Raw genomic sequence first — 57,208 nt, forward strand, 5'->3', positions numbered from 1 at the left:
CGGCGAACGCGAACGTGGCGAGCGCGAAGTATGCGCCCTTGAGCCGGTAGCGGAAGGACAAGAATCCGGTGAGTACTCCGAAGCCGGCCGCGAGCAGCGCCCCCACCACGATTCCGATCCACGGCGAGACATCGAACCGCACCAGGAGGAAGGCGTCGGCATAGGCGCCGAGACCGAAGTAGGCGGCGTGACCGAAGCTGAACATGCCTCCGTAGCCGCTCATCACGTTCCAGGCGACGCCCATCAGCGCGAAGATCAACACTCGGACGGCGACGGCCTCCTGCGGTGCGGGCAGCACGAAGGGCAGCAGACCGACGAGGGCCGAGGCGCCGGTGAGTGCGAGCAACCGCCGGCCTACGCCGCTCATGCTTCCCTCCCGAAGAGCCCCTGGGGCCTGACGAAGAGGACGATGAGGAAGACCGTGAACACCGCCAGCAGCGGACTCTGCCCCGGCAGGAGCACCCCGCCGAGCTGCTCGGTCAGCCCGATGAGCAGCCCACCGATGAGGGCGCCCGCCACATTGCCCATTCCGCCGAGGATGACGACGACGAAGGCCAGGTTGTTGAACAGCTGCCCCGCCGTCGCCTCAATCGTGACGAACGGGGCAACAAGTGTCCCTGCCGCGCCCGCGCAGGCGGCACCGAGCGCGAATGTGAGCCGGTACGTCCGCCGGATGTCGATGCCGACGAGCCGCGCCCCCTCGGGGCTGGCGGCAACCGCGCGGATGGACGTACCCACGCGGGTGTGCCGAAGGAGGAGGTACAGCGTGCCGGCCAGGAGCAACGCACCGGCGAATGCGAGGATTCGGGTCAGGTCGGCCACCACGCCGAACAGCCGGACGGTCGAGGAGTAGTCGACCTTCACGCTGCGCGGATTCCCGCCGAAGGTCAGCAGCAGCCCGTTCTCGATCAGCAACCCTAGGCCCAGCGTGATGAGGAGCTGGCTCTCCAGCGACCGGCCCATCGTGCGGTTGAGCAGGCCGCTTTGCAGGGCGAACCCGAGTCCGAACATGAGCGGGACGGTGATGAGCAGCGTCAGATACGGGTCGAGGCTCAGGCGTACGGCGAGCACGAAGGTGCCGTACATCGCAAGGGTCATGAACGACCCGTGCGCGAAGTTGACGATGTTCAGCACGCCGAAGATAAGGGTGAGCCCCATCGCGGCGAGGCCGTATACACCGCCGCTGAGAAGGCCGGTCACCACCGACTGAGTCACGACGTCACGGCTGCTCACGCGAAGATAAGCGAGGACGAGCGCAGAGATCGCGGCCAGGGCCACGAAGCCGAGCCGCCGCCAGAGCGCACGGTCGGCCACGGCGGTGGCCTCCGCCGCCTCGCCCGCGGCCGTGGTATCCATCGCATCCGATCGCATGGTGTTCCTCACGGCGCGGACACTCGCGGTTGAGCTTCGGCGAAGTTCTTTGGGAACACCTGTTCGATCCGGCCGTCCTGCGACTGCATCACGATCGGCGTCGCGGAGGTGTTCTGCCCGGTCCGGTCGAACCGCACCGGACCGGAGAAGGCCATCAACGAGTTGAACGACAGACCTGCGATCGTGTCGCGCAGCTTCCTGGGGTCACGACTGCCCGACTGCTGGAGTGCCTCGGCGATCAAGCGCACCGACTCGTACGACAGTACCGAGGATGTGCGGATGTCCTCACCGTAGGTGGCTTTGAAATCGGCCGCCAGCTTCCGCATCTGTGGATCGAGCGCGTTGAAGTGGTAGTTGGAGTCGAAGAACAGATCGCCTGCCGAGCCCGCGTCCTTGGCGAACTGGGGGAGGTCGAAGGCGCCGTCGGCTACGCCGAAGACCAGTTTCACACCCGGCTGGACGGCGGCCACGGCCTTGGCGGCGAGTACACCGTCGCGGTAGTAGCCGATCACGACGAGAGCGTCTGCTCCGGCCGCCTTCACCTGTGTGATCTGGGTGGTGAGGTCGGAGACCTGCTGGGCGTCGTAGGTCAGCTCCGGTCCGATTTGCACGTCCTGCTTCTTCGCCTCCGCTGCGAAGGCCTTGTAGACGCTCGTGCCGAAGTCGGTCTGCTCGTGCAGGACCGCGACCTTTCTGATCTTGATTTTCTTCTGGTCGGCGAGCTGATGGAGGTAGTCCGCGCCGCGTGTGCCCATGGACGAGGCGTTGGGCTGGAGGCGGAACGAGTAGGTGTAGCCATGCTGGAGGATGTCATCGGCCACGGCGACGTCGATGACAAACGGAACGCGGTTGCGCTCGGCGACCGCGGCGACGTTCGCGGCGACTGCTGACTGATATGGGCCGACGAGCGCCACGGCGCCCTGCTGGATCAGCCGTTGCGCTTCGCTCTGCCCTATCTCGGGTTTGCCCTGGCTGTCGGCGTCGGCGAGTTTCAACTTGGCGCCGCCCAGCGACTTGATGCCTCCTGCGGCGTTGATCTGATCGACTGCGAATTTCACCGCCTTCGCCATCTGCTGACCGTCGAAGGCCAGCGGACCGGTCAGCGGGTGGATCGACCCGATGGTGATCGTGCCGCCGTTGCCTCCTCCTCCGGTGCCGGTGGAGCCCGTCGGCGCGGAGCCGCCACAGGCCGCCGCGGCCAGGCCGACCGCCGCTGCCAGACCGGCGAGTTTCAGGTTTTGCATTTCAGCTCCCGACCTGCGGGACAGTTGCCAGCCCGCATGTTCCTCTCATCGGAACGAGTAGGTGTCCAGAATCGTGACACCCGCTTGCGTCATCGGTCAATAGATGTTTTCCTCTAGCTGCTCAAGTGTTCAGATGCATGCGTCGCAGCCAGTCGCATGGTGCCCGACGGAGGGCTAGGATCGTTCCTGTGAGCGGAACAGAGATTGAGAAGAGGGGTGGCGGTGGCACCGAGGCCGCCGCCCGTGTGGCCGACGTCCTGCTGCTGTTCATCAGCGGCCCCGACTCGCTCGGCGTGAGCACGATCAGTCGCGAGCTGGGACTGGCCAAGGCGGTGGTGCATCGCATCCTCACCTCGCTCGCCTCGCGCGAGATGGTCATCGCCGACGAGGCGACGCGGGGGTACAGACTCGGGCCGGCGGCGGCCGCATTGGGCGCGCGGGCGCTGCGCGACTCGGACCTGCGTTCGGCCGCCCGGCCCGTGCTGCGACGGCTGCGTGAGGAGACCGGGGAGACCAGCACGTTGTCTCAGCTCGTCGGCGACTCCCGGGTCTACCTCGATCAGTTCGCAAGTCCCCACGAGATCAAGATGCTTGTGGAGATCGGACGCGCGTTCCCGCTGCACGCCGGCTCGTCGAGTAAGGCGATCCTGGCCCACCTCCCGGAGGCCAGACGCGAGGCGATCCTGCGCGACGGGCTCGCTCCACTGACCTCTCAGACCATTCGCGACGCCGACCGGCTGCGCACCGCGCTCGCCGAGATCGTCCGAGACGGGGTCGCGGTCTCCCGAGGAGAGCGCCGACCTGACGCCGGCTCGGTCGCCGCGCCGGTCTTCGACGTCGACGGCGTACGAGGATCGATCAGTCTGTGCGGTCCGATCGACCGTTTCGGTCCCGATGATGTCGCCACGTACGCACCGCTGGTCAGGGCGGCGGCCGAGGAGATCTCCCAGGCCCTCGGCGGGCGATCCGGCCTGAGGATCATGGACGGAAAGGACAAAGAAGCGTGACCGACCAGGCACTGCACGGTCTCACCGTGATCGACACGGCGACGCTGTTCGCCGGGCCGCTCGCCGCCACGATGCTCGGCGACTTCGGTGCCGACGTGATCAAAATCGAACATCCGGACAAGAGCGATCCGGTACGCGACCATGGCGCGAGCAAGAACGGCGTTGGGCTGTGGTGGAAGGTGATCTCTCGCAACAAACGGGCTGTCACACTCTATCTCGGCACCTCCGAGGGTCAGGAGTTGTTCAAGCGGCTGATTGCGAACGCCGATGTGTTCGTCGAGAACTTCCGGCCCGGCACGCTGGAGCGTTGGGGACTCGCCCCCGAGTCGCTGCTGGAGATCAATCCCCGGCTCGTCGTGGCCCGGGTCACCGGATTCGGGCAGGTCGGTCCATACGCGAGCAGGCCCGGATTCGGGACGCTCGCGGAGGCCATGAGCGGGTTCGCCGCGATCACCGGCGAGCCGGGCGGCCCGCCGACGCTCCCGCCGTTCGGGCTCGCCGATGGGATCGCCGCGCTGGCCACCGCTTACGCCATCATGACCGCACTGCGGGCCCGGGACGTGACCGGACGCGGACAGGTCGTCGACATGGCCATCATCGAGCCGATCCTCACGCTTCTCGGACCGCAGCCGACCGTGTACGACCAGCTCGGAATCGTTCAGCCGAGGACGGGGAACCGATCGAGCAACAACGCTCCTCGCAATACCTACCGCACCAAGGACGGGACGTGGGTGGCGATCTCCACCTCGGCGCAGAGCGTGGCCGAGCGGGTCATGCGGCTGGTCGGCTGTCCAGAGTTCATCGACCGGCCATGGTTCTCCTCCGGCGCCGGGCGAGCCGAGCACGTCGACGCACTCGATGAGGCCGTCGGCGGCTGGATCTCCCGGCACACTCGTGAGGAGGTCATCCGGGCCTTCGAACAGGCGCAGGCGGCAATCGCGCCGATCTACGACGTGCGTGATGTTCTGGCCGACCCTCAGTACGCGGCGCTCGACTCGATCATCACCATCGACGACCCTGAACTCGGTCCGGTGCGGATGCAGAACGTCGTCTTCCGTCTATCGGAAACCCCTGGCCGGATCCGATGGGCAGGGCCGCCGCGCGGCGCGCACAACGCGGAAGTGTACGGGCGCCTCGGTCTGAGTGAGGAGCAACTCGCGGACCTTCGCGCCAAGAGGGTCATCTGACCGTGAACCGTAGCTGGCTGTACGTTCCCGCGCACCGGCCCGAACTGTTCGCCAAGGCTCTGGCCGGACCGGCGGACGCGATCGTGGTCGACCTTGAGGACGCGGTACCGGCCGACCAGAAGGAACGGGCGCGAGCGGCGGTGGCTGAGTTGGTCGGTGCCCAGCACGATCGGCCGGTCTGGGTCCGTATCAATCACCACGCCTCGCCGTGGGCCCGTGATGACGTCCGAGCCGTCGCTCGTTCCGGCCTTGCCGGGTTGCGCGTCCCCAAGTGCGAGTCGGCCGAGACCGTCCGTGCGGTCATCTCGTGGCTGGACGCGGAGGGCTGCGACGCCATGGTGCACCCGCTTCTGGAGAGTGCCCTCGGCGTCGAGCGGGCGTACGAGATCGCCCTGGCATCGCCGCGCGTGGCGCTGATCGGGCTGGGTGAGGCCGATCTCCGCGCCGACATGCGCGTCCGCGATGACGGACTCGCATACGCGCGGTCCCGAGTGGTCACCGCCGCGCGCGCCGCTGGCCTGCCCGGCCCGGTCATGAGTGTGTACACCCGGCTCGGTGACCCAGAGAGGTTGCGCGTCGACACTCGCGCAGGCCGCGCACTGGGATTTTTCGGCCGTTCTGCCGTCCATCCCAACCAGGTTCCGGTCATCAACGACGTATTCACCCCGTCTCGTACGGAGGTGGCCGAGGCCCGCGAACTGCTGGCGACCCTCCGAACGGCCATCGCCATGGGAAGGGCGGCGCTGCGCACCCGCGACGGCCGTTTCGTCGACCCGGCGGTCGCCGAATCGGCGCGCTGGGTCCTTCTCACAGCCGGGGAAGAAGACGCCGGTCCGACGCTCCATTCAGAGGAGGAAGACACTTGAACGCACTGCTCGGCGCGCTGGCGTCAGGAGTCCGGATCATCGATCTGGCCCAACCGCTCGCCTCGGATATTCCGGTATCGCCCAACCATCCAGGCTTCCGCATGGCCCTGCTCCGCCGGCACGGCGACATGACTCGCCCTGATGGCGGCTCCGCAGCGAATGAGCTCCTCGTCATGGGCGGGCACGTCGGTACGCATGTGGACGCTCTCGCGCACGTCTCCCACGACGGCCGGCTGTACGGCGGTGTGGACGCGGCGGAGGCCCAACGCGGCGGCCGTTTCGATCAGCTCGGCGTTGATGAGATGGAACCGCTCGTCTGCCGGGGTGTGCTCCTCGACGTCGCCATGGCCACGGGCGTCGATGTCCTTCCCGGCGGCTACCAGATCACGGACAACGATCTCGCCGATGCGGCCGACCAGGCCTTGGTCATACCCGGGCGTGGGGACGTCGTCTTGGTCCGTACCGGCTGGGCGCGGCGATGGAACGACCCACCGTCCTACCTTGGTCATGACAGTGGCGTCCCAGGGGTCACCGAGAGTGGTGCGAAGTGGCTGGCCGCTCGTGGTGTCGTCGCCACCGGCGCCGACACCACCGCCTACGAGTCCATACCACCCGGTACGGGACACCGTGTCCTGCCAGTGCACCGCATGCTCCTCGTCGAGCACGGCATTCACATCATCGAGAACCTCAACCTCGAGGACGCTCGGGGTCTCACCGAGTTCATGTTCGTCCTCACCCCCCTCAAGATCGTTGGAGGCACGGGGTCTCCGGTCCGGCCGCTCGCGGTGGTGGGGCGATGACGGTGATTCAGCGGGTCGCCGAGGTGGCGGCCGAGGTCAGGGAGAAGGGGCTCCCGCCGGACCTGCGCGCCGACGTGGCGCGCCGCGTCCTCGACGTGCTGGGTAACGCCCTCGCGGCGACCACGCTCGGCCCTTCCCAGGTCGTGGCGGCACTGGCCGAGGAGTGGGGTGGCCCCGGGCAGGCCGTCGCGCTCGGGAGCGGTCGTCGTCGGCCGGTCGCCACCGCCGCCCTTGTGAACGGAACCCTCGCGCACGCTCTCGACTTCGATGACACCCACCTCCCGTCCATATTGCACCCGAGTTCGAGCGTCGTCCCCGCCGCGCTGGCGGTCGCCGAAGCGGTCGGTGCCGATGGTGCGGCGCTGCTCGACGCGGCGGGTTACGGCGTCGAGATCTGCGTGCGACTCGGCATGGCAGGTTATGACTCCCAATTGGGTAATTCGATATTCTTCGAACGTGGGCTTCATGCCACCGCGATCTGCGGCGCCATCGGTGCGGCGCTGGCCGCCGCGATGCTGCGCGGCCTCGATCGTGACGGGATCGCCTCAGCCGCCGGCATCGCGGCGAGCATGGGCGCGGGGTTGCTGGAGGCCAACCGCACCGGTGGCACGGTGAAGCGCGTGCACTGTGGCTGGGCGGCGCACTGCGGCGTAACCGCGGCCGACCTGGCCAGGCATGGCCTCACCGGCCCACCCACCGTCATCGAGGGGCGATTCGGATTCCTGCAGGCATATTGCGGTGACCGGGCCGATGCCTCCAGGGTGATCGACAGGCTCGGAAGCGTCTGGGAGCTTCCTGGAATCTTTTTCAAGCCGTATCCCTGCAACCACTTCACCCACGCGGGGATCGACGCGGCGCTGCGCATACGGCGGCGTGGCGTCGATCCTGACGACATCGCGGAGATCGAGTTGGGTGCGCCCCGCCCGGTGCTGCGCACGATCGCTCAGCCGCCAGAGGACAAGGGCCGGCCCGAAACCGGATACGCCGCAGCCTTCAGCGGCCCGTACACCGTCGCCGCAGCTTTGCTCGGCGGGGATGGCCTCGGCCTCTTCCACGAGGACTTCACTGATGCCGCGGCTCGCGATCCGCGTCGTCGTGCCCTCGCGGCGCAAGTGCGCTGCGTTCAGGACGCCCGCTGCGATGAGATCTTTCCACACCAGTTCCCGGCGGTCTTGAGGGTGCGGACCCACTCGGGCCGGTGGTTCGAGGAACGGGTCGACGTCAACCGGGGCGGCCCCAGCGCACCGCTGACGGATGAGGAACTAGCGACGAAGTTCCGCCTCAACGCCGCCCGTGCGGTCGACGCCGAGCGTGCGGATCAGATCGCCCGGCAGTCCCTCGGCCTCCCGTCCCTCGAGGACGTCCGTACGCTGACCGCCCTGTTGATCGGAGAATGACCATGGAATTTCTCGTTCACATCGAGATCAACTGGCCTCCGGGCGTCGCTGAGGACGAGCGTGAGCGGTTGTACGCCGCAGAGCTGGAACGCGGGCACGAACTCGCCCGACTGGGCCTGATGAAACGGCTGTGGCGGATCCCCGGACGCTGGGCCAACTGGGGGCTGTGGGAGGCCCCCGACGCCGACGAGTTGCACACCGCGCTCACCTCTCTTCCCTTGTGGCCATGGATGTCGGTGGACGTTCATCCAACGGCCGTTCACCCCAACGATCCTCCGCGTCAGGTCACCGCGTCCGACGATGGGGCGCTCGGGCGGATCGGACGTGTCGGAGCGTGGACCGGCGCGCTCGGGCGCGCGCCCGCCTCCGTCGCGCGTAGAGCGGTGGCGGAGATCGAACGGCTCGGCTATGGGAGCGTATGGATAGCCGAGAGCGATGTCGGCAAGGAGGTGTTCAGCAACGCCGGGCTCCTCTTGGCCTCCACCCGGCGCATCGTTGTAGCGACCGGGATCGCCAACATCTGGGTACGTGACTCGACAGCGATGAACGCCGCGACCGTGACGCTGGGCGAAGCGTATCCAGGCCGATTCCTTCTCGGCCTCGGCGTCAGCCACAAGCCCCAGGTGGCACCCCGCGGCCATGAGTACGGGCGACCGGTCGCGACCATGCGTGGCTACCTCGATGCGATGGACGGCATCCGCTCGCAGGCGCCGCTCCCGGAGCCGGCCGTGCCACGCGTCCTTGCCGCACTGCGTCCGAAGATGCTGGAACTGGCACGGGAACGCGCCGCCGGCGCACACCCGTATTTCGTACCGCCAGAGCACACCGCTCAGGCACGCACGATACTCGGCGACCGTCCCCTCCTCGCACCGGAACAGGCCGTGGTGCTCGAAACCGATCCCTCACGTGCGCGAGAACTCGCACGTCAGCATATGGCCTGGTACCTAACGATGCCGAACTACATCAACAATCTCCGCGCACTCGGCTTCGACGATGATGACATCACCGATGGCGGCAGCGACCGGCTCGTCGACACCATCGTCGCATGGGGTGACGAGGGCGCGATCCTGGCGAGGGTGCGCGAGCATCTGGATGCCGGCGCCGACCATGTCGCGGTACAGCCGATCGTGCCCGAGCGCGGCATCGGCGTTGACGTACTTCGCCTTCTGGCTCCGGCTCTTTGCTCGCTCTGAGCGCCGAAACCCACAAGAAGAGAGAACGAGGAAGCATGGAGTTCGGCGTCAACGTTCCGAATTATGGCGATCGGACCACACCGGCTGAGATACTGCGCTGGGTCCGCTTCGCCGAGGGTGTCGGCTATCAGCTGGCGATGGTCTCCGACCATATTGCCCTCACGCCGGAGGTCGAGCGGTTGTTCCCCGCCCCGTTCTACGACCCCTTCGCAACGTTGGCGTGGCTGGCGGGGCAGACCACCAGAATCCGACTCGGTACCACCGTCATCGTGCTTCCCTATCGTCACCCGCTTCAGATGGCCAGGCTATCGGCGAATATCGACCAGTTCAGTGGTGGCCGGCTGGTATTGGGGGTAGCCGCAGGCTGGGCGCCTGAGGAGTTCGCAGCCGTAGGGATGCCCTATCATCAGCGTGGCCGCATCGCCGACGAATCGCTTGCAGCGATTAAGGCGTTGTGGACACGCAGTGTGACCGAATTCGACGGCGAGCACGTATCGTTCGGCCCGGTAGCGACTGGGCCGAGCCCACTGCAACGACCACACCCGCCGATCTGGGTCGGCGGGCACAGCCCCGGCGCGCTGCGGCGAGCCGTACGCTACGCAGACGCTTGGCATCCGACGTCGGTGAGAGTCGGATATCTGGCCGGGGTCGGGATGCCAGAACTCCGGAAAATCGCCGACCGGGAATCCCTGCCGGCTCCCGGTCTCGCGCCAAGAATCAAGCTCCGAATCACCGATCGGCCGCTGCCCGACACCCGCCGCCTCATGGGTGAAGGAACCATCGACCAGATCCGCGAAGACCTATCGGTCATCGCTGGACTGAACGCCACACATGTGGTTTTCGACACCACTTACCCGGGTCAAACCCGCCGGCTGCCGGCCGAATGTTATTGGGAGTCGCTGGAGCACATAGCCGACGAGGTGATCGATCTCGAATCAGGTGCCTTGCGCTGAAGCGTCTCACCTTTGAGGCGGCAGCGACCTCCGTGCCGGATCGGGTGCGCTGCCATTCCAGCCCCCACATACTCAAGTCGCGGGCAGGCGTTGGACAGACCCGCGTGGGCGGCGAAACGCCAGCGGAGAAACCGACCCCGCAAGCGATCACCTAACCTGCGGGAACATGATCATACGGAGACTGTCTTACACCACTCCGGTGGACGTGGCTTCCGGAGGTGACGTCCCAACTTCTGGTGTAAATGTCGGGCCTTCTCGGCGTGGTGACCAGGCTGGGCAGGAGCCATCGTGTGATGGTCGGCGAGACCACGCCAATGGTTCTCGCGAAAGAGACACATCACACGATGGCTCTGGACCGGTCTGCCCTGCTTGAGGTGCTCGAGGTGCTCGAGGCACTCAAAGGCGCCGATGTCGAAGAACGGATCCGCCAGGCGGCCACCACCATCTACCAGGCTCTGCTCGAGGCGGAGCTGACCGCGGTGATCGGAGCGGCCCCGCATGAGCGCACCGAGGGCCGGACCGCGTTGCGGAACGGGCACCGACCCAAGACGATCACCACCACCGCCGGGGACCTGCAGCTGCAGATCCCCAAGTTGGGGTCCGGGTCGTTCTCTCCCTCGCTGCTGGAACGCCGCCGGCGGGTCGACCAGTCCCTGTTCGCGGTGATCATGGAGGCCTACCTGCACGGCACCTCCACCCGCAAAGTCGATGACCTGGTCAAAACCCTCGGCGCCGACACCGGCATCTCCAAATCCGAAGTCTCCCGGATCTGCGCCGAACTCGATGTCGAGGTCGCCGCGTTCCGCGACCGGTCCCTGGCCGACCAGCCGTTCCGCTACGTCTTCCTCGACGCGACCTACTGCAAGGCCCGCGTCGACCACCGCGTGGTCTCCCAGGCCATCGTCGCCGGAGTCGCCGCCGACAGACGCCGCGAAGTCCTGGGCTTCGATGTGGGTGACAGCGAGGACGGCGCGTTTTGGACCGCGTTCCTGCGCTCGCTCAAGACCCGCGGGCTGCACGGGGTCCAGCTGGTCATCAGCGACGCCCACGCCGGCCTCAAAGCCGCGATCGAAGCAGTCCTGCTGGGCGCGGTCTGCCAACGCTGCCGGGTTCACTTCCTGCGCAACGTCCTGGCCCAGGTCCCCAAAGGCCACGCCGAGATGGTCGCCGCCGCTATCCGCACCATCTTCGCCTAGCCCGACCCCGCCTACGTCCGCGAACAACTGGCCACCATCGCCGGCATGCTCGGCCGCCAACTCCCCAAGGTCGAAACGATACTGCGCGAGGCCGCCGATGACGTCACCGCCTTCGCCGACTTCCCGATCAGCCACTGGAAGAAGATCTGGTCCACCAACCCCCTGGAACGGGTGAACAAAGAGATCAAACGCCGCACCGACGTCGTCGGCGTCTTCCCCAACCCCGCCGCCCCGCTGCGCCTGGCCGGCTCCGTCCTGGTCGAAACCCACGACGAATCGCAGGTATCCGACCGCCGCTACCTGTCCGAAGGCTCCATGGCCCTCCTCGACCAGCCCACCGACAACCCACAGGAGGTGGCCACACCCGCCCTACTCACGGCGTGATCAGCATTACTCGCTGACCCGCACACGGTGACGACCACTTACACCACCAAGCGGGACGCCACCACCTACCCCAAGCACGGGCCGGGACGACCACCGATCCGACCCACAGTTCGGGCCCTCGTGCTGCGGTTGGCGGCCGAGAATCCGACGTGGTGGTATCGGCGCATCGCCGGCGAGATAGCCGGACTGGGCCGGAAGGTATCCCCCGCCACCGTCTGGGCGATCTTAGAGAAGGCCGGGTTCGATTCAGCACCTCAGCGCAGCGATCCGACCTGGGCCGCGTTCCTCAAGGCCCAGGCGTCCGGGATCTTGGCCTGCGACTTGTTCAGCGTGGAGACGATCACTCTCGCGGCTCTACTGCTTCGCGGTGGTCGAGCACGCCACGCGCCGCGTCCACGTCTTGGGTGTCACAGCGAACCTGACCGCCGCCTGGGTCGCCCAGCAAGCCCGCAGCCTGATGCTCGAGCTGGGCGATCGCACCGGCGACTTCCGGTTCTTGATCAGAGACCGGGACAGCAAGTTCACCGCCTTGTTCGATGATGTGTTCAAGGCCGAGGGCATTCGCATGGTGCTGACTAATCCGCAGGCTCCTTGGATGAACGCGATCATGAAGCGGTGAGTGGGCAGCGTACGCCGCGAGCTCCTCGACCGGAGGATCCTCAGCATGAACGAACGCTACCTACACAAGGTCCTCGCCGAATACGAAATCGTCTGCACCGGGCCCTGAACCAAGCCGGCTCACCCACGCACTACCCGATCCCGCCGACGCCGATATAAAGGTCATCCGACGAGACCAGCTCGGCGGCCTCCTCAACGAATACGCCCAGGTCGCATGAGGTGACACGATAATCGGCACCCACAGGCTTGGGTCACCCACAAGGCGGTCGGGTGCGTGGTGGCACCCAGAATTCGCATCCCGCGCGTATGGTGCTCGATCACCGCCAGCACCAACATCCGTGCCCCGACAGGGTGACGGTCTCCAGGAAGTCAAACGCCAACAGAGCGCCTGCTTGTGAACGCAGGAACGCGGCCCACGTAGTGGAGGCACGTTCGGGCGCGGCATCGATGCCGGCGTCCTTCAGGATCTCCCACACCGTAGAGGCAGCCACCTTCACCCCCAGCCCGAGCAGTTCGCCGTGCACGCGCCGGTACCCCCAGCCGGGGTTCTCCCGGACCAGGCGCAGCACCAGGACTCGGACGGAACGCACGGTCGGCGGCTGCCCTGCCCGCTTCGGTTTGGACCGGGCAGCATGCCGCCCTTTGATCAGGTCACGGTGCCAGCCCAGCACCGTGTCCGGCCGCACCAGCAACCGCACCCGGCCAAGAGTCGGTGGCCTCACGCGATGCAGCAGCGCCGCCAGCGAAGCCCGATCCGACGGCGTGAAACGAACCTTCTTCCCGCCGAGCTGGCGTTCCAGCACCGCGGTCTCGTGACGCTGGACCAAGATCTCGATGTCCTTCTCATGATCGCCCGCCGGAAGAAGACGCAACAGGGCGATCGTATTCGTCACCGCCAGGTAGGCCAATCGCAACAGCACAGCCGCTCATCATGCCCTGGCGACCCATCTCGCCGTAACCATTCCCCCAACTGTTCCAGGGCGACGAAGCCCGGCACCCAGAGGTGCAGGGCCCCATGACTCTCACCTGCGCGTATGAAATTTTCGGTACGCGCAGGGCGGCCCCCGCGTGGTCCGCGGGCGGGTGTCTATGGAGGGTGCCCGCTCCTGCCCGTCCTCTCGGCGATTCGGAATATGCCACGGTTGATTCGCGAGCAGACCGCGACTGATACCCGAATGCGCCCGTTTCGGGGCGCATTCGGGGATCAGCCGGAAGTTTCGAGAATTCCGAATCCGGCTACGGGGGATGCGGGAAAGAAATGCCGCGGCTTGCTGGCCGGCTCGGCCGAGCGGATCCGGATCCGGGGCCGGGATCAGCCGGCCGGATCGGCGGCGGGAACGGTGACCGGGTCCGCCGCCCAGCCGGTCGTGTGTGCGATGAAACCGGTCAGCAGTGCTGCCGCCCTCGCGTGGGCCTCGACGCCCGGGTGGACGCCGTCGGTGTAGTCGCCCGCGTCCGCCGACATCCAGCCCGTGGTGTCGACGTACACGGTCCTGTGATCGTTCGCCTCGGTGACCGCCGAGGCCACGTCCTCGGCGTTGTAGCCGCCGAAGGGACGCATCGCGAAGATCCATGCGTGCGGGTAGGCCGCACGGATCTGCTTCAGGTAGCTCAGGTAGGCGGGCCGGAACGGTTCGGCGCCGAGGAAGTAGTCGTTCGTGCCCTGGTTGACGACCACGGCGTCGGGGCGGAAGAGCGGGTCGGCCGGGGAGTCCTGGAAGTTCCAGCCGAAGCTGCCGCTCGCTGTCGGCACGCCGCCGTTGCCGTTGACGAGGATGCCCTGGCGGCCGAAACCGACCTGGTTGGTGTGGGCGTGGAAGGCCTTCCCCGTCAGGTGGGCGAAGTCCTTGGTGCCGTCGTCGCAGTCCGTGCCGATCACCCCGCACAGGGACTTGACGCCCTGTGTGATGGAGTCGCCCAGGAACTCCATGCGTAGGGGCCCGAGTGGCGCTGGCATCTGCACATGGGCGCCGGGGTCGAGTTCGAGACCTGTGAAGGAAAGGCCCGACCGTAGGGGGAAGACCCACCGGTTCGCGTGTTCGTTGACGTCCTTGACGGAGATCTCGGCGGTGTGCTTCCAGCCCGTCAGCGGCGTAGGGGTGAAGTCGATCAAGTCCCGGTCCACCGTGTACCGGGTCGGGGCCGCCCCGTCAATCGACACGTAGATCTGCGCGGGAAGCGTCACCGACGAGGTGTCGAAGCGGCCCGCGAGAGTGCGCCCGGTGAATCGGAACCGCAGCTGGGAGCCCGAGTTCGGGGTGATCATGGCATTGCCGACGCGGCCCCAGTGGCCGTCGAAGTCCAGGTGCGGATCGGTCGCCGGTATCCCGGCGTCGGCGGCCACCTGCCGGGACGCACCGGCAGGTGCGCTGTACGCGGTGTACGCGGCCTGGGCGGGTGCGGTCAGGGCGAGGATGCAGATCAGCGGAAGCACGGCCACAGCGGCGGTTCTGGCGAGATGTCTCTTGCGCACGGTTACTGCCTTCCGATCGTCGAGGCCGGTGGAGGTGGGACGTCCTATGTCACTCACCATCGCACAGCCGTGACGGCCGCGAAAGAAGTTGAACGCAACAACCCGCGTGGGCCTTGTTCAGTTCTGTTTGTTTGCCGTGTCCGGCGTCGGCTCCGCCCACCCAGCGCGGTGACCTGGTGTCCCGCAGCGATGAGACGGGGAAGAATGCGCCGGGCGAGGACACCGGTCGCGCCGGCCAGCAAGACGTGCACGGTCAGACCTCCGGGCAGGTCTGCCGCGAATACTTCTCTACGGTGAGGTCGGCGGTCCGGCGGGCCTGCGGTCCCGGCGACGGCGCCGGAACGGGGCGGCCATGGCCGCCAGCTCGCCGCGCGGGGTCCACATGTTCAGCGCGACCAGTGCGGTCAGGCAGGCGAAGACCAGTCTGCGGTCGAGGCGGGCGTCGGCCACGGTCACCCTGATCGTTCCTGTCCAGGAAGTCGGTCAGCCGGTTGTGATGCAGCTGTGTGCTGCCCACCGCCTCACCGGTCAAAGGAGGCAGCCCTGCCTGGACGATGCGCCACTGCGCCGGGTTGTGGACGACATCAGAATGCCGGGTGCCGCTCAGGGGTTGGATGAAGTCGTCGGCCTGGCGCTCTCCGCTGAGATTGACGATGCCGATAAGTGTCCCATCGGGGGTCTGTGCTCCGCTCGGCGTCACGTGGGCGGTCACCTCTGTCAGTCCCTGCCCGGTGCAGAGCTCGTATGCTGCCGGCCTCAGAAGCGGGCCGGTCTTGGCCAGCCGAGCCACGGGCCGTGGTGTGTCCCGGTGCCATATCTCCAGGATTGTCTGGTGCAGCTTGTAGCCGACGGTTGCTTCGAAGGAGGTGAGGTCCTGCAGCGATGGAGGCGATCCTGCGGTCATCGGTGTTCGCCTTCTGCTGGAGCAGGCCCACCCGCCGGTCTTAGGTGATTGTCGAAACGTCCGGCGCGGCGTGCACTTGCTCGGACTGGGGGTGGGTGAGCGCGGTGGACATGGTACGGAGCCGCTGGGCGCGCTCGATACGTGAGAACACCTGCCCGGCGGGTAACGGGATGTACTGAGGATGAGAAGACAGGGAGATCCTCGAGCGGATCTCCCCGTTCGAATCGGTCCGCTCGATCAGGCCTGCCGCCTGTCATCATGGAGTGCGTGGATCTTGAAATGTAATGGACCCGGTTCGACCGAGTGTCACGCTGACCCTAACCTCGGCGCTCTACTCGGCGGGCCTGCCGAGCAAAGCGGCATCTCGCCTGACCGCCCGCACCGCATGCCCGGCAGACAGAAGCGCACGCGCGACCCGGCTTCCCGCATGCCCGCTCGCGCCTGTGACGACGACCTTGCCCATGCTCCACCCGACTCTCAAACCATCGATACTTGCATGACACTAGCGAAACTTACTCCTGTCATGCAAGTGCCAGGGAAGGCGTCCACAACGACCACAGGGGTTGGCCGGGCTCGGCAAGACGCATGAGGGGCAGAACTGCTCCGTCGCCGCGCCATCGAGGTAGTCGGCGAGCGTTGGAGCCTGCCGATCATTCGGGATGTGATCTTCCGCGGCATCACCAGATTCACCGAGTTTCAGAGCGTCCTCGGCATCGCGCCGAACATCCTGGTTAGTCGGCTGGACGGCTTTGTCGCCGCCGTCTCATGATCGTCGACGGCCGGGAGTGCCGACTCACCATCAAGGGGCTGGATCTGCAGCCGGCCATCGTCGCAATGACCGAATGGGGCGACCGATGGGCAGCATCGTTGGCTCCGCCCATCCTCTACCAACACGACGGCTGCGGCGGCCGAGTCCACCACCGCACCACTCCACGCGCCACAGCACGCCGCACCGACCGGCCGGCACGCGGATGGTCACTGCCACCCAGAGCCGTCGATAACATCCTCCGACCCGCGCAACACCCTCACCAGGGCGGATGACGTTTTCGGCCGGCGCACAGCCGCACTCTTCCACTCGAGCCCCGGCGTACAGGGGGCAGGACCGGAAAACGCCAGAAACCCTGCCGTGGCCTCGTGTAGGTGCTGGTCAGGTGTGGGCCTGGATGGCGGCGAAGTGGGTGAGTGTGCCTGCTCGACCGCTTCGGGGTAGTGCTGGCGCTTGTCGTGCTCAGCCAGAGCTCGCTAATGCGAACCAGGCTCGGGTTGCGGCCTTTGCGTTTGCCGGTGGGGATGATCAGGTCCGGCCGGATGTCTCCGACCGATTCGCCGCGGGCGCGGCGGCGGAGCATGGTGTGCAGCGAACAGCACCCGCCCGGTGCCGGATGGGTCGTGGATCCCGTCAACGATCCGGCGAGCATTTCCAGGGCGATGTCGTGGGCGGTGAGGTGGTCAGCGAGCGCCGCACGTGCCAGTTTTCGTCTGAGAACTCGTTCTCGCACGGTTAATGTCGGAAGCGTGTTCTGAGAAAGCTTTGTGAGAAGATTCCGGAGTGAGCAGCAACCCGGAGACTGTCGCCCGAGGCAGCCCCCACCCGGGACTTTCCGCTAGAAACCCCCGGGTGGGGGCTTTCGTCGTTGGAAACCGTAATCAACGGTGTCCTACACTGATGATATAATCGTCTCACCAATGCATGATGTCCATAACTGTCACCTCCCTGATGGTGTGCGGACTGGCACGGGCGACTTACAGGCTGATGCAGGGTCACCGTAAACCACGGCGCTTTCAAGATGCAAGCAATCAGTATCTCGCCGACGAGATCGGGCCTCACCAACAAGTACGAAAGAGCGGGCTGAGGCAGACGCGCTTGGCTGTGAAGCCGCAGGTCAGCATCCATGGCGGGTTTGACACCCTTCAGGTGACCAGTGGTCAGCCGACGGCATGTTCGGCGTGGGCACTGGTCTAGGCCGTGTTTCGTGGATCATTGGACGGGATCGCGGAGCCAGATCTTGATGGACGCGACGTCGATCGTGCCCTGGTAGATGACCTCCCGCTTGTCGAAGCGCGTGGCCACGGCGCGGAACTGCCGCAGCTTGTTGACGCAGCGCTCGACGGTGTTGCGCTCCTTGTAACGTTCGGCGTCGAAGTTGGGCGGACGACCGCCGGACGAGCCGCGCTTGAGCCGGTTGGCCTTCTGGTCCTCCTTGATCGGGATGACTGCCTGGATCTTGTGTTCGCGCAGGTAGGCGCGGTTGGCCTTGGAGGAGTACGCCTTGTCGGCCATGGCACGTGCAGGCCGCTTGCGTGGCCGGCCCAAGCCTCGGCGCGGGATGCGGATCGCATCCATCAGCGGGATGAACCGCGGGGAGTCGCCGTACTGGCCCGGGGTGGTCAGCTTGGTGATCGGACGGCAGCGCCGGTCGGCGACCAGGTGAATTTTGGTGGTCAGGCCGCCTCTCGAGCGCCCCAGCCCCTCACGGTTCTTGCCGGGATTCTTGTGATTCGATGCCGCCCCCCGCGCGGTGGTCGCGGGCCGGGTCGTCCTTGGCCGGAGTGTGCGGTGCTCCGGCGGCGTGCTGGTGGGCGCGGGCGATGGTGGAATCGGCCGACACCGTCCAGTCCTTGCCTTCGGCCTCGTCGCACCCGGCGCGCAGCCGATCCAGCGCCCTCGCCCACGTTCCGTCGCGTGACCAGCGGCGATGCCGCTTGTAGACGGTCTGCCACTTGCCGTACTGGGTGGGCAGGTCCCGCCAGGGGCAGCCGGTCCGGGTCCGCCAGAACACCCCGTTGATCGTGCGACGGTGGTCGGCCCACCGGCCGCCACGGCCCGGGTTGGATGGCAGCAGTGGCTCCAGCCACTCCCATTCCTCATCGGAAAGGTCATGTCGATCAAGCACACATCAGGACATACAGGACGAGCCGCTCAAGATCCAGGAAACACGCCCTAGGGGAACCAGGGGCCGGGGCGGTGACGTCCAGATCCCGGTGTAAATCGGAGGAGCGTGGGTTGCGGCTTCACGGCGAATCTACACGGCGGCGATGACAGTTTCGGGGTTGTCGCTGAAGTCGCGTGGGCGGGGCTCTGACGGTCAGGGGATTAGTACCAGCTTGCCGGACACGCCACCGGTGGCGAGTTGCCGGTGGGCCCGTGCCGCCTGTTCCAGTGGCATGCGATCCGCGACCCGGGTGGTGAGCTCGCCCGCGGCTGCCAGCCTTGACAACTCGGCGAGTTGCCTACCGTCAGGCTCCACGAGCACGGTGATCGGCTCGATCCCGCGCGCTGCGGCGAATTGACCATCCGGGACCCAGAATTCCGGAACCACCGTGACGTACCGTCCGCCATCACGTACCGCCACGAAGGCTTTCTTGGCGGCGACGCCTCCGATGACGTCCAGGGCCGCGTCGGCCGGTCCCTGTGTCACGAACTTCACGCCTTGCCGCGCGGCGAGTTGCACGGCGAATCCGCCGACCGCGCCCAGCGGGTTATTCACCAGCAGCCGGTCGCCGGGGGCGAGGTCCAGCAACGCAAGCGCTTGCCATGCGGCCAGTCCGGCTAGCGGAAGGCTCGCCGCATGCGCCCAGTCCAACCCGGCTGGCGCGGGAGCCACGTAACGCGAGGGAAGCGTGACGTATTCGGCGTATCCACCTGCCTGAGTCCGCGAGTGGGCGGTGACGGCGATGACTGCCGTACCCACGGGAAGGTCGGCCGTACCCACCTCGATGGTGCCGGCCACGTCCCAGCCGGGGACGAGGGGAAACCGGACTGGCTCTCGCCACCAGTATCGCCCTTCGCGCATGCCGAGATCCGCCGGGTTCACCGCGGCTGCGGCCACCCGGATTAGCACTTCGCCTTCGGCGGGCTCACGGACCGGCAGCTCAGTGATGGTGAGGTTCTCCGCGGGACCGAACTGCTCGATCGCCGCGGCGCGCATGGTCGTCATGACCACGACGCTAGAAACGAACAGGAGCCGTGTCGTTAACGGAGATCAACCTTGTGCGGATCCTGCTCAGCGCGACCGGGGTGACTCCGACGTAGGAAGCGATCTGCCGCTGGGTCAGCCGCCGGGCCAGGTCGGCGTGTTCGGTGACGAAGCTGAGATACCGGGTGGCCGCGTCGTCGAGCAGCAGCTCTCTTTGCCGGCGTTCCTGCCGCAGGTACAGCTTTTCGGTGAGCCGGCGGGTCAACTCCCGCCAGCACTGGTGTCCCGCCCGCAATTGCTCGAACGCCGCGCGGGAGGCCACAAGCAGGGAGCATGGCTCCAGCGCCTGGATGGACACGTGCGCCGGCTCACCGCGTAGTGCCGCACTGTAGGCGCACACGAGATGGTTCTCCGTCCGGAACCCGTGGACGCGTTGCCTACCGTCGGTGCCGGTGTAGTAGAGGCGAACCAGCCCTTTCCCGATGAAGGCGACCCGGTCAGACCGATCCCCGGCCCGGGTCAAGAACCCACCTTCAGGCACGGTGACCGGCCGGAATGCTCGCCTCGTCTTCGCAAGCTCGTCATCGGGGAACTGGCACCATCGACCCAAGAACGCATCGAAGTGTTCGAAGAGGTCTGACATCAATGGTTCCTTCTCCGGTAGGCGCACGTTCCGGCTCCATGATGAGGCTATGCGGTTGCGCCGACGATCTTTGGGGTGTCGGCAGCATCGATCGGGAACCGGTGCGTGGACGAAGCTTGCGGGGCGGATCGAGCAGGGATCGGCGTAGGTCTTGGAGCTGGCGGAGTCCGGCGGGCGTCATGGTCAGGCCGCGTCAGCCGCGGGAGGCGCGGTCTAGGACGGCCCACACGATGCTGATGGCCGAGGTCTCGCCGGGGAAACGGCCGATGACTTTGGCGCGGCGGCGGGTCTCGCCGAAGGTACGTTCGATGAAGCTGGAGTGCCTGACCCGGTGGTGATGCGATCGGAGGCGAACAGCTCATCGATCTTGGCGCGGACACGGTCGGTCGGTGATACTCGTGCGGACACGGGCGTGGGTCCTTCCTTCGAAGACATGCAGGTCTCGAAGCCGGAACCTACGCCCGTCCTCATTTACACCGGCTTCAGGACGCGACCCATTCCTTCTTGCGACAGACGGAAGATCACGATCAAGAGCTTCGGTGATCAGTGGCACGATGCCGGTCGTGCTGGTGCACTCGGGCAGTTGTCCCGGTTCCGGCAAGAGTTCTACAAGTGCCTGATGACACGGGCGGATACGTTGTTCGAGCGGGCCGACGCGGTGTGGTGCGCGAATGGCACGGTTCACTCGCTGGTGGAGTTGTCGCTGGTCGGTGAGCACCGCCGCGTCCACGGGTCACTGGTCCGCGGGAGAGCCGTCGGGCCTGGGCCGCGACAACACCCATCCACGAAAGCGGCTGGCCGCAGCGGGCAGGCGGCGGTCCATATGCCACGACACACCGATAGTCCGGAAGGCGTCTTCGTCGCTCAACGGCACCAAGGTGACGCCTGCGACCACCGGTGCCGTGGGCCCGCCCGGAACGATGGCGATACCGAGTTCGGACCGCACTAGCGCCTTGATAGTCGCGATTTCCGCGCTTTCCAGGGCGACGTCCATGTGGACCCCGCGGGCCGCGAAGAGGGCGTCGGTGGTCTGCCGAAGCCCGAACTCTGCCGGCATGGCGATGAAACGCTCGTGGAGCACTTCCATGAGCTCGACATGAGACCGGCCTGCGAGCGGATGACGTGTCCATGTCGCGAGGGCCAGCGGCTCATCGCGTAGCGGAACCCAGCTCAGGAGCGGATCGCGTGGCCTCGGGCTCGTCAGGATCAGATGTGCCCGCCCGTCGGCGGCACGGGCGGCGACCTCGTCAGCCGAATCCTGGTGGAGTACGAACCTCGTCCGGGTGTCGATGCGGGCGTATTCGCCCAGGAGATCCGGGACGAGCCAGGTGCCGAACGAGTGGAGGAATGCCAGCTCAACAGTGCCCGTGCGCGGTCCACGCATGGTGGCAATGTCGTCCTCGGCCTGCGCCAGTTCACGCAGCGCGGCCTCGATACGGGCGACCAGCACCCGGCCGTACCGATTGAGCCGAAGACGGCGGTTGGGCCGGTCGAAAAGCTCCACGCCGTAGGCCTGTTCGAGTCGTCTGATGGTCCGCGACAGCGCCGGTTGCGAGATATTGAGTGTCGCCGCAGCGCGCGAGACGTTCTGCAGCTCCGCCACCACGAGAAACGAACGCAATTCGTCGAGACCTACATGATTCAATTCCGTTCTCGGCATTTCTTTTCATGAGGAGTGGTGTCACGATGATCCATATGGTGCAACAAGATCGGTCATTCGCCGGTCGAACCACGACTCGCGTCACACCGCCGACACGTTCGAACGAACCGATATTATGGCCCTCAGGCGTAATCAGCAAAGACCGGGAGCGGCGTCGCCGGGCTGGCGGTGCGGTGCCGAGCGGTTCTCAGGTCACCGTCGAGAGGAAACCAGTACCGGCGTCCCTGCTCGGTCATGACGCGTCCGAACGCGGAGCCGCTGAAGTGGCAGGCTCCGACGATCGTGCAGGTGTCCTCAAACTTGGCCAGGAGGTCCCCGCGCCACTAGCGGACGCTAGGCCGTGTTTCGTGGATCATTGGACGGGATCGCGGAGCCAGATCTTGATGGACGCGACGTCGATCGTGCCCTGGTAGATGACCTCCCGCTTGTCGAAGCGCGTGGCCACGGCGCGGAACTGCCGCAGCTTGTTGACGCAGCGCTCGACGGTGTTGCGCTCCTTGTAACGTTCGGCGTCGAAGTTGGGCGGACGACCGCCGGACGAGCCGCGCTTGAGCCGGTTGGCCTTCTGGTCCTCCTTGATCGGGATGACTGCCTGGATCTTGTGTTCGCGCAGGTAGGCGCGGTTGGCCTTGGAGGAGTACGCCTTGTCGGCCATGGCACGTGCAGGCCGCTTGCGTGGCCGGCCCAAGCCTCGGCGCGGGATGCGGATCGCATCCATCAGCGGGATGAACCGCGGGGAGTCGCCGTACTGGCCCGGGGTGGTCAGCTTGGTGATCGGACGGCAGCGCCGGTCGGCGACCAGGTGAATTTTGGTGGTCAGGCCGCCTCTCGAGCGCCCCAGCCCCTCACGGTTCTTGCCGGGATTCTTGTGATTCGATGCCGCCCCCCGCGCGGTGGTCGCGGGCCGGGTCGTCCTTGGCCGGAGTGTGCGGTGCTCCGGCGGCGTGCTGGTGGGCGCGGGCGATGGTGGAATCGGCCGACACCGTCCAGTCCTTGCCTTCGGCCTCGTCGCACCCGGCGCGCAGCCGATCCAGCGCCCTCGCCCACGTTCCGTCGCGTGACCAGCGGCGATGCCGCTTGTAGACGGTCTGCCACTTGCCGTACTGGGTGGGCAGGTCCCGCCAGGGGCAGCCGGTCCGGGTCCGCCAGAACACCCCGTTGATCGTGCGACGGTGGTCGGCCCACCGGCCGCCACGGCCCGGGTTGGATGGCAGCAGTGGCTCCAGCCACTCCCATTCCTCATCGGAAAGGTCATGTCGATCAAGCACACATCAGGACATACAGGACGAGCCGCTCAAGATCCAGGAAACACGCCCTAGTAGTGCTTTGTTACGTTTGCGATCTTGGTGGCGATGATCTTGTGTGAGGTCTGAGGAGGTCGCCGCGGTCCGGCCGCGGCTGGAGGAGTTCGCCACTGAGGTGTTCGCTGGGTTGCCGCGGTCGGATCAGCGCACCACCGGCGCGTTGTATCTCCGGGGGCTGTTGCTGGACGGGCAGCGTAAATCCATGCAGCCGATGGCGGAGCGCCTTGGTGTCGATCACCAGCGGCTGCAGCAGTTCATGACCTCCTCGACCTGGGATTTCGTGGCGGTGCGGCGTCGGCTGGCGCGCCGGATCGACGATGTGGTGGCCCCGGTGGCGTGGGTGATCGATGACACCGGGTTCCCCAAGTACGGCTCGTCGTCGCCCGGAGTGGCGCGTCAGTATTCGGGCACGCTGGGCAAGGTCGCCAACTGCCAGATCGGCGTGAGCGTGCACGCGGTCACCGATCATGCCTCGGCCGCGCTGGACTGGCGGCTGTTCATCCCCGACAGCTGGGACGATACGTGCACCGATGACCCGGCCGTGGCCGCACAGATCACGCGGCGGCGCGTTCGGTGCGGTGTTCCTGGTGGCGAACGGAATCGGCCCAAGTGGCAGCTGGCGATCGAGATGCTGGACGAACTGCGCGGCTGGGGCCTGAGTGTGCCGGTGATCTGCGCGGACGCCGGCTACGGCGACAACGCCCACTTCCGGGCCGCCCTCACGGATCGGGGTCTGGACTACATCGTGCAGGTCAAGGGCGCCTGCACCGCCCATGCCGCCGACGCCGTCCCCGAACTGCCCGCCTACGGCGGTCGTGGCCCGCGCGGCCTGCCGCGCTACCGAAGCAAACCCGTTTCCCTGCGCGAACACGTGCTGGCGGCCGGCCGTCATACCGCCCGCCGCCTGTCCTGGCGCGACGGATCCAAAGGGGAACTGGCCGGGGATTTCATCGCGCTGCGGGTCCGTCCCGCCGGTCGCAAACCCCGCGTCGATGATGACGGCACCCTGCCGCAGGCATGGCTAATCGCCCAATGGCCACCCGATGAAGACGAGCCGGTCAAGTACTGGTTGTCGAACCTGCCCGCCGAGGCGTCCCTGGCCGACCTGGTCCGGCTCGGCAAGATCCGCTGGCGCATCGAACACGACTACCGCGAGCACAAGACCGGTCTGGGCCTGGACCACTACGAAGGACGCTCCTGGACCGGCTGGAACCGACACGTCACACTCGTGTCCGCCGCCCATCTGTTCCTCACGATCCTGCGCCTGACCAGCCCAAAAGCAGCTGGGGCGGCCTGAGTCTCTACAAGATCCTCCGCGAGCTGCAAGCACTGCTCGCCACCTGGACAGGCCACTGCCCCACCTGCCGACAACCCCTCGCATTAGCGAGTTAACAAAGCACTACTAGTCGGGTCGACGTCGAACATGAAGGTCAGATATGGGTTCCTCCAGCTGGGCCGAGCAGTGGATGGTGTCGCTGAGGACCACGGCGCGCTCACGCATTGGTGACCGGGAGTGTGTCCCGGTGCATGGACGATCTCGACGCTCGGTGCGATTATCTGCCCATCCGCGGACACCTCGAACCGCGACGTGAAGGGCAGCTGCTGCGCCGGGGCGAACGACTCGTCCGCGTCGGCGAGAGTGGTCCACCTCGCCCGGCCCGGCGAGGTGGCGAGCGTTCCCGAAGGTCAGCGCGTCACAGGTGACGGTCCAGGTGGTGTGGTCGGCGTGCATGTACGTGCACACGGCGGCGTCGATCTCTCCCGGCCTGGCGTCTGCCTTGCCGAGGCTCGTCGGCAGATTTCCGGTCACAAAGCCCTCAATCTTGAGTTGGGTGTCGCCGAAGCCAAGGCCGACGAGGACCTTCTTGTCACCGGACTCGATGAGGAAACCGCCGAGGCTGCACACCCAGCGACCGTTGCTGGTCTGGACGGCATGGCGTGCCCAGCAACGCAAGGCACCGTCAGGATATGGGCATCGCTACCACGAAAATCGCGGCCACGCTCGATCGCAGCAGAACCAGACGCTGGCGATGAGGCCGGATGCCACACAATCGCAGTCGCCACCATGCAAGGCATCCAGCTGTGGAACCCCGGCACCGCCGGTGCCACCGCCTACCACGCGACCGCTCCGCACCAGCGAACGTCGGCGCCAACGGCCAGTCTCGGCCACGCTGGCCGGCACCGAGAACGTCGACTGCGGTCCCGTCCTCGGCTCGCCGGACAGCGTGATCGCCTATGTCATCAGCGGCACGATCAACTGCCACGAAGCCGTTCGGGTATTCAACACCCTGATCTCGATGCCCGACGGTCAGATCCCCGGCGAGCCGGTCACCTTCAACGGATGGACGTGCACCTTTGCACCACCGGGCTCCAATGACCGAGCCAGGAAGGCGACTATCGACGACGGCCGGAAGGGCGAGTCAGGATTGCAACTCGCTAGCCTTCGGTTCAAACGCGAACCCGCGCAAACCATGGCATCGCCGACGGACAGGTGGAAGAGCCGGGCTTCGGTCCAGACGCCGTGAGGTCCTCGCGGATATCCGCGGCTCCGCGCCCGGGTGTAACCGAAGGCCGTGTCAACCGTTCAAGCCGGCCTCCGAGGACTCGGGGCGCGTAGATGACCAAGGGGGCTGCACGGAAAGCGCCCATGCGGGTTGCGTCCATGGATGTGATGTAGGAGTTTCCGCTGATCAAAGGCGTACCGTCCCGAGCTGAGACCGCCGGGAAAGGAAGAGGCCGCACCAGCCGCTGATGCCGATGGCCTCCTGGGCACGGCGGTCCGTGTGCGCCTCATGCGTTCGGCGCATCGCACCGCCCGTCATCGGCATTGGCCTTGGCGTGACGCACCGGTTGAGACTGATTCTCATGACCTTCACCCCTGGGCCGCTCGACGGTCTCGTCGTCGTTGCCCTCGAACAGGCGGTCGCCGCCCCATTCGCCAGTCGTCAGCTCGCCGACCTGGGGGCACGCGTCATAAAGATCGAGAGGCCGGATAGCGGGGATTTCGCTCGTGGATACGACACCACCGTCAACGGCCTGGCCAGCCATTTCGTGTGGCTCAACACCGGCAAGGAGAGCGTCACGGCTGATCTCAAGACGGCGGACGGGCGGGCGCTTCTCGATCGGCTCCTGGAACAGGCCGATGTGTTCATCCAGAATCTGTCTCCCCGGGCGGCTCGGGCCCTGGGCGTTTCGGCCCGCCAGCTCACCGCACGTCATCCGCAGCTGGTGGCCTGCGATGTCTCCGGCTATGGCAATGGCGGCCCCTACGAGGAGCGCAAGGCTTACGACCTGCTGATCCAGTCGGAGACCGGCTTGGTCGCCATCACGGGAACGTCGGCCACGCCGTCGAAGGTCGGTGTCTCGATCGCTGACATCGCGGCGGGCATGTACGCGTACTCGGGGATCTTGAGCGCGCTGCACCAGCGCCATCGGACGGGGCGTGGCGCCGCTCTCGAAGTGTCCATGCTCGAAGCGCTGGGTGAATGGATGGGCTACGCCTACCTCTACAGCAGATACGGCGGAACGCAGCCCTCCCGGGCCGGTGCGAGCCACGCCACGATCGCGCCTTACGGCCCGGTGGCCACGCGGGGCGGGCAGGCCGTGGTGTTCGGCGTGCAGAACGAACGTGAGTGGGCTGTGTTCTGCCGGGATGTGCTTCAGCGCCCCGACCTGGCCGAGGACCCGCGGTTCGGCGGCAACGGCCACCGGGTCGAGCACCGGGAAGAACTCGACCAGGTCATCGCGGAGATCTTCGCCGACCTGGATCTGCCCGAGGCGGTCGACCGGCTTGCGGGCGCCGAAATCGCCTACGCCCAGCAGCGGTCGCTGTCGCAGTTCGTGGCCCACCCGCAACTCTTGGCGCGGGACCGGTGGCGCGTAGCGCAAACACCGGTTGGCCCCGTCGAGGTGCTGAAACCGGCAGTGACCGCTGACTGGCCGACCCCGTCAGGAGCGGTCCCGGGGCTCGGCGAGCACACCGATGACGTGCTGGCCTGGCTCGACGCGGTCGAAACGGCCGGATCCGAGCAGCCCGCTGGATTCGACAACAACGCAGAGGAAGGCGTCACGGCATGACATCGACACGGAACGGCGGTACCGCAGGTGGCGGCGACGAGGTCGCGACCTTCCGGCTCCTCATCGGAGGAAAGCCGGCCGACGCGCTGTCGGGGAGATCGTTCGACTCGCTGAACCCCTACACCGGCCAGGTGTGGGCGAGGGCGGCGGACGGCGGCCCCGAAGACGTCGACGTGGCCGTCGAGGCTGCCCGCGCGGCGTTCGAAGGCGAGTGGGGGGCGCTGTCCGGATTCGAACGGTCCGCGCTGATGCGGCGCCTGGGTGATCTCATCGCGGATCGTGCCGAGGAACTGGCGACCCTCGAGGTCAACGACTCCGGGAAGCTGAACCGCGAGATGGTCGGCCAAATGAGGGCGATGAGTGGTTGGTACCACTACTACGCCGGACTCGCCGACAAGATCGAAGGCCGGTCGATCCCGACCCCGAACCCGGACTACCTCGTCTACACCACGCGCGTCCCGGTCGGTGTCGTTGCGGCGATCACGCCGTGGAATTCGCCGCTCCTCCTGCTGACGTGGAAGCTTGCCCCTGCGCTGGCCGCCGGATGCACCATGGTCGTCAAGCCGTCGGAGCACTCGCCCATCTCTACGGTCGTCTTCGCGTCGCTGCTCACGGAGGCTGGGTTCCCCGACGGTGTCCTCAACGTCGTCACCAGTTCCCGGGGCGAGGTCGGAGCCGCTCTGGCCGGCCATCCCGGGATCGACGCGGTCGCGTTCACCGGAGCCACCTCCACTGGCCGCGCCGTCGCGGGTGCCGCCGCCCAGAACCTGAACCGCGCCGTGCTGGAGCTTGGCGGCAAGTCCCCGCAGCTCGTATTCGAGGACGCCGATCTGCGCGCCGCCGCCAGCGGGGTCGTATCCGGAGTGTTCGCCGCCACAGGCCAAACGTGCATGGCCGGATCCCGGCTGATCGTGCACGAGAGCGTCCATGACGAACTCGTCCGCCTTGTCAGCGAACGGGCGTCCACACTCCGGCTCGGTGACCCACAGGACCCGGTGACCGAGATGGGTCCCGTCGCCAATAAGCCCCAGTACGACAAGGTTCTCGGCTATCTGCGCACCGCGGTCGAAGAAGGCGCCCGCGTCGCATGCGGCGGTGGACCCGACGACGAACTCGGCGGCTACTTCGTCCGGCCCACCGTCCTGACCGGAGTCGACCCCGGTTCAGCCGTCGTTCGCGAGGAGATCTTCGGGCCGGTGCTCAGCGTCTACACCTTCTCCGACGAAGCCGAGGCGATCCGGCTTGCCAATGACACGCCGTTCGGGTTGGCGGGCGGGGTGTGGACCAAGGACGTCCACCGGGCGCACCGCGTCGCAGGTCGGATTCGGGCAGGGAACGTCTGGATCAACGACTACCGCGTCGTGTCGCCCAGTGTGCCCTTCGGCGGGTTCGGGGACAGCGGCATCGGCCGGGAGAACGGTATCGGCGCCATCGACGAATACCTCGAAACCCGCTCTGTCTGGGTTCGGCTCAGCGGCCAGACGCGCGACCCCTTCGTGATGGGATGATGATGAACGAACGTCTCGTGCCCGGACCGGCCGTCGGGCTGGCCGCGCTGCTAGATCTTCCTACCGGCGCCATCGACCAGGGCTGGGAGCTTCCTCTCCTGTGGCACTGGGCGTACTTCGTGGAGCGACCGCCCCAGTCGGACCTCGGTCCTGAGGGCCACGACAGGAACGGCATCCCCCAGCCGCCCCGTGAAGGGCTCCGTCGCATGTACGCCGGCGGACGGGTCGAGTCCCACCGCCCTCTCGTCCTGGGCGAGGAGGCCGACGCCACTGTTGAGATGGTCGACGTACGTGAACGGCGCGGCCGGTCCGGCTGGATGACCATCGTCACCACCCGCCGTACGATCCGGCAGCGGCGGGAGATCGCGCTCACCGATGAGGTCGACATCATCTACCGTGAGGCCACCCGCCTGAGCGCGGTGGATGCCACGACCGCCGCGCCCGCGCCCGGCAAGGTCGTCGGGACCGAGATCGCGGTCGACCAGGCATATCTATTCCGGTTCTCGGCGCTGACCTACAACGCCCATCGGATCCATTACGACGTCGACTACTGCCGGGAAGTGGAGGACTACCCCGGTCTGGTCGTCCACGGCCCGTTGCAGGCCCTCCTTATGAGTGAGGAGGCGTGCCGTCACGGGGCCGGCGGGGCCGGGACACGGTTCGAATACCGGCTCATGTCCCCGCTGATCCTCGGCCAGGGCCTGGTGGTCGACACGGCCGAGCAGGACGGTGTGGTGACCACACGCGTCCGGGATCGGCGCGGCCGGGTGACGGCGACGGGACGGCTCACCCGTTCGGGTGCCTCTCGGGATGCAACGTCCGGCGCTATCGGCGCTGCTTACGTCCGGTGACGGCATCACCGGAGGAGATGAACTTGTCGTCGACCTGGCTGTTCGTTCCGGGCGACCGGCCCGAGCGGTTCGCCAAGGCCACCGCGTCGGGAGCCGATCAGATCATCATCGACCTTGAAGACGGCGTCACGCCGGACGCCAAGGCCAGTGCGCGGCGAGCTGCGGCGGAGTGGCTCGCCGCCGGGCATGCCGCATGGATCCGGCTGAACGCGCCGGGAACGCCCTGGCATGACGAGGACGTCTCCGAAATGAGAGGTCTCACAGCCCTTCGGGGCATGGTGCTCCCGAAATCGGAGCGTCCATCGGACCTGGCGCTGCTGGCCTCCCGGCTCCCGCCGGGGACCGGCCTCATGGCGCTCATCGAATCGGCACGCGGCATCGTGAACGCGACGGCCATCGCGGACTGCGGACCTGTCACCCGCCTCGCGTTCGGAGCCGTCGACTACTCCCTCGACATCGACGCCGACGACACCGGCGACGCGCTCCTGTTCGCCCGCAGCACTCTCGTCGTCGCCTCACGCGCCGCCGGCAAACCACCACCGGTCGACTCGGTGACCACGGACCTGACCCCGCACGCGGCCGCGTCGGACGCCCGGCGCGCACGCGCCCTGGGCTTCGGCGGGAAGTTCCTGATCCACCCCGCCCAGGTCGCCCCCGCGGCCGAAGCGTTCCGGCCAACGGATGACCAGCTGGAATGGGCTTACAGCGTCTTGGACGCCGCGAGCCAGGCAGCCAACGGCGCGACGAGCAGCGGCGGCCACATGATCGACCGGCCGGTCGTCGAACGCGCCCGGCGGATCATCACCGCGCAAGCCCGCCTCTGGCGCCCTCATGCGTCTGGCGCATGAACCGCCCGCGAACACGCACTTCTCATGACGGACGTCACCCTCAATACTGAATAAACTCATCGAAAGCCCGTTTGGATACCCTTCTCAGCAATGAAGGAATCCTCTCAATATTCAGGAGGCAGCTAAATGCCAGCCACTCCCGCATCTTCACAATCAATCGTCGTCGGAGATGTGCGAATAACCTATCTGCCAGACGGTGTCGCTCACTTCTCCTATGGAGTCTTCCCGGGATCGTCGGACGAATGCTGGACACGCCACGCCGCCCAGACCAGCAACGGCCGTTGGGTGTGCAGCATCGGCGGTTTCCTTATCGAGTCCGGTGACAAGAAGATCCTCGTCGACCTCGGCTTCGGCGACACAGAACTGGAAGTGGAAGGCTTCGTGACCGCGAAGAGCGGCAGCCTCCTCACCAGCCTCGCGAAGGCTGGCACCACCCCCGGCGAGATCGACACCGTCGTCTACACGCACATGCACGCCGACCACACGGGCTGGACGATCAGCGGCGACGCCCTGACCTTCGCGAACGCCCGCCACTTGGCCGGGCCGGGAGAGGTCGCCCACTGGCTCGACCACGCTGGCGAGGCGTTCGCCCCGGCGCAGCAGTTGCCGTTCGCGTCGCGATTCGAGGAGACCACCGAAGGCGAGGACCTCGCGCCCGGCGTTCAGATCGTCCATGCTCCCGGCCACACTCCCGGCCATCAAGTCGTCGTGGTCTCCTCCGGCGAAGAACGCGCCATCGTCCTGGGCGACACCATCCACTGCTCCGCCCAGTTGGAAGAACTCGACCTGACCTTCATGTTCGATGTCGATCCCGACCGCGCGCGCCTGTGGCGTGAGGACACGCTGGCCAAACTGGAGGACACCGGCACGACCGTCGGGGCCTGCCACTTCAGCGGCTCCGCGTTCGGCCGCGTCATGACCGGCCAAGGCCGCCGGTACTGGTCTCCGCTGGGCGGGTGACCCACGAATCACCGTCGCACCGCACTACCGATGCCGTTGTCGCTGGTCGTTTCCTCTTCCGTTGAAAGGCGGATGAACTCGAACAGTTCAGCGTGTCGGCAGTGCGGTGCATTCTGTAATTTTTCCGGACGTCAGCCGAGATCAGCATATCCGACCGATGGCTGCGACACGAATATTGTCAAATACCGAGAAAAGCATTGAGTCACGTAGGTATCGACGAGTTGCGCGTGCTCCTCGTCGTCACAGAATTGCAGAATATCTCACGGTCCGCGGCGACGCTCAACATCTCGCAACCAACGCTATCGCGGACCATCAGGCGGATCGAACAGGCCTACGGCGTGGAGCTCCTTGACCGGCCCAACCGCCGCCTCCGGCTCAACCAATACGGCCAGGTCCTGGCCTCGCGCATCGAAGCCGCGCTCCGGGAACTGGCGCAGGCCGAGGACGGCATCGCCCTTAGACGTCGTCTCATTTGGTGAGGCGGTGGTGGCAGATGAGGGCGGCGGCGATGACGGCGAAGGTCAGGGACTGTTCGGGTTTGCGTTCGTAGCAGGAACTGACCGAGATGACGGCACAGGAGTGGGAGCACGTGCTGCGGATCAATCTGACCCGCACGTTCTTCTGCATCAAGCACGACATCCCCGAGCTGCGCCGGGCAGGGGGCGGGGCGATCTCCAACATCGCCTCCGGCGGCGGCCTGCAACGCCATCCCGTTGTCTCCTGCGTACGTGGCCGGCAAGCACGGCGTCATTGGGCTGACGAAGGCCGCCGCCGTCGACTACGCCCCTGACGGCATCCGTGTCAATGCCCTCGCTCCCGGGATGACCCGAACCGCGAAACTGGACCAGGTCACCGAGGGCACCGACATGATCGCCCAGCACGAGGCGCTCACGCCGCTCGGCCGTCTCGCCACCCCGGACGAGATCGCCGATGCTGCAATCTGGCTGTGCTCAGACGAGTCCTCCTATGTCACCGGCACCACGCTGTCGGTCGACGGCGGACGCCGCGCCTGACCGCAGGAACAGGAACAGGAAAATCGGACATGCAGCGGATCATCGCCGTCGAAGAGCACATCGCCACGGATGCCTTCCTGGATACCGCTCACCGCCTCAACGTCGTCCCCGGCGACGGCACCGAGATCGGACTCATGCGCATCGTCGAGCGACCGGGCCCGGTCCGGACAGCCCTGACGGACATCGACGCGAGGATCGCGGCGATGGACGCCGCCGGACAGGCGTTGGCGATCCTCGCCATCAACCCGCCGGGCGTCCAGCCCTACCCCGCCGCCGACGCCGTCCCGCTCGCCCGGGCCGTCAACGATTCCCTCTCCGACCTGGTACGAGCGCGTCCGGACCGTTTCGGCGCGCTCGGCACGGTCGCACCACAGGACCCGAACGCCGCCGCGACCGAGCTCGAACGGAACATGGGCCGCTCGGACTGCACGGCGTCGTGATCAACTCCCACACCGACGGCCACTACCTCGACGAGCCTCAGTTCGCCCCGCTCCTCGAAGCCACCGAAGCCAACCGGGCGCCGATCTACCTGCACCCGCGTCTCCCGAGCATGCTCGCCCCCTACAACGCATACGGCATGCAAGCCGCGATCTGGGGATACCAGGCCGAGGCCGGCCTGCATGCCATGCGGCTCATCCTCGGCGGTACCGTCGACCGTCACCCGGACCTCACCATCGAGCTCGGTCACCTCGGCGAGGGCATCCCGTACCGGCTGCGACGCATCGACAACCGCCACGCCTACGCCAGCCGCGTGCTCGGCGCCACCGACGGCATACCCCGGCTGCAGCTCACTCCCAGCGAATACTTCCGACGCGACTTCATCCTCACCACCAGCGGCATCGACGACCCCGCCGTGCTCGACCTCGCCCTCACCACCGTCGGCGCGGACCGCATCATGTTCGCCATCGACGCCCCCTACGAAGACACCGACGACGCGATCGCGTTCCTCCACGACGCGCCCCTTACGGACGCCCAACGGGCAGGCATCAGCCACGCAACCGCCGAATGCATCTTCAACCTCCGCTGACCCGACGACCACAGGATTCCCGAGGCGACCGCGACCTGCGCAGCCGATAGAGGCGTGGACGTCGTGTGGCCCCTGTCGGCAAACGATCGAATGACGACAGGCGCAGCGGGCATCCAATGAACCCGGACATTCCGGGGCGCCGGGGCGGCGCCGATCCAATCAGATCCGACGGTGATTGCTGACAGGGTTTGACGACAGATAGGGTCCGTTCCTCCGCATGGAAGGAGCCCCGGATGGCGAACCTGGTCTACAAGCGGGTCTCGAGGCCATGGCCAACTGGATCGGCAGCACCCTGCGGCTGATGCTCACCGACGACCGATTCTCACTCACCCTGTCAGGCGGTCGCCACAGCGCCGCTCAGGCACTCAACGAAGTGCTCTGGGAAGATAGATACCTCCGGGCAGAACAGCCTGGGCAGGTGGGCGACCGAGGACACCCGTCTAGGCCGTGTTTCGAGGTCCGCCGTGTGATGTGTCGTGATCGTTAAGCAAAGAGGTCTCCGGTAGAGGCTTCATCGGCCAAGAAGAACCTCATATCCGGAGACCTCGTGGCCGCCGCCAGATCCTCGGGAGGCAGCCGTTCGCCAGCGCCCGTCAAACACCTTTTGTCCCTGATCACACTCCAGGTGAATCTAATGGGGTTTGAAGGGGCCGACCAGGCGACAGTCTGAGGTGAATCCGGGACCTCGATCTCTTTACCAAGACCGACGAGCCTGGCCGGCCCCTTGCAAGACGGCTCCGGTTCTCCATGACCTACCGCTCCTTGAGCCCTGGGGCCTGGAGCGCGTGAATGCCCGGCCGGGATCGGGTGGCCGCTGATGTTCATCCGGTTGGATCTTGCCCGTGGTTCGAGCCCGTCCGCACGGAGACTCCCTCGACGATTCGGAGCCTTCGAGCTCTTGGCAAAGACAGGGAACCGTGCCGGTCGCTGGGATCACGGACGGCTCATCGGATGTCAGGCCAGCGAGCCTTTCCATTAGGGCGCCGTGTGGTTCCACCAGGGCTGTGACCAGCACGAACAATAACCTCCTCGGGAGCACCAGTTTGAAGATCACCTGTGGCATCGGCTGGAGCGAAAAGCACCACGACATCGCGCTCGTCGACGAGGCCGGCGCCCTGGTCGCCAAACGCCGCATCACCGAGAGCGTCGAGGGCTTCAACGAGCTGCTGACGATGCTGGCCGAGGCCGGCGACACCGCCGAGGACCCGATCCCGATCGCGATCGAGACGCCCCGCGGCCTCCTGGTCGCCGCGCTACGCGCCACCAGCCGCAAGATCTACCCGATCAACCCGATGGCCGTCGCACGCTACCGCGAACGCTACTCACCCTCGGGAAAGAAGTCCGACCACACCGATGCCCTGGTGCTGGCCAACATTCTGCGCACCGACGCGCACGTCCATCGGCTGCTGCCCGACGACACCGAGCTGATGCGCTCCATCGCCGTGCTGGCCCGTGCCAGCCAGGACGCCACCTGGCGGCGCACCCGCGCCTCCAACGAGCTGCGATCCCTGCTGCGTGAGTATCACCCCGCCATGCTCGAGGCCGCCGCCATCCGCAGCGGCAACCTCACCACGCCGATCGCCCGCGCGCTCCTGCAGCTCGCACCCACCCCGGCAACGGCCACCAAGCTCTCCAAGACCCGGATCATCACTGCCCTGCGCCGCGCCGGCCGGATCCGTGACGTTGAAAGGCTCGCCGCCGAACTCCAACAGATCCTGCGTCGCCCGCAACTGCGCCAAGACCCACTGGTCGAACAGGCCATGGGCGTCCAGGCGCTGCGCCTGCTGGCCACGCTGAACGCCGAGTGCGACAGCGTCGACCAACTCGCCGACGCCACTCAAGAAGCCTTCCAGCAGCACCCCGACCACGATGTCATCACCAGCTTCCCAGGCCTTGGCGAACAGACCGGCGCCCGGCTCCTCGCCGAGATCGGCGATGACCGCGACCGCTTCGCCGACGCGCGAGCCCTCAAAGCCTTCGCCGGCTCGGCCCCAGTCACCCGGGCATCCGGCCGGAGCCAGGTCATCACCTATCGCCGGGTGAAGAACGACCGGCTCGCCTCCGTCGGCTTCTCCTGGGCGTTCTCAGCCCTGATCGTCTCGCCCGGAGTTCGCATCCACTACGATCGCTGCCGCGCCAAGGGCGAACGACACACCGCTGCCCTCCGCCACCTGTTCAATCGCTTCCTCGGCTGCCTCTACCACTGCATCCAACAAGGCCTCACCTACGACGAAGCCACCGCATTCCCCAGCCCCGCCCAAACCGCCGCTTGACTCTTACGACCATCGGATGTCTTGGTGGTCAGCCCGCCTCGCGAACGACCCAGCCCGTGATCGACAGGATCCGACGAGACGACCGATCGAACAGGCGGACGCCGAGTTCGCGTTCCAGTCGAGCAGCGGAGGACATCAGATCTTCGCATCTTAACCATTTAGGAAGAATATTTTCAGTTGTTTGGGAATGCTGGATCCGCTGACAGGATCAGTTCTTACGCCCCACGCCGGCATACATCCACCGCGTGTCACTTGGGTGGGCGACGGCGGGGCGCCACTGCGGTACCCAAACGACGCCAGGATCGAGGAGGTCAAAGCCCGCGAACAGTGCCTCGACATCCGTCCTGCTACGGCTCCGAATCTGGCTGGTCGCATTCGCCCACGTCCGTGCGGCCTGCCCTTGAATTTCCGGGTGTCCTTCCCCGGTGCCGTGCGACAAAATCAACAGACTATCCTGAGGGACGGCTTCACGGAAGGCACCGATGGTGTTCTGCGCCTCCTCGTCGGTGACGAAATTTAGCACGGCCAGCATTAGTACGGCCACCGGCTCGTTAAAATCGATCAGGGCGCGCGTCGACGGGTGGTTGAGGATAACCGTGGGTTCGCGCAGGTCTGCTTGTATGACATCGATCGTCCTCGACGACCGGAGCAGCGCTCTCGCATGTACGAGCACGACAGGGTCGTTGTCGACGTATATAACGCGAGCGCCTGGATCGAGCGACTGTGCCACCTCATGGACGTTCCCTTGAGTGGGCAGTCCGGTGCCCAAATCAATGAATTGTCGGATCCCAGAGGCAATTGCAAATTGCACGGCCCGGGCCAAAAATGCGCGGTTATCGCGCGCCGCACGCGGGATGTCGGGCCCAACCTTAAGCGCAACACTTGCGGCGGCACGGTCGACGGCGAAGTTGTCCTTTCCTCCGAGGAAGACGTCGTAGATCCGGGCGGGGCTCGGTTTCGTGAAGTCGACCCCTTGCGACGCCCTCTCGCCGACCGGCCCATGCCAAGCCGCTCCTGAGTCCTGGTTGTTCGTCACTACCGCTACTTCCGTTTCGATCAAAGAAGTCGTATTCACGCTATCCCTTTCTCCAGGCAATCCGCTGCTACCTCTTGCCAATCCCTCGAAGATCGACAGAAGCGGCTTGTTCTCGACCGGACTTATTGATCCAGCCAGCGATGCGTATCGACATGCGCACGATCGCCGCCCCGGCCGGGTGCCGAGCACTGGGCGGGTCACCTCGACTGACGGGGCCGCACACCGGATTGCCCGACGCTGCGGAGGGCATCTGGTCCACACGGTGCGCGGGCGTCCGGCGATCACCCTGCCGATGTTTCGTGCTTACCGCCCTGCCAGCCACGTGGCGCCAGCGTCGCTGACCCGGTGCGCGATGGAGGGTCCCCAAGGCCGTCAGACGGGGACCAGGTCAGACGGGGCGGCGTCCGACGGCGGTCAGGTAGGTGCGCAGGATCAGGCCGCCGGCCCGTTCGCGCCGTGAGGGGTCCGGGGCGGCGTGGTAGGCGGGCGCGAATGTCGTGCGTGCGAATTCTTCCAATGTGGTCGCTGTGGTGTTGCGTGGCGAGCGGGGCTCGGCGTGCAGCCGGCCGGTGCTGATGGCGTGGTTGGTCTCCAGCGCGAGTTGCGCGGCGTTGGACGACAGCCCGCCGGCGCTGGTCATCCCCTTGCGCTGTACGGCGTCCGGGAGGGGCGCGTAGCGCAGGTCCGGTCGGCCGATCGCGGCGCCGAGGATTCGGGTCACCTCGATCATCGTGTAGTCGCGTGGGCCGTTAAGGTAACGGACGATTCGGCCGTGAAAGTTCGGTGCCCGCAGATAATCAGCGGCGACGGAGGCGATGTCCGACGTGGCGACCGTCGGAAAGGCGACGTCGGGATCGATCGCCAGTCCGTTGATCCCGGCCGTCTTGATCAGACCGATGTTCCACAGGAAGTTCTCCATGAACCACACAGGGCGCAGGTAGACGGCGTTGAGTCCCACAATCTCGTCGAGCTGTTGCTCGAACCAGCGGCACGCGGCGATGCCGCCCGCCGCGTCGGGATCCTCGGCACCCCAGCTGCTGAGCAGCACCAGGTGACGGATCCCGGAGTCGCGGATCGCGCCGACCATTGCTTGGACGTTGCGTCGCTGCTCGGCGTTGATATCCGGCCGGGTCAGGTCGGCCGGCGTCAACACGAACGCCGCGTCGGCGCCGCGCATCACGTCGGTGAGGAAAACAGGGTCCTGGAACATGCCGACCCGGGCATCGGCGCCTTCCTCCACCAGGTGACCGAGCCGGTCGGCGTCCCGGGCGACGGCCCGCACGGCGTGCCCGGCCGACAGCAACTCCCGCGCGACCCGGCCTCCCACGTGCCCGCTCGCGCCGGTGACGACAACGACGCTGCCCATGCTGCGCCCACCTTCGGATCACTTGCCAATTACTTGCATGACGCTAGCGCAAGCTGCTCCTATCATGCAAGTGTGACGAGACCGCCCGCAGCCACCGAGGAAAGGGTTGACCGTGCTTGGTAAGACCTACGAGGGGCAGAACTGCTCCGCCGCGCGTGCCCTCGAGGTGGTCGGCGAACGCTGGAGCCTGCTGATCATGAGGGACGCGATCTTCCGTGGCACCACCAGGTTCACCGAGTTCCAGCGCATCCTCGGCATCGCGCCGAACATTTTGGCCAACCGGCTGGACGGCTTCGTCGCCGCCGGCCTCATGACCATCGAGGGCCGGGACTACCGGCTCACCACCAAGGGGCTGGACCTGCAGTCAGTGATCGTCGCCCTGACCGAGTGGGGCGACCGGTGGGCAGCGCCGTCGGGTCCGCCGATCCTCTACCGACACGATGGTTGCGGTGGCCACGTCTGCCAGAAACTGTACTGTGCCGACTGCGGCACCGCTCCGAACGCAGCAGAAGTCACCGCCACACCAGGTCCCGGCACCGGACCGTGAAAACTTCGGCGACCGGGCGTCGGCCATGTCGACAGTCCCGACTCGCCGTCACGACACTCGGCGACTACGGTGCACTGAGCAGGATTTTTCCGCTGATCTCCCGTCGTTCCAATGCTACGTGCGCGGAGGCCGCTTCGGACAGCGGGAAGACGGCACCGACTTCAGGCTGGATTTCTCGGCGGCGGGCCAGGTCGAACAGCCGACTCAGGCTGTCCCGATACCAGTAGGGATCTGAGTTGATCTCCTTGGGCAATGAGCAGATCGCGGTTCGCCTGCCAGGGGCCAGGGCCAGCACTCTGTTATGCAGGGCGCCACGCACCGTGTCGGCCAAAACGCGTCCAGGCCGACCGGCGAACGCGTAGCTGACCAGCACTCCGCCAGGCGCGAGAAGACGGTGGTTGGTGTGCATGCTTGAGCCACCGATGTGGTCGAACACCGCGTGCACGCCGTCGGGATGACGTCTGCGGATCGTCGGCTCCAGACGGTCCGAGCGATAGTCGACGGGAAGCAGGTCATAGCGTTCAAGCCGCGTGATACTTCGCTGCGACGCGGTCCCGTACATGGTCAGACCCTGGCGGGCGCCAAGTTGGCAAAGCGCGTCGCCGACGCCTCCGGTCGCTCCGTGGATCAGCACGACGTCCTTCGGGTTCACTCGGGCATGCCGTTCGAGCAGGCTGACCGCTGTCAGCCAGTCCAGTGTGATGGCGGCGGCGATTCGGACGTCGAGTTCTGCCGGTACGGGGACCAATGCGGAGATCGGGAGGGTGCGGTATTCGGTATAGGCGCCCATTCTGGGCAGGCAAGCGGCGACTCGGGCGCCCGGAGCGAGCCATGATGGTACCGGACGTCCCGGTTCGATTCGATAATCGACGATTTCGCCGACGAGTTCATATCCGGGGGTGAATGGTCGCCGACGCTGGAGCAAGTACTCACCACGCCGGGCCATGACATCGGTGTAGCCCACTCCCGCGGCGGAGACCTTCACTCGGGCGTGGCCCTCTTGCGCCGGCGGTGTCACGGCGTCTGCGAGGCGGAGTCGTTCGGGCCCGCCGAAGCGCTCGACGATGATTTTCTTATGGCGTATCGCAACAGATGTCATGGTGGTATTCCTCGTCATCGTGAATGTACGCGCCGCACCGTTTCGCCTGCCCAGTCGAAGATGACTTCGTGGGCCAGATGAATGGCACCGTTCCGGCAGTGCAGGCCACCGCCATCGACGCTGGTGAACTCCTGGACGGTGACCGACCGCGCGCGCGTCAGCCGCCTCGCGAAATCGTGAGCGAGTCGAGGGTCGAAGAACTGTTCGTCCTCGCCGACGAGAACCAGGACGTCGGCGCCGATGTCCGCCGTCCACGCTCGATCGTCGTACCGGCCCAGCTCGGCGATCAAGTCGGGCAGCGTGGAGGTTCCGAAGGTCCAGTGCGCGTTCTGCAATGCCCATCGCAACTCGGCGTCGCGGCGGGCGCGAAGCCTGATGAGCCCCTGCATCCATCGCGGTGCGCGCTCGATTCGATCGCGCATGAGCCGGGGCATCTTGGAGGCGAACGCCTCCAGCATGCTCGGAAAGTAGTCGAATAATACAATTCCATCATAACGTTTCTCGACCGAGGCCGCTCTGGCCAGCAGGTGGCCGCCGAAGCTCACGCCCACGCCGATGATCGCGCCAGAATCACAGTGTTCTCCGAGGGAATCGATGACCGTCGCGGCGGGTTTCTCCCACGCAGGAGTGAAGGGCATCTCGAACTCCCGCAACAGGTTGCCCTGCCCGGGCCCCTCAAAGATCAGGACATGGAAGCCGCGTTCCAACGCGCCGGCTCCGATCGTGAAGTACAGCTCCTCCGGGGTTGAGTCGAACCCGCCGTGTACCACCAGAACGTCACCGGCGGCCGCGCAGGGCGATCTAAGGAAGATCGTTTCTAGCTGCGCATCGTTATACGGCAACCGCGAGCGGGTAGCGTCCACACCGAGGGCCCGGAGGCCGGCGTTGAACCAACGGCGTGACGCCTGGGTCGTCGACGAGCGCCGCGGATCCCGCGAATCAAGGTAGAACTCGGCGGTACGCACATAATTGCTGGCCCGTAGGAACGCTTTTCCCTTCGACACCGGGTCACTGAGCCGCTCGCCGCGAGCGTGAACACGGGTGGCCAACTGCCACCATTGCACGTACCAGGAATCGAAGTCACCGGGTCTGACGCGCGAGACCGCGGCACTGACCTCGCCGAAGTCCGCGCCGTCGAACGGGCTCGACCACAACGCTCGCATCGCCTCGAAGTGGAACGTCGCCGTGGGAGAGAACGTCAAGGGCCTCAATGCAGCCTCCTCCGCGAAGCCACGTCATGGACTACGTCATGTCATGCATGACATGACGTACATTATCCATGACATGACATGGATACAAGTAATCTGGCCTCATGGACGAGGTGCTGGAGTTCGTGCTCGCGGTGAAGGCCGCTCACCGGGAGATCAACCGACGGTTCAGCGACGCGCTGCGGCCGTTGGGAATCACGGTCGTGCAGGCTGAAGCAGTACTCGTCCTCGCCGCCGGACCACTCTCACTCAAGGAACTCGGCGCACGTGTCGTCGCCGAAACGGGCAATCCAAGCCGCCTAGTCGATCGGCTTGTGGCGCTTGGGCTCGTACGGCGCGGAGCGTCGCCGGACGACGGGCGCCGGGTCCAGGTCGCCCTCACAGATCGAGGACGCCGCATGGAAAGCGACATTCGGCAGGTGCGGCGACCGCTACTCGACTGGGGGCGTCAGGTGATGGACGGGCAGGGCCTCGCCGCCGCCACCGTCATCCTGCAGCGCCTGGTCGACCAGCGTTGACTCCGTCAAGCCCGCCGGTCACCTTAAGGACCGCACCGCCGTATGTCGTTTCGCACGCCGGGGCTTGCCCGCCTGCCAAGCCGAACTCACCTTCGCCGCCATGGTCCTCAACCTCGTCAAGCTCTGCTGCCTGGATTCAGCCCGACGCGCAGCCGCTCTCACCACCTGATCTGGGCCGGTGCCCCAACCGACGACGTATCAGCATCCCGGCCACCGCGGCCACCTCTATGACCGCAAAGCTGCCCATTTGTCCGGATCCGCCACTCGACCGGCCCAGCCGACCCTGGAGTCAGGCCACTCCGAAATAAAGCAACAGCCAACGTGCCCGCGTAGGTGTCCCCTCCCGGTAACCGTTGCGGTCCCAGGCACCGAGCCTTTCGGGGTCACCGACAGACTGCCGTTGACCATCACGCTCATTTACGCATGGCAAGCCCATGGCGGGCCAGCAGATGCTGGCTCTTCGACGAAGGGGCCAGGCGGAGCCGGGATCTTCGTGTGCACCTAGCGCGCCGGGCCGGACCGGCCGACCCACTGCTCAGGGGTACGACATCCACCGGCTCTGAGCGGAGATCTCTCCGGGCAAGGACGCCCTTCGCCACAATCGTCCAGGGTGATTTCCCCGATCAATGATGGTTCGTCACTCTGCGGTGAGCGGCGATGTTGCTGCGTCCTGAGGCGCGGCTGATGAGTGCTGACACGGCGTAGGCCTTGAGTCGCAGGCGTCGGAGAACCTGGTGCGGTCGTCACCGCGTTCGGCCAGGAGGCGGGCGCCGGTCAGGTCGGCCAGGCCAGGGACGCTGGTGATGGTGGCCGCGTCGGGGTGCTGGTGGAAGGCTTCGCGGGCGGCTTCGGCGAGCTGGTCGGCGGCTTGGCAGGCGGCATCCAGTTGCAGCACCAGGGCGTGGACCTGGTGGCCGAAGGCTTCTTCGATCAGCGTAAGCTGCCGGAGTTGTTCTTCGCGGAACAGGGCGTACAGCCGGTCGGCCCAGGCCTCGATATTGCGCTGACGGCCGGCGTAGCGCAGGAGCGACTGGAGCCGGGCCTTGGTGAGCCTGGCGGCCGCAGCGGGAGTGGGGGCGGCCTGGAGCACGGCGCGGGCCTCACGGGAGGTCAGCCCGATATTCTTGACCTGGAAGGCCTTCAGCGCAGCCGGGAAATATTCGCGCAGCAGGGACCGGAGCTGGTCGGCGAGCTGCTGGCGGTTCCAGGTGGCTTCTTGCTGAGCACGGGCCAGGACCGCGATCGCCTGCACCAGCTCGGAGTCATCCGGCAGCGGCCGGTGGTGGGCGGTGTCGACGCGCAGGATATTTGCCAAGGTCAAAGCATCGGCGTGATCGATCTTAGGCCGCGCGACGGCGTGCCGTTCGCGGTAGCGGGCCGCAGCGAGCGGGTTGATCGCGTACACCTTGCGGCCGGTGGCGCGCAGGCAGGCGGCCAGCAGGCTGCGGCTAGTCTCGAGCGCGACCGGGATCAGTGCTTCAGGCTTGTCACCGTAGTCGGCGAACAGCTCGAGCAGCGTCCGCCAGCCGGCCAGATCGTCACTGATGCGGCGGCGGGCTAGGAGGTCACCGTCGGCGTCGACGAGCGCGACGTCGTGGTGCTTGTCGTTCCAGTCGATCCCGCATGTGATCTTCAACGGGTCTCCTTTAACGATGTCGTCGCTGGCGATAGCGGATGGTGGGCCACACCGCAAGCTGATGAGCGTTCGGTGGCTCGATTCCGATCAGCGGTTCGCCGTCCGAGCCTGGCCGCGGGTACTGCTGTTTACCTGGGGGCTCTGCGCCAGGGTGGTAGGGGCGGTGTGCCCTGCGGCTGGCTCAGCCCGCGATCTCGACGAAGTCGGGCCGGTCCACGTCCGCTGCGGGCCCCCTGCCTGGGCATGAGAAGTCGATGTCTTGTGAGCATGAGACATCGACTCGCCGGCGACCGGTGGGCGCGATCAGAGAGGTGCCGGGGGCGCGCGTCCTGGTGCGAGCCCCCGGCAGGACATGACCGCGGTGAGCTTAGACGGTGAGCACGACCTTGCCGTCGACGCGACGATCGCGCAGGGCGGTGAGCGCCTCGTTCAGCTTGGTCCAGTCCTCGACGCGGCCGAGCGTGGGGTGCAGGCGGTCGGCGGCGACCAGCCCGACGAGGGTCCGAAGATCCGCAGCGGGCGGCTCGGGGTAGGCGTACGAGAAGTAGCTGACGATCCGTACGCCTTCGTGCCCGCCGATGAAGTCGTAGATGCTGATCGGTGTCTTCTCACCGCTACTGGAACCGATGAGGGCGATGGTGGCTCCAGGCGCGGTCAACTTTACAGCGGAGGCTAGCGAAGCGCCGCCGACCGATTCGACGACCAGATCATAAGGGCCGGTGGCCTCAGCAGGATCGGGCACGACGTCGTGCGCGCCGAGGGCGAGCAGGTCCCGTTCCTGCCGGGCGACGGCGGTCACGATCGCGCCCGCCGCGGCGGCCAGCTCGACCTGGAATCGGCCCACTCCCCCATTGGCGCCGGTGATCAGGACACGGCGGCCGAGCAGATTACCGCCCAGACGAAGGGTTCGCAGTGCAGTAAGGCCGGCCAAGGGCAGCGCTGCACCCTGTTCCACGCTGACCTCCGGCGGCAGTTCCACGAGCCGATCTGTCGGCACCGCGACGCGTTCCGCCCAGCCCGCCCCTTCCACAAGAGCGGCTACGCGGGCTCCGGGGGTTGGTCCCGTACCGTCGGCGGCCGCCTCGAGCACGACACCCGCGACGTCCTGTCCCGGACGCCAGTTCGACGTGCGTGCCTCCAGCAGGGCCAGCTCACCACGGTTGACCGAGAACGCCCGCACGGCGATGAGTGCTTCGCCCGCCGCGGCGACCGGCTCGTCCGCCGTGCCGATGACCGCTCCGTTCGGGGTATTGATCACTGTCTTCATGCGGGCCAGTCCATCGCGGGAACAAGCCGGGAACCAGATGCGCTTCCCATGTTGACCTATCACCGATCGTTATAGGACCAATGGAGATACGGCAGCTTCGGTACTTTGTCGCGGTCGCCGAGGAGGGCGGTTTCGCCCTTGCCGCCGAACGCCTGCACATCGTCCAGCCGGCGGTGAGCCAACAGATCGCTCGGCTGGAACGCGAACTCGGCGTCCGCCTGTTCGATCGGTCGTCTCGTCGGATCCGTTTGACGGGCGCCGCCGAACGGCTGCTTCCCGAGGCACGGGCTCTGCTTGCGAAGGAGCATCGGATCCGTCAGGTCGCCGACGACATCGCAGCGGGCACCGAAGGGATCCTGCGCCTGGGCACCAGCCAGGGCCTCGGCGACCGGCTGGAGTTCATACTGCGGGACCTGGCCCCCCGATTGACGGTTCGGCTCAGCGCGATACCACTAGCCGAGCGCCTGGCGGCCCTGCGGTCTGGACGGCTAGACGCCGCTTTCGTTCGAGCGCTGGACAGCGCGCCAGGACTGGAGCTGCTGCCAGTGTGGAACGACCCGCTCGTGGTCGCGCTGCCCGCTGAACACCCGCTGGCCGCGAAACCGATCATTGCGCTGGAAGACCTGGCCGAGATTCCGCTCCGGCTGGCCCCCCGTGCGGACAACCCGCCGCTACACGACCTGCTCATGAGGGCCTGCCGGGACGCCGGTTTCGAACCCATGCCTGGAACCCCGTTCACCAACCTTCAAGACACCATGGCCGAGATCGGCACCGGCGTCGCTTCCTGGACCGTTCTCTACCGGGCGGCCGCGCACCTCGTCTCCTATCGACGGGTCGCCGTACGGCCGCTCGCCCGGCCCAGCGTGGTTACCTCACTCGCCGTCATACCGGACCCACCTGGCCCCGCACTGCGTCTTCTCCTAGATGTACTGACCGGGGACATTAGTTGACTCGGAGCTTGCGCAGTCCCCGTTCCGAGCTCTGTTAGGCGCCTGCGGCCTCGCGGCACTTCGCGAGCAGGCGCCGTAGAGTTGCGCGTTCGTCGCTATCGAGTGCGTCGTGCATGCGCTGCTCCACGACCCCTGCTGTGGCGTCGGCTTCTGCGACGAGCTGCGCACCGTCGGCGGTGAGCCGGGTGGGCCGCGAGTTGCGGTTCCAGTCGTCCTGCTCGCGCATGACCAGCCCCTTGGCCTCGAGGGTCTTCAGGGTCGCGGCCGTCTCGTTCTTCGCAGTCTGGAAGGACTCCTCGGTCGCCCAGCGCGTACCAGCGACGCGCACCAGATCCCCGATCATGGTGCCGTCCGGCCCGAAACAAACGTAGTAAGCGATCTCGCCAGGCTCACTGATCGAGCGCCGAGCCAGCAGCCAGTGACCCCAATCCGGACGGCACAATGGACAAATATCGATCGCAGCCCAGTCATAGATCCTCTGCCCGCGAACGCCATCACCGCAGCTCAACCGCTCCCACACCTGAGCCGGAAGCTCAGCGACAAGGCGATCGACGCGGACCTTGGTCATCTGCATCGACACCACCATGGCCCATCCGCAACGTCAAGGACAAGCTGCCCGAGTAGCTGCGCACCTTGGTCGAGCGGCGGATGCGCGAGGCCTACCATGCCGACTCCGCGCCGGAGGCCGAGGCCAAGCTCACGGCGCTGGCCGCCGAGCTCGACAAGAAGCACCCGGGCGCGGCGCCGTCGCTGCGCGAAGGTATGACCGAAACGCTGACCATCCTGCAGATGGACGTCCCGCCGGCCCTGGCCCGCACGCTCCGCTCGACCAGCCCGATCGAGTCGGTGATCGTCATCTGCCGCGACCACTCCGCCAACGTCACCAACTGGCGCGACGGGCGGATGGCCCTGCGCTGGTGCGCCGCCGCCATGAACGAAGCCGCCAAGCAGTTCGGCCGCGTCAACGGCTTCATGCACCTCGGGCGGCTCCGCGCCTCACTCGAACGGCACATCGCCGCGGATACGGCGGGGACTGCTACAGCCGGCCGGTCTGTCGCGTGAGCGTTGGCCCGGCGGCCGCCACGGGCCGCTGCCAGCTGATCAGGCGCTCCCCTGCAGGTCAGCGACAGCCCTTAACGAACGGCCCGTGGCTCCTGGTGTCAACGACACTCGAATTCTGGCTCTGGCACGTGTTTGATGAGGTGGCCGGTGGCGGCTTCAGTCGGTGAGCAGGATGCGCTTGCGGAGCAGGTCGGGTTTGGCGCGTCCGTACATCTGTCGTTTGATCATCTTGATGCGGTTGACGTGCCCTTCGACCTTCCCAGGCCATGGGGCAGGGTCAGGCCGGCGGTGACGGCATCCAGGTCGCGGCGCAGGCCGGTGACGAAGGAGTGTAGATCAGGTAGGTCGTCGGCGCAGGCGGCGGCCATCCACTCCTCCAGGTGCTGTCCGCGGCGCTGGAGCATCATCTGGGCGAAGTCACGGACATGGCCGCGCAGCGCACTCAGCTCGGGGCAGCCGGCCAGGACGGCGTCGAGCCGCTCGGTGTCCTCGGCGTCCAGGTTGGCGGGGTTGCGCATGATCCAGCCGGTGACCTGCCGGACCTTCGGCGGCGCCGGTGCCGGTGTGGGAGGGATGGTGCCGGTCCGGAACGGGCGGACGTGGTCGCGGACGCTGGCGTAGCTGCCGCGATAGCCGCGCTCGCGGAGTTCTTCCCACAGGCGGGCTGCGTCGCTGCACCCTTGGCTCCACCGCTGGCGCAGATAGTCCGCGTGGGCGTCCAGAAGTTTGGCGCGACGGCCGGTGCCGTCGTTGACCAGCAGTTCCTCGGCCGAGGTGGCGCGGGCGAACCGCCGGACGGTGTTGCGGCTCAAGGCAAGCTCGGCCGCGATGTCGTGCAGGCTGAGGCGTTGGGCGAGCAGGGCATGGACGGCTGCGTGACGCTCACGGGTGCGCTCGGCCAGCCGGCCCGTCCGTGCCGCGGGCTCAGGTTCCGGTGATGGCGGCACCGTCACGCTGGGCGTGATGGTGGCGGCGTTCAGGCAGGTGCGGTGCTTGGCGACGACGCGTTCGACGGCCTCGCCGAGGTTCTTCCACAGGTGGAATCGGTCGGCGACCTGGATCGCTTCGGGTGCGCCTCGGGCGGCGCCGTCGGAGTAGCTGCCCGCCCGGTCCCGGCAGATCACCTCGACGCCGGGATGGGTGGCCAGCCAGGCGGCCAACGCGTCGGCGGATCGGTCCGGGAGCACATCGACCGGCCGGCTGGTCGTGATGTCGATCAGCACGGTGCCGTAGACGTGACCGCGGCGCAGGGCGAAGTCATCGACGCCCAGCACCCGTACCGGCCCGCCCGGTGCCGGGTCGGGCATCGCACGGATGAGCCGCAGCAGCGTCATCCGGCTCACCGCGGCGGCCAGCCGCCGGCTAGCCGTGCTCCCGCCCGGCCGCCCAACGCCAGCGCGACCGCGCGCAACGTCTGCCCCAGGCCGATGCTGCGGCGCCCGTAGCGGACGGTCAGGCCGGGCACCTGTTCGCTGAAGATCTTCTTCGGACACGCCGCGTTGTCGCAGAAGAACCGCCGGACGCCCAGCTGGATCAGCAACTCACGGCCCGACACAGCGGTGTCGGACACTCGCCGCTCATACCGGCTATGCACCCGCTGGGCGTGAACACTGCAGGCCGGACAGGCGGCCTGCGGGTCATGGGTACTGGCCTGGATGCGCACCGACCGTCCGGTCTGAAACACCCGGGTGATGCGCAGACGGGCCAGGTGCGGGAACAAGATCGTGAGCAATCCGCTGATCGACACCGACCATGATCACCAACTGCCACTGGCACCGTCGGCAAGATCATCAAATACGTGCCAGAGCCAGAATTCGAGCGTCGTTGACACGATCGAGCACGAAGGATCTATCCGACACCCGACCGACTTGAGGATGCAGTAAGCCGACACCACGAAAAGCCGGGGCTCATCACCGGCTCGGTCGCTGGCTGGCCGCGGCCGCGTCACCGGTATGGCGGCATGCCTACGCGCCGACGGCCAGCGCGTGGGCGGATTCAGCGCGCCTCAGTTCCAGCCGGGACTGTCTGAAAGAAAATCCGGACAGTCCCTTCCAGCCCGCCCCAAGGGGCCGGGAGTGTCGGGACTGTCTGAAAGATCGTGGGCGGGCTGGTGACCCGGCAGGCTGACGCTCCGGCCGGGAAGGATCACTATGACCGACGCTAAAGACAACACTGAGCTTCCCCCCGTTCGCCGGACACCTGACCTGAGGTCACCTATGATCATCAGGAAGGATGTCCCGCATGCCCGCACCACACCCTCCGGAGTTCCGGCGTCGCGCGGTCGAGCTGGCGCGTCAGGGCGACAAACCCCTGCAGCAGCTTGCGAAAGATCTGGGGATCAGCTGGTCGTGCCTGCAAAATTGGATGAGCCAGGCCGACGCCGATGAAAACGGTGGCACCGAGCGGCTGAGCAGCGCGGAGAAGAAGGAACTGGCGGAGCTGCGACGCCGCAACAAGCAGCTTGAGATGGAGAATGACATCCTCAAGCGTGCGGCGGCGTACTTCGCCCGGGAGAACGTACTCCCAAAGTAATCTACTCGCTGGTCCGTGAACTCGCCGCCGACGGTATCCCGGTCGCGGTGACCTGCCGAGTGCTGAATGTTTCGAAGTCGGGATATTACGACTGGCTCGGCCGGCCCGAGTCGCCGCGTCAACTCCGCAACAAAGAACTCACCAAGATGATTCGCGTGATTCATGCCGAATCCCGCGGCAGCTACGGATCGCCGCGCGTCCACGCCGAGCTGAGGATCGGCCTGGGCGAGAAGGTCAACCGCAAGCGGGTCGAACGCCTCATGCGCGAGGCCGGCCTGCAGGGCGTCTACCGGCGCCGAGGCCGCCCGAACCTGGTGAACGCCGCGACCGAGGAGGACCTGGTGCAGCGCCGGTTCGACGTCGATGCTCCAGACCGCCTGTGGCTGACCGACATCACCGAACACCCGACAAACGAAGGAAAACTGTATTGCGCCGCCGTCATGGACGCCTATTCACGGCGCGTCATCGGCTGGTCGATCGACGCCCGGCAGGATACTGACCTGGCCGTGGGCGCGCTCGCGATGGCGGTCGCTCGCCGGAACCCGGCCGAGCATTCAACCATTTTGCATTCGGACCATGGAACGCAATATACGTCCTGGGTCTTCGGGAAACGTCTCCGCGACGCCGGCCTGCTCGGCTCCATGGGCACCGTCGGTGATTGCTATGACAACGCCATGATGGAATCTTTTTGGGGAACGATGCAGCTGGAACTGCTCGACACCCGCACCTGGAAAACACGCGAAGAACTCGCCAACGCGGTCTTCGAATGGATCGAATGCTGGTACAATCCATACAGGCGCCATTCCAGTATCGGAATGCATAGCCCCGTCACGTTCGAAGGGCTCTACCAGCCCTCAGACACCACCGGGTGACCTCACAGCAGGTGTCCGTGCAACGGGGGAAGCTCATGCCGGCTCGAACCTGGTGGATGTGGGCCGGTGTGCAGCGCGTGGCCATCTCAGGTCATCACCTGGGTGGTCAACTTCGAAGCCGGTCGACAGCGCCGGTGAGAAGGCCACGCTGAAAGCCTGCGGCGTAGGCGTGGCGATGCTGTCGGGGCATGAGCTGGGCGCCTCGCTCGTCGATCGATCATGCAGTGAACGTGGGAACCGTCCGCGGTCGCTCTTGTGTTTCGGTCCGCCAGGCCGAGACCGGAGCAGGTCCGTCGCCGACTGACGGCCGTGGGACGGGACGGAGGTCTCGTAGTAGTCCGAGGGCGGGAAAGCCGCCCACATGGCGAAGGAGACCAGTAGATCCGCAGGGAAGGATGCTGGAATGCCGGGAGCGCGTCGGTGAATATCGACGAACTGGAGGCGGCCCTGCTCGGGGCCGAGCGCCAGGTACTGGAGATCCAGACCAAACTGCACCGTTGGGCGACCGACAGTTCCGGTCGCCGGTTCAACGACCTGTTCAACCTGGTGTGTGACCCCGCCTTCCTGTTGGTGGGCTGGGATCGAGTGCGGGGTAACAAGGGAGCACGCACGGCCGGATCCGACGGCCAAACCGTCGTCTCCATCCAGGCTCGTATCGGCGTGGAGGAGTTCTTGGCCGGGCTACGGGCCGCCCTGAAGGGCGGAGTATTTCGCCCGCTGCCGGTCCGCGAGCGGTTGATCCCCAAACCGGGAACGACCAAGCGTCGCCGGTTGGGGATCCCGACCGTGGCCGACCGGGTGGTCCAAGCATCCCTGAAACTGGTGCTGGAGCCGATCTTCGAAGCGGATTTCCAGCCGTGTTCCTACGGCTTTCGCCCGAACCGGCGCGCGCACGACGCGGTGTCGGAGGTTCAATACCTGACCGCCCGCTCCTATGAATGGGTGGTGGAGGCCGACATCGCGGCCTGCTTCGACGAGATCAGTCATCCGGCCCTGATGGACCGGGTTCGCCGACGGATTTCCGACAAGCGGGTGCTCGCACTGATCAAGGCGTTCCTCAAAGCCGGGATCCTCGGGGAGGATGCCGTGCGCAGGGACACCAACACCGGCACCCCACAAGGCGGGATCTTGTCACCGCTACTGGCCAACGTGGCCCTCTCTGTCCTGGACGAGCATTTCGCCGCCCAGGTCGGGGACTACAACAGCAGGAGACGGCGTCGCCACCACGGGCTGGCCAACTACCGGCTGATCCGGTACGCGGACGACTTCGTTGTGGTGGTCTCCGGGACACGGCAGCACGCCGAAGCCGTGCTGGAGGAGATAGCGGGGATTCTCTCCCCGCTGGGGCTACGGCTCGCGGCCGACAAGACCCACGTCGTGCACATCAGCCAGGGACTGGACTTCCTGGGATGGCGTATCCAGCGTCATCGTAAGCGAGGAACCAAAGACCAGCACTACGTCTACACCTACCCGTCGAAGAAGGCGCTGGCCGCCATCACGGCAAAGGTCAAAGACTGGTGCTGGAAGGACGTGAACATGCCGTTTTCCGACCTGGTGCATCGGCTCAATCAGATGCTCCGGGGCTGGACGGCCTACTTTCGGCCTGGTGTCTCCAGCGCCACGTTCGGCTACCTCAGCCACGTGCTCTGGCGGCAGGTCTTCGGCTGGCTACGGCGCAAACACCGCCGCACCACGTGGAGACAGCTACGACGCCAATACTGCCAAGGAGGCTGGTGGCCAACCACCAGTGAGACGACCCTGTTCAACCCGGCGACGGTCAGCACCACCCGATACCGCTACCGAGGAACAGCCATTCCCTCACCCTGGCCACTCACGGCATGACGAACCACTCCCCACCACGGGATCTACGGAGAGCCGGATGCGGTGAAAGCCGCACGTCCGGTTCGGGAGGCGAGCCGAGGAAACGGATCATCCGATACCGCGCCTCGGCTCGACCTCACCAGCAGCAGCCGTGACCAGCGGTACCTTGGTCGCTCGACACGAGCGCACGCGCGTGAGTTCCGCGACATCTTACGAATGTGTGCGCGATACCGTGCCCTGTTGCGGCCGCTCAGCAGGCGCAGGAGATGCCGGAGACGGGAGCGGTCAGCGGGTCGATGGAACGGCGGGTGATCGCGCCGATGCCGGTTTCGACTGCGAAGCCCTCCCGGGCCCAATACTCAAAGCCGCCGAGCATCTCCTTGACCATGTAGCCGAGCCTGGCGAACTCCACAGCGGCTTTTTGAGCGCCGTTGCAGCCCGGGCCCCAGCAGTAGACGACCACGGTCTTGTCCCGGTCGATCAGCTCGGCGGCCTGCTTGGCGATCTGTGAGGTGGGCAGGTGGATCGCGCCGGGGACGTGGCCCTGGTTCCAGCTTTCGAGGCTCCGTGTGTCGACGACCGCCATCCCCGGCGCCCCAGCCGCCAGGTCCGCGGCGACGTCGGACACGTCGGTCTCGAAAGCCAGCCGGGCGGAGAAGTGCTGCAGCGCCTCGGCATTGGCGGCGGGGACCCCGGTGGCGGGGGGCTGGGCGGCGGTGGTGGTCATCTCTCACTCCTGTGACCGGGGTGTTTCCTGCGAACACCAAGATCTTGGCTGCTGGAACGGCATTCTGGACAGTGGCATGAGTGCCGCATACCGCTAAGATTTCGCCATGCTCCTCGCGTCCCCTGGCAGGCACCACACCGTCTCGGTGTTGGCCTTTGACGGCATGGCCCCCTTCGAGCTCGGCGCGGTAGTGGAGGTCTTCGGACTGCCAAGGCCCGAGCTCGAAATCCCCTGGTATGACCTTCGGGTTTGCTCGTTGGAGCGGGAGCCGATGCGAGCGGTCGGGGGTTTCATGATGACCACCCAGAACGGCTTGGACGTCTTTGCGGGGGCCGACACCGTGATGGTCGTCGCGGTACCGGACGTAGGGGGTGAAGTGCCGCCGGAGCTTGTAGCCGCGCTGCGGGAGGCGCACGAGCGTGGCGCCCGGGTTGTGTCGATCTGCTCGGGTGCGTTCGCGCTGGCCGCGGCCGGGTTGCTGGACGGCCGCGAGGCGACGACCCACTGGCAGTACGCGGAGCTGCTGCAGCGGCGCCATCCGGAGATCCGGGTGAACCCCGACGTGCTGTATGTGGACGGAGATGACATCCTCACCGGCGCGGGCAGCGCCGCCGGGCTCGACCTGTGCCTGCACCTGGTGCGCAAGGACCACGGTGGCCGGATCGCCAACTCAGTGGCCCGACGCCTGGTCGTACCGCCGCACCGAGACGGCGGCCAGGCTCAGTTCGTGGAGGCCGTTGTGGGTGACCTGGCGGCCGACGACTGTGTGGCCCGCGCGATGGCCTGGGCACTGGAACATCTCGCCGAGCCGATCACTGTGGCCGACATGGCCCGCCAGGCGCACCTCGCGCCTCGTACCTTCATCCGGCACTTCAACCGGCAGACCGGGACCAGCCCGCTGCGGTGGGTCATCACCCAACGGATCATGGCCAGCCTGCCACCGCTTGAACACAGCTCGATGTCGATCGAAGAGATCGGCGCGGCCGTCGGCTTCGACAGCCCGGTGACCTTCCGGCACCATTTCACCCGTGTCATGAAGACCCCGCCCTCGGCCTACCGACGCACCTTCCGCACCACCGCCTGAGTGGGAGCCAAAAGTGGCGGCCCCTGCAGCGTTGGATCGGACGCCGCGAACACCTTGCCCCTGTGGGATGCTCCTATGGTCGTCAAGCGGCTTTTGCAGGATCTTTTGCCGGAGCCGTCTGGGTTTTCGGGTGGGTCAGAATCTTGTAGAGCTCGCGGGCGATGTACCGCTTGAGACAGTGGATGATCTCTTTTTTGGACAGTCCTTCAGTGGTGCGGCGAGCCACGTAGGTGCGGGTGCGGGCGTCGTGGGCCATGCGGGAGACGGCGATGATGTACAGGGCTCTGTTGGCCTGGCGGTCGCCGCCGCGGTTCAGGCGGTGGCGTGTGGTCTTGCCGCTGGAGGCCGGCACGGGCGAGACGCCGCACAGTGATGCGAACGCGGCCTCGGAATACAGCCGGTCGGGGTTGTCGCCGCAGGTGGATAGCAGTTGGGCGGCGGTTTCCACGCCGACCCCCTTGATCGCCAGTAGATCGGGACGGGCCTGTTTGACCAAGGCGGCGAGCTGGGTGTCGAGGTCGGTGATCTCGGCGTTCAGGTCGTGCCAGCGGCCGGCCAGGCGGCGCAACGCATACCGGGTGCCCTGGTCCGGATCGGCCAGGTGGCCAGGACACTGCAGGCAAGCGCACGCCTGGATGAGTTCGGTGCCCTTGCGGCCGGTGAGTTCTTCGCGTAGCTGCGCTGGTGCGGTGACCAGCAGGGCCTGCAGTTCGTTGATGCAGGCGGTGCGGGACTTGACCGCACCCGAGCGCACCGTGTGCAGGGCACGGATCGACTCGCTGATCCCATCGCCGGCCTTGGGCACTGTCCTGGCACGGCCGGACAGCACCGCATCAGCGGCGGCATAGGCGTCCAGCGGGTCGGACTTGCCCTTGGCCCGGCGTTGCCGCCGGTCAGGCCGGTCGACCTCGATCACCTTCACACCCTTACCGGTCAGGTGGCGGGCGAGCGCGGCCCCGTAGGAGCCGGTGCCTTCCACCCCGACCGCGTGCAGCCGCCCGAAACCGCGCATCCACGCCAGCAGCGCCCGGTACCCGGCCGCGGTGGTGGGGAACTGCGCATCGGCCAGCCGGCGGCCGTTCATCAGCACCACTGCCGCATGGTGGGTGTTCTTGTGCGTGTCGACGCCCCCGGTGATCCGTCGTTGTTTCGGCTTCTTGGCCATACCGGTCACCGCGCCTTCGTAGAAGAATGACAGCCGGTGTGTGCCGGGCGGCCGAGCGGGCAGCACAGTGACGGGACCAGGTGAGACAGGCTCCTATCAAGCCACGCAAGACCGCTCCGGCACGCACCTTCGAAGACGCTGCTCATCGAGGCGACAGATCCCACATAAGGCACCCGATGAACGGGGCCAGTGCCGAAAAGGGTCAGCCTCAAAACAGCACCTCCTGCCCCTGCAATCTCACCCGCAAGGGCTGCTGTTCCTACTCTCCTAAGTCTCACTGTGCCGGAAACTCGGCCACCGGCCGCGACCTGGGGTTTCGGTCACGTCCACGCGGGTGGTGTATGAGCCAGCCTTCGCGTGATCCTGTTTCTGCAGGTTAAGCGGTGATCGCTTGAGTGGCGGTGTCCTCGGTCGGCGTTTCGTCGGCGAGGAGTCGCAGGCGGGATTTGGCGAGGAATTCCAGGCCCATGTAGCGGCGGGCTTCGGTCCATTCGTCGGTTTGTTCCATCAGCACCGCTCCCACCAGGCGGATGATCGCGCCCCGGTCGGGGAAGATCCCGACCACGTCGGTGCGCCGCCGGATCTCCTTGTTCAACCGTTCCTGGGGATTGTTCGACCAGATCTGCCGCCAGATCTCGCGCGGGAAGCCGGTGAAGGCCAGCAGGTCATCGCGGGCTTCGTCCAGGTGTGCGGCGGCGTCGGGGTACTTGGCCTGCAGGCTGTCGACGACGCGGGCGTGCTGGGCGGCGACTTCTTCGGTGGCGGGCTGGTCGAAGATGGTCCGCACCATGGTCGCGACCCATGGCTGGGCGGACTTGGGCACCTTGGTCAGCAGGTTCCGCAGGTAATGAAGCCGTTAAAAATCAACATGTTGGCTCGGCGGCATCCTGGGGGCTGGAAGCGACAGAGGCCAGGACGCCGGCAGCACTGGTGAATCTTCTGTTGGCGGCCTTGATGGTGGGGCCGTGTTGTTCGAGAAGTGGAACGACGTCGGCGATGGCGTAGCCGATGGTCCTTCGGCTGATATGGAATAGGTCCGCCAGGGCTTCGCGGGTGCAGAGTTTCCGCTGGTAGAGGATGGCGGCGAGGATCCGGTCGGTGTCGGTGATCTTCTGTCTGAACACGCCACCGCGGGTCCCTGGGAGACGGTCACCCCCTCGTTGTTTGTGCCGTCGGCGTTCGATCACGGCTTCGTAGGGGATCGTGAGGCGTTCGATGAGGCCGTGGAGTTCTTGACGGCTCATGCCGGTGAGGTCGGGGTGCGAAAGCTCGTCGGGTAGTGCTGTCCGGTGGCGGGATGAGCCGTGAGCCAGATGATCGAGCAGGTCCTGGGCCCGGCAGAAGCACAGGGTGGTGGAGGTGAGGGTGACCCGGTGCTGCTCCATGACCATCCTGGTGTCGGCGATGGCTTTGCCGATCGAGGTCGGGTTGATCGACAGCAGCTCGCAGAGAACCTTTTGGGAGCAGACGCGCCGCAGGTAGATGACGGTGATCAGGACACGGTCGGCGTTGGTGAGTAGCGGGCGGCCGTGATCGCCTTTGGCTTTGCGGCGTCGTCCGCCTCGTTCTTGGTAGCGGTGCTGCTCAGCCAGCGCGTCCTGGGCGGGCGCCAGTTGAACGGCCAGCTGATCGAGATCGTGTTTGCTCAGTCCGGTCAGCCGGACGTCGGCCAGAAGTGTCAGTGCCCGGGACCGCGTCACAGCCGCCGAAGTCGGGGCGCCGGCGCAGGGGACGTCCGCCGGCCGCGGGTGAATCGTGTAGTTCCAGGCACCGTGATCATCGTGCCGCTCGATCGGCAGCCCGTCCAGATGCGCCTTGCTCACGGTCACACCAGTGGGATAGGTGCCGGTGTCCAGCTCGGCTTCCACTCGCAGGCCTGTGCGAGTCTGCGTCGAAGCGATGCTGTTCACGACGACCTGGTGGCTGGTCAGCGGCCTGCCCCGCCAGTTCGATGTGATGTGGGCGAACAACCGGTGCTCGATCTTGTTCCACTTGGAGGTCCCAGGCGGGAAGTGGCAGACGGTGATGGCCAGCCCGGTCTCGGCGGCCAGGATGGCGAGCTCGGCCTTCCAGACGCGATAGCGATAGCTGTTGGAGCCGCCCGCGTCCGCGGTGATCAGCAGCCGGGTCGCCTGCGGATAGTCCTCCCGGCCACGGGCCTGCCACCAGCGGCGGATGGAAGCGACCGCAAACGTCGCGGTGTCGTGATCGACCCCGACGTTGACCCAGCCGGCATTGGCGGCGATGTCGTAGATCCCATACGGAATGGCCTGCTCGACCTGCGGGCCGGTGAAGAAGAAACTGTGATCCTCGACCTCGATCGGGTCGCCCTTCGGTCGCCACTGGCGGCCCGCGTTGGGCAGTTGCCCGAGCTGCTCCCGCTTCTTGGTATCGACACTGATGACCGGTTCCCCGGCCTCCTGATGCTCCTTGACCTGCTCGTTGATATATCGGAACTGCGCGTCCCGGTCCGGATGCTGCCGTCCCTCAAGGGTCTTGACGTTGCCCTGAAGGCTGAAGCCCGACTCCCGCAACAGCCGACCAACCGTGGGTGCAGAGACAGAATGTCCCTGCCGGGTCAGCTCCTCCGCCAAGTTCCGCAGCGACTTGGTCGTCCACCGCAGCGGAGACTCCGGATCACCTC

At 66.5% G+C, this 57,208-nt stretch carries 53 protein-coding genes and 5 pseudogenes (2 of these 58 cut by a window edge); 30 read left to right on the forward strand and 28 right to left on the reverse strand.

Annotated features, from left to right (window positions below; translation table 11 throughout):
* The 3 genes in view from ACYVF7_RS31885 to ACYVF7_RS31895 are tightly spaced (at most 23 nt apart) and all read right to left on the reverse strand, a layout consistent with a single transcriptional unit that may run on beyond the window.
* Window positions 1-367, reverse strand: partial view of a branched-chain amino acid ABC transporter permease gene (locus tag ACYVF7_RS31885; RefSeq protein ID WP_460348024.1) — the 5' end (the start) only. It extends 632 nt beyond the left edge of the window; only the first 367 of its 999 coding nucleotides appear in the window; the start codon lies at window positions 365-367; its stop codon lies beyond the left edge, outside the window.
* On the reverse strand, window positions 364-1,356 hold the full coding sequence (locus tag ACYVF7_RS31890) for a branched-chain amino acid ABC transporter permease (RefSeq protein ID WP_460348026.1): 993 nt from the start codon (window positions 1,354-1,356) through the stop codon (window positions 364-366). The genes ACYVF7_RS31885 and ACYVF7_RS31890 overlap by 4 nt, the downstream gene beginning before the upstream one ends.
* Before the next feature lie 23 nt (window positions 1,357-1,379).
* A complete protein-coding gene (locus ACYVF7_RS31895; protein ID WP_460348028.1) occupies window positions 1,380-2,615 on the reverse strand; it encodes an ABC transporter substrate-binding protein in 1,236 nt (411 codons plus the stop codon).
* Window positions 2,616-2,803: 188 nt separating this feature from the next.
* Between ACYVF7_RS31895 and ACYVF7_RS31900 the strand changes: the two genes are divergently transcribed.
* The 10 genes and pseudogenes from ACYVF7_RS31900 to ACYVF7_RS31945 all read left to right on the forward strand — a co-directional run bounded on the left by ACYVF7_RS31900 (window position 2,804) and on the right by ACYVF7_RS31945 (window position 12,217).
* Entirely contained in the window at window positions 2,804-3,622 is an 819-nt protein-coding gene (locus tag ACYVF7_RS31900; RefSeq protein ID WP_460348030.1) for an IclR family transcriptional regulator, read from the forward strand.
* Window positions 3,619-4,809, forward strand: a complete 1,191-nt coding sequence (locus tag ACYVF7_RS31905) for a CaiB/BaiF CoA transferase family protein (protein ID WP_460348032.1) — start codon at window positions 3,619-3,621, stop codon at window positions 4,807-4,809. Before ACYVF7_RS31900 ends, ACYVF7_RS31905 begins: the two co-directional genes overlap by 4 nt.
* A gap of 2 nt (window positions 4,810-4,811) precedes the next feature.
* A complete protein-coding gene (locus ACYVF7_RS31910; RefSeq protein WP_460348034.1) occupies window positions 4,812-5,675 on the forward strand; it encodes an HpcH/HpaI aldolase/citrate lyase family protein in 864 nt (287 codons plus the stop codon).
* Window positions 5,672-6,475 (forward strand): cyclase family protein, encoded by an 804-nt coding sequence (locus tag ACYVF7_RS31915; RefSeq protein WP_460348036.1) that lies wholly within the window; start codon window positions 5,672-5,674, stop codon window positions 6,473-6,475. Before ACYVF7_RS31910 ends, ACYVF7_RS31915 begins: the two co-directional genes overlap by 4 nt.
* Window positions 6,472-7,872, forward strand: a complete 1,401-nt coding sequence (locus tag ACYVF7_RS31920; RefSeq protein ID WP_460348038.1) for an MmgE/PrpD family protein — start codon at window positions 6,472-6,474, stop codon at window positions 7,870-7,872. The genes ACYVF7_RS31915 and ACYVF7_RS31920 overlap by 4 nt, the downstream gene beginning before the upstream one ends.
* A 2-nt stretch (window positions 7,873-7,874) precedes the next feature.
* On the forward strand, window positions 7,875-9,065 hold the full coding sequence (locus ACYVF7_RS31925) for a muconolactone Delta-isomerase family protein (protein ID WP_460348040.1): 1,191 nt from the start codon (window positions 7,875-7,877) through the stop codon (window positions 9,063-9,065).
* A 35-nt stretch (window positions 9,066-9,100) separates the two neighbouring features.
* Complete coding sequence (locus tag ACYVF7_RS31930) at window positions 9,101-10,018, forward strand: TIGR03619 family F420-dependent LLM class oxidoreductase (protein WP_460348042.1); 918 nt, start codon at window positions 9,101-9,103, stop codon at window positions 10,016-10,018.
* Between the two features lie 344 nt (window positions 10,019-10,362).
* Window positions 10,363-11,598 (forward strand): annotated as a pseudogene (locus tag ACYVF7_RS31935) (IS256 family transposase).
* Window positions 11,599-11,625: 27 nt separating this feature from the next.
* A pseudogene (locus ACYVF7_RS31940) lies at window positions 11,626-11,814 on the forward strand (helix-turn-helix domain-containing protein); the annotation flags it as partial.
* A 151-nt stretch (window positions 11,815-11,965) separates the two neighbouring features.
* Window positions 11,966-12,217 carry a hypothetical protein gene (locus ACYVF7_RS31945; protein WP_460358643.1) on the forward strand — a complete coding sequence of 84 codons (252 nt, stop codon included), beginning with the start codon at window positions 11,966-11,968 and terminating at the stop codon, window positions 12,215-12,217.
* 316 nt (window positions 12,218-12,533) lie between these two features.
* Here ACYVF7_RS31945 and ACYVF7_RS31950 read toward each other — a convergent pair whose 3' ends face one another.
* The 10 genes and pseudogenes from ACYVF7_RS31950 to ACYVF7_RS31995 form a co-directional block, all read right to left on the reverse strand.
* On the reverse strand, window positions 12,534-13,136 hold the full coding sequence (locus tag ACYVF7_RS31950; protein ID WP_460348044.1) for a hypothetical protein: 603 nt from the start codon (window positions 13,134-13,136) through the stop codon (window positions 12,534-12,536).
* A gap of 392 nt (window positions 13,137-13,528) precedes the next feature.
* Complete coding sequence (locus tag ACYVF7_RS31955) at window positions 13,529-14,689, reverse strand: GDSL-type esterase/lipase family protein (protein ID WP_460348046.1); 1,161 nt, start codon at window positions 14,687-14,689, stop codon at window positions 13,529-13,531.
* A 288-nt stretch (window positions 14,690-14,977) separates the two neighbouring features.
* Complete coding sequence (locus ACYVF7_RS31960) at window positions 14,978-15,145, reverse strand: hypothetical protein (protein WP_460348048.1); 168 nt, start codon at window positions 15,143-15,145, stop codon at window positions 14,978-14,980.
* Between the two features lie 779 nt (window positions 15,146-15,924).
* Entirely contained in the window at window positions 15,925-16,056 is a 132-nt protein-coding gene (locus ACYVF7_RS31965; protein WP_460348050.1) for an NmrA family NAD(P)-binding protein, read from the reverse strand.
* Window positions 16,057-17,571: 1,515 nt separating this feature from the next.
* Window positions 17,572-18,487 (reverse strand): IS5 family transposase gene (locus ACYVF7_RS31970; RefSeq protein ID WP_460347951.1). Its coding sequence is split into 2 segments (ribosomal slippage): window positions 17,572-18,150 and window positions 18,152-18,487, totalling 915 coding nucleotides; the frame shifts between segments, so codons are not numbered across the junction.
* A 192-nt stretch (window positions 18,488-18,679) separates the two neighbouring features.
* Entirely contained in the window at window positions 18,680-19,531 is an 852-nt protein-coding gene (locus ACYVF7_RS31975; protein ID WP_460348052.1) for an NADP-dependent oxidoreductase, read from the reverse strand.
* Between the two features lie 10 nt (window positions 19,532-19,541).
* Window positions 19,542-20,180: a Crp/Fnr family transcriptional regulator gene (locus ACYVF7_RS31980; RefSeq protein ID WP_460348054.1), complete on the reverse strand. Its 639-nt coding sequence runs from the start codon at window positions 20,178-20,180 to the stop codon at window positions 19,542-19,544.
* A gap of 52 nt (window positions 20,181-20,232) precedes the next feature.
* Window positions 20,233-20,493 (reverse strand): annotated as a pseudogene (locus ACYVF7_RS31985) (IS256 family transposase); the annotation flags it as partial.
* A gap of 393 nt (window positions 20,494-20,886) precedes the next feature.
* Complete coding sequence (locus ACYVF7_RS31990) at window positions 20,887-21,813, reverse strand: LysR family transcriptional regulator (RefSeq protein ID WP_460348056.1); 927 nt, start codon at window positions 21,811-21,813, stop codon at window positions 20,887-20,889.
* Between the two features lie 352 nt (window positions 21,814-22,165).
* A protein-coding gene (locus ACYVF7_RS31995; protein ID WP_460347951.1) for an IS5 family transposase occupies window positions 22,166-23,081 on the reverse strand; the annotation gives its coding sequence in 2 pieces (ribosomal slippage) (window positions 22,166-22,744 and window positions 22,746-23,081; 915 coding nt in all).
* Between the two features lie 94 nt (window positions 23,082-23,175).
* Between ACYVF7_RS31995 and ACYVF7_RS32000 the strand changes: the two genes are divergently transcribed.
* Complete coding sequence (locus tag ACYVF7_RS32000) at window positions 23,176-24,414, forward strand: IS701 family transposase (RefSeq protein WP_460348058.1); 1,239 nt, start codon at window positions 23,176-23,178, stop codon at window positions 24,412-24,414.
* A gap of 105 nt (window positions 24,415-24,519) precedes the next feature.
* On the opposite strand, the gene ACYVF7_RS32005 is transcribed toward ACYVF7_RS32000, so the two are convergent.
* The gene (locus ACYVF7_RS32005; protein WP_460348060.1) at window positions 24,520-25,023 is read right to left on the reverse strand and encodes an MBL fold metallo-hydrolase; all 504 of its coding nucleotides are present in this window, start codon (window positions 25,021-25,023) and stop codon (window positions 24,520-24,522) included.
* 319 nt (window positions 25,024-25,342) lie between these two features.
* On the opposite strand from ACYVF7_RS32005, the gene ACYVF7_RS32010 reads away from it, so the two are divergent.
* From ACYVF7_RS32010 to ACYVF7_RS32040, 7 genes are all read left to right on the forward strand, one after another.
* The gene (locus tag ACYVF7_RS32010; RefSeq protein WP_460348062.1) at window positions 25,343-25,642 is read left to right on the forward strand and encodes a hypothetical protein; all 300 of its coding nucleotides are present in this window, start codon (window positions 25,343-25,345) and stop codon (window positions 25,640-25,642) included.
* 340 nt (window positions 25,643-25,982) lie between these two features.
* A complete protein-coding gene (locus ACYVF7_RS32015) occupies window positions 25,983-27,194 on the forward strand; it encodes a CaiB/BaiF CoA transferase family protein (protein ID WP_460348064.1) in 1,212 nt (403 codons plus the stop codon).
* Entirely contained in the window at window positions 27,191-28,702 is a 1,512-nt protein-coding gene (locus ACYVF7_RS32020; RefSeq protein WP_460348066.1) for an aldehyde dehydrogenase, read from the forward strand. The genes ACYVF7_RS32015 and ACYVF7_RS32020 overlap by 4 nt, the downstream gene beginning before the upstream one ends.
* Entirely contained in the window at window positions 28,699-29,553 is an 855-nt protein-coding gene (locus ACYVF7_RS32025; RefSeq protein WP_460348068.1) for an HTD2 family dehydratase, read from the forward strand. Before ACYVF7_RS32020 ends, ACYVF7_RS32025 begins: the two co-directional genes overlap by 4 nt.
* A gap of 17 nt (window positions 29,554-29,570) precedes the next feature.
* On the forward strand, window positions 29,571-30,401 hold the full coding sequence (locus ACYVF7_RS32030; protein ID WP_460348070.1) for an HpcH/HpaI aldolase/citrate lyase family protein: 831 nt from the start codon (window positions 29,571-29,573) through the stop codon (window positions 30,399-30,401).
* A 285-nt stretch (window positions 30,402-30,686) separates the two neighbouring features.
* Window positions 30,687-31,361 carry an MBL fold metallo-hydrolase gene (locus tag ACYVF7_RS32035; RefSeq protein ID WP_460348072.1) on the forward strand — a complete coding sequence of 225 codons (675 nt, stop codon included), beginning with the start codon at window positions 30,687-30,689 and terminating at the stop codon, window positions 31,359-31,361.
* Window positions 31,362-31,588: 227 nt separating this feature from the next.
* On the forward strand, window positions 31,589-31,840 hold the full coding sequence (locus ACYVF7_RS32040; RefSeq protein ID WP_460348074.1) for a LysR family transcriptional regulator: 252 nt from the start codon (window positions 31,589-31,591) through the stop codon (window positions 31,838-31,840).
* Here ACYVF7_RS32040 and ACYVF7_RS32045 read toward each other — a convergent pair.
* Window positions 31,830-31,988, reverse strand: coding sequence for a hypothetical protein (locus tag ACYVF7_RS32045; protein ID WP_460358645.1), 159 nt, complete (start codon window positions 31,986-31,988; stop codon window positions 31,830-31,832). The genes ACYVF7_RS32040 and ACYVF7_RS32045 overlap by 11 nt on opposite strands.
* On the opposite strand from ACYVF7_RS32045, the gene ACYVF7_RS32050 reads away from it, so the two are divergent.
* The 5 genes from ACYVF7_RS32050 to ACYVF7_RS32070 all read left to right on the forward strand — a co-directional run bounded on the left by ACYVF7_RS32050 (window position 31,927) and on the right by ACYVF7_RS32070 (window position 35,674).
* Window positions 31,927-32,151 (forward strand): SDR family NAD(P)-dependent oxidoreductase, encoded by a 225-nt coding sequence (locus ACYVF7_RS32050; RefSeq protein ID WP_460348076.1) that lies wholly within the window; start codon window positions 31,927-31,929, stop codon window positions 32,149-32,151. The genes ACYVF7_RS32045 and ACYVF7_RS32050 overlap by 62 nt on opposite strands.
* Entirely contained in the window at window positions 32,069-32,374 is a 306-nt protein-coding gene (locus ACYVF7_RS32055; RefSeq protein ID WP_460358208.1) for an SDR family NAD(P)-dependent oxidoreductase, read from the forward strand. The genes ACYVF7_RS32050 and ACYVF7_RS32055 overlap by 83 nt, the downstream gene beginning before the upstream one ends.
* Before the next feature lie 29 nt (window positions 32,375-32,403).
* Window positions 32,404-32,814, forward strand: a complete 411-nt coding sequence (locus tag ACYVF7_RS32060) for an amidohydrolase family protein (protein WP_460348078.1) — start codon at window positions 32,404-32,406, stop codon at window positions 32,812-32,814.
* A complete protein-coding gene (locus ACYVF7_RS32065; protein WP_460348080.1) occupies window positions 32,811-33,401 on the forward strand; it encodes an amidohydrolase family protein in 591 nt (196 codons plus the stop codon). The genes ACYVF7_RS32060 and ACYVF7_RS32065 overlap by 4 nt, the downstream gene beginning before the upstream one ends.
* A gap of 1,043 nt (window positions 33,402-34,444) precedes the next feature.
* A complete protein-coding gene (locus tag ACYVF7_RS32070) occupies window positions 34,445-35,674 on the forward strand; it encodes an IS110 family RNA-guided transposase (RefSeq protein ID WP_460348082.1) in 1,230 nt (409 codons plus the stop codon).
* 208 nt (window positions 35,675-35,882) lie between these two features.
* Here the strand turns inward: ACYVF7_RS32070 and ACYVF7_RS32075 are convergent, their stop codons facing one another.
* Window positions 35,883-36,749, reverse strand: a complete 867-nt coding sequence (locus ACYVF7_RS32075; protein ID WP_460348086.1) for an SAM-dependent methyltransferase — start codon at window positions 36,747-36,749, stop codon at window positions 35,883-35,885.
* 349 nt (window positions 36,750-37,098) lie between these two features.
* Window positions 37,099-38,076, reverse strand: a complete 978-nt coding sequence (locus tag ACYVF7_RS32080) for an NAD(P)H-binding protein (RefSeq protein WP_460348088.1) — start codon at window positions 38,074-38,076, stop codon at window positions 37,099-37,101.
* Between the two features lie 112 nt (window positions 38,077-38,188).
* Here ACYVF7_RS32080 and ACYVF7_RS32085 point away from each other — a divergent pair, with 112 nt between their 5' ends.
* Window positions 38,189-38,623: a winged helix-turn-helix transcriptional regulator gene (locus tag ACYVF7_RS32085; protein ID WP_460358211.1), complete on the forward strand. Its 435-nt coding sequence runs from the start codon at window positions 38,189-38,191 to the stop codon at window positions 38,621-38,623.
* Between the two features lie 64 nt (window positions 38,624-38,687).
* Here ACYVF7_RS32085 and ACYVF7_RS32090 read toward each other — a convergent pair whose 3' ends face one another.
* Complete coding sequence (locus tag ACYVF7_RS32090) at window positions 38,688-39,722, reverse strand: zinc-binding dehydrogenase (protein WP_460348090.1); 1,035 nt, start codon at window positions 39,720-39,722, stop codon at window positions 38,688-38,690.
* Between the two features lie 14 nt (window positions 39,723-39,736).
* Window positions 39,737-40,924 (reverse strand): alpha/beta fold hydrolase, encoded by a 1,188-nt coding sequence (locus ACYVF7_RS32095; protein WP_460348092.1) that lies wholly within the window; start codon window positions 40,922-40,924, stop codon window positions 39,737-39,739.
* A 110-nt stretch (window positions 40,925-41,034) separates the two neighbouring features.
* Here ACYVF7_RS32095 and ACYVF7_RS32100 point away from each other — a divergent pair, with 110 nt between their 5' ends.
* Window positions 41,035-41,448, forward strand: coding sequence for a MarR family winged helix-turn-helix transcriptional regulator (locus ACYVF7_RS32100; RefSeq protein ID WP_460348094.1), 414 nt, complete (start codon window positions 41,035-41,037; stop codon window positions 41,446-41,448).
* A 637-nt stretch (window positions 41,449-42,085) separates the two neighbouring features.
* Here ACYVF7_RS32100 and ACYVF7_RS32105 read toward each other — a convergent pair.
* Window positions 42,086-43,141: an IS110 family transposase gene (locus ACYVF7_RS32105; protein WP_460348096.1), complete on the reverse strand. Its 1,056-nt coding sequence runs from the start codon at window positions 43,139-43,141 to the stop codon at window positions 42,086-42,088.
* 310 nt (window positions 43,142-43,451) lie between these two features.
* Entirely contained in the window at window positions 43,452-44,351 is a 900-nt protein-coding gene (locus tag ACYVF7_RS32110; RefSeq protein WP_460348098.1) for a zinc-binding dehydrogenase, read from the reverse strand.
* An 80-nt stretch (window positions 44,352-44,431) separates the two neighbouring features.
* Between ACYVF7_RS32110 and ACYVF7_RS32115 the strand changes: the two genes are divergently transcribed.
* A complete protein-coding gene (locus ACYVF7_RS32115) occupies window positions 44,432-45,301 on the forward strand; it encodes a LysR family transcriptional regulator (RefSeq protein WP_460348100.1) in 870 nt (289 codons plus the stop codon).
* A 34-nt stretch (window positions 45,302-45,335) separates the two neighbouring features.
* On the opposite strand, the gene ACYVF7_RS32120 is transcribed toward ACYVF7_RS32115, so the two are convergent.
* The gene (locus ACYVF7_RS32120) at window positions 45,336-45,875 is read right to left on the reverse strand and encodes a MarR family winged helix-turn-helix transcriptional regulator (protein ID WP_460358647.1); all 540 of its coding nucleotides are present in this window, start codon (window positions 45,873-45,875) and stop codon (window positions 45,336-45,338) included.
* 17 nt (window positions 45,876-45,892) lie between these two features.
* Here ACYVF7_RS32120 and ACYVF7_RS32125 point away from each other — a divergent pair.
* Window positions 45,893-46,363 (forward strand): annotated as a pseudogene (locus ACYVF7_RS32125) (transposase); the annotation flags it as partial.
* A gap of 224 nt (window positions 46,364-46,587) precedes the next feature.
* Here the strand turns inward: ACYVF7_RS32125 and ACYVF7_RS32130 are convergent.
* Window positions 46,588-47,697, reverse strand: coding sequence for an ISL3 family transposase (locus tag ACYVF7_RS32130; RefSeq protein ID WP_460348102.1), 1,110 nt, complete (start codon window positions 47,695-47,697; stop codon window positions 46,588-46,590).
* Window positions 47,698-47,702: 5 nt separating this feature from the next.
* Window positions 47,703-48,110, reverse strand: coding sequence for a transposase family protein (locus ACYVF7_RS32135; protein ID WP_460348104.1), 408 nt, complete (start codon window positions 48,108-48,110; stop codon window positions 47,703-47,705).
* A 494-nt stretch (window positions 48,111-48,604) separates the two neighbouring features.
* On the opposite strand from ACYVF7_RS32135, the gene ACYVF7_RS32140 reads away from it, so the two are divergent.
* Window positions 48,605-49,767 (forward strand): IS3 family transposase gene (locus ACYVF7_RS32140; RefSeq protein WP_460348106.1). Its coding sequence is split into 2 segments (ribosomal slippage): window positions 48,605-48,893 and window positions 48,893-49,767, totalling 1,164 coding nucleotides; the frame shifts between segments, so codons are not numbered across the junction.
* Between the two features lie 420 nt (window positions 49,768-50,187).
* Complete coding sequence (gene ltrA / locus ACYVF7_RS32145) at window positions 50,188-51,609, forward strand: group II intron reverse transcriptase/maturase (protein ID WP_460348108.1); 1,422 nt, start codon at window positions 50,188-50,190, stop codon at window positions 51,607-51,609.
* A gap of 229 nt (window positions 51,610-51,838) precedes the next feature.
* Here ltrA and ACYVF7_RS32150 read toward each other — a convergent pair whose 3' ends face one another.
* Complete coding sequence (locus ACYVF7_RS32150) at window positions 51,839-52,315, reverse strand: rhodanese-like domain-containing protein (protein ID WP_460348110.1); 477 nt, start codon at window positions 52,313-52,315, stop codon at window positions 51,839-51,841.
* Between the two features lie 106 nt (window positions 52,316-52,421).
* Here ACYVF7_RS32150 and ACYVF7_RS32155 point away from each other — a divergent pair, with 106 nt between their 5' ends.
* Window positions 52,422-53,399, forward strand: a complete 978-nt coding sequence (locus ACYVF7_RS32155) for a helix-turn-helix domain-containing protein (protein WP_460348112.1) — start codon at window positions 52,422-52,424, stop codon at window positions 53,397-53,399.
* Between the two features lie 82 nt (window positions 53,400-53,481).
* On the opposite strand, the gene ACYVF7_RS32160 is transcribed toward ACYVF7_RS32155, so the two are convergent.
* From ACYVF7_RS32160 to ACYVF7_RS32170, 3 genes and pseudogenes are all read right to left on the reverse strand, one after another.
* Window positions 53,482-54,564, reverse strand: coding sequence for an IS110 family RNA-guided transposase (locus ACYVF7_RS32160; RefSeq protein WP_460348009.1), 1,083 nt, complete (start codon window positions 54,562-54,564; stop codon window positions 53,482-53,484).
* Window positions 54,565-54,940: 376 nt separating this feature from the next.
* Window positions 54,941-55,420, reverse strand: a pseudogene (locus ACYVF7_RS32165) (transposase); the annotation flags it as partial.
* A gap of 7 nt (window positions 55,421-55,427) precedes the next feature.
* A protein-coding gene (locus ACYVF7_RS32170) for an ISAzo13 family transposase (protein ID WP_460348114.1) crosses the window boundary here: on the reverse strand, window positions 55,428-57,208 show its 3' portion. Its footprint extends 316 nt past the window's final position; the window shows 1,781 of its 2,097 coding nt (coding positions 317-2,097); the start codon falls outside the window, past its right edge; its stop codon occupies window positions 55,428-55,430.

This window comes from Actinoallomurus acanthiterrae (assembly GCF_054775715.1).

Excerpts from the sequence above, each read along its gene's own strand:
- ACYVF7_RS31890 (WP_460348026.1), bottom strand. The coding sequence starts at position 1,356 with ATGGATACCACGGCCGCGGGCGAGGCGGCGGAGGCCACCGCCGTGGCC.
- ACYVF7_RS31895 (WP_460348028.1), bottom strand. The coding sequence starts at position 2,615 with ATGCAAAACCTGAAACTCGCCGGTCTGGCAGCGGCGGTCGGCCTGGCC.
- ACYVF7_RS31920 (WP_460348038.1), top strand. The coding sequence starts at position 6,472 with ATGACGGTGATTCAGCGGGTCGCCGAGGTGGCGGCCGAGGTCAGGGAG.
- ACYVF7_RS31925 (WP_460348040.1), top strand. The coding sequence starts at position 7,875 with ATGGAATTTCTCGTTCACATCGAGATCAACTGGCCTCCGGGCGTCGCT.
- ACYVF7_RS31930 (WP_460348042.1), top strand. The coding sequence starts at position 9,101 with ATGGAGTTCGGCGTCAACGTTCCGAATTATGGCGATCGGACCACACCG.
- ACYVF7_RS31965 (WP_460348050.1), bottom strand. The coding sequence starts at position 16,056 with ATGGGCAAGGTCGTCGTCACAGGCGCGAGCGGGCATGCGGGAAGCCGG.
- ACYVF7_RS31975 (WP_460348052.1), bottom strand. The coding sequence starts at position 19,531 with ATGACGACCATGCGCGCCGCGGCGATCGAGCAGTTCGGTCCCGCGGAG.
- ACYVF7_RS31990 (WP_460348056.1), bottom strand. The coding sequence starts at position 21,813 with ATGCCGAGAACGGAATTGAATCATGTAGGTCTCGACGAATTGCGTTCG.
- ACYVF7_RS32015 (WP_460348064.1), top strand. The coding sequence starts at position 25,983 with ATGACCTTCACCCCTGGGCCGCTCGACGGTCTCGTCGTCGTTGCCCTC.
- ACYVF7_RS32020 (WP_460348066.1), top strand. The coding sequence starts at position 27,191 with ATGACATCGACACGGAACGGCGGTACCGCAGGTGGCGGCGACGAGGTC.
- ACYVF7_RS32025 (WP_460348068.1), top strand. The coding sequence starts at position 28,699 with ATGATGATGAACGAACGTCTCGTGCCCGGACCGGCCGTCGGGCTGGCC.
- ACYVF7_RS32030 (WP_460348070.1), top strand. The coding sequence starts at position 29,571 with ATGAACTTGTCGTCGACCTGGCTGTTCGTTCCGGGCGACCGGCCCGAG.
- ACYVF7_RS32050 (WP_460348076.1), top strand. The coding sequence starts at position 31,927 with ATGACGGCACAGGAGTGGGAGCACGTGCTGCGGATCAATCTGACCCGC.
- ACYVF7_RS32045 (WP_460358645.1), bottom strand. The coding sequence starts at position 31,988 with ATGCAGAAGAACGTGCGGGTCAGATTGATCCGCAGCACGTGCTCCCAC.
- ACYVF7_RS32060 (WP_460348078.1), top strand. The coding sequence starts at position 32,404 with ATGCAGCGGATCATCGCCGTCGAAGAGCACATCGCCACGGATGCCTTC.
- ACYVF7_RS32080 (WP_460348088.1), bottom strand. The coding sequence starts at position 38,076 with ATGGGCAGCGTCGTTGTCGTCACCGGCGCGAGCGGGCACGTGGGAGGC.
- ACYVF7_RS32090 (WP_460348090.1), bottom strand. The coding sequence starts at position 39,722 with ATGACATCTGTTGCGATACGCCATAAGAAAATCATCGTCGAGCGCTTC.
- ACYVF7_RS32100 (WP_460348094.1), top strand. The coding sequence starts at position 41,035 with ATGGACGAGGTGCTGGAGTTCGTGCTCGCGGTGAAGGCCGCTCACCGG.
- ACYVF7_RS32110 (WP_460348098.1), bottom strand. The coding sequence starts at position 44,351 with ATGAAGACAGTGATCAATACCCCGAACGGAGCGGTCATCGGCACGGCG.
- ACYVF7_RS32115 (WP_460348100.1), top strand. The coding sequence starts at position 44,432 with ATGGAGATACGGCAGCTTCGGTACTTTGTCGCGGTCGCCGAGGAGGGC.
- ACYVF7_RS32120 (WP_460358647.1), bottom strand. The coding sequence starts at position 45,875 with ATGCAGATGACCAAGGTCCGCGTCGATCGCCTTGTCGCTGAGCTTCCG.
- ACYVF7_RS32130 (WP_460348102.1), bottom strand. The coding sequence starts at position 47,697 with ATGACGCTGCTGCGGCTCATCCGTGCGATGCCCGACCCGGCACCGGGC.
- ACYVF7_RS32150 (WP_460348110.1), bottom strand. The coding sequence starts at position 52,315 with ATGACCACCACCGCCGCCCAGCCCCCCGCCACCGGGGTCCCCGCCGCC.
- ACYVF7_RS32155 (WP_460348112.1), top strand. The coding sequence starts at position 52,422 with ATGCTCCTCGCGTCCCCTGGCAGGCACCACACCGTCTCGGTGTTGGCC.
- ACYVF7_RS32160 (WP_460348009.1), bottom strand. The coding sequence starts at position 54,564 with ATGGCCAAGAAGCCGAAACAACGACGGATCACCGGGGGCGTCGACACG.